Annotated in this window: 63 protein-coding genes (1 of these 63 cut by a window edge); 35 read left to right on the plus strand and 28 right to left on the minus strand. The window is 38.2% G+C overall.

Translation table 11 applies throughout. The features are described 5' to 3' along the window. Positions 1–235, minus strand: partial view of a hypothetical protein gene (locus CD001_RS05190; protein WP_096186502.1) — the 5' portion only. Its footprint begins 446 nt before the window's first position; the window shows 235 of its 681 coding nt (coding positions 1–235); its start codon is at positions 233–235; its stop codon lies beyond the left edge, outside the window. After that, the gene (locus tag CD001_RS05195; protein WP_096186503.1) at positions 236–1,192 is read right to left on the minus strand and encodes a prenyltransferase/squalene oxidase repeat-containing protein; all 957 of its coding nucleotides are present in this window, start codon (positions 1,190–1,192) and stop codon (positions 236–238) included. Positions 1,193–1,869: 677 nt separating this feature from the next. Here CD001_RS05195 and CD001_RS05205 point away from each other — a divergent pair. From CD001_RS05205 to CD001_RS05225, 5 genes are read left to right on the plus strand one after another with little or no spacing between them, the layout of a single operon-like run. Further along, positions 1,870–3,078, plus strand: coding sequence for an ROK family protein (locus CD001_RS05205; protein WP_179298608.1), 1,209 nt, complete (start codon positions 1,870–1,872; stop codon positions 3,076–3,078). A gap of 58 nt (positions 3,079–3,136) precedes the next feature. Continuing rightward, entirely contained in the window at positions 3,137–4,435 is a 1,299-nt protein-coding gene (locus CD001_RS05210) for an extracellular solute-binding protein (RefSeq protein WP_096186506.1), read from the plus strand. Positions 4,436–4,450: 15 nt separating this feature from the next. Then, positions 4,451–5,380, plus strand: coding sequence for a carbohydrate ABC transporter permease (locus CD001_RS05215; protein ID WP_096186507.1), 930 nt, complete (start codon positions 4,451–4,453; stop codon positions 5,378–5,380). A 1-nt stretch (position 5,381) separates the two neighbouring features. Beyond that, on the plus strand, positions 5,382–6,224 hold the full coding sequence (locus CD001_RS05220; RefSeq protein ID WP_096186508.1) for a carbohydrate ABC transporter permease: 843 nt from the start codon (positions 5,382–5,384) through the stop codon (positions 6,222–6,224). A gap of 28 nt (positions 6,225–6,252) precedes the next feature. Beyond that, a complete protein-coding gene (locus CD001_RS05225) occupies positions 6,253–9,378 on the plus strand; it encodes an alpha-mannosidase (protein ID WP_096186509.1) in 3,126 nt (1,041 codons plus the stop codon). 154 nt (positions 9,379–9,532) lie between these two features. Here CD001_RS05225 and CD001_RS05230 read toward each other — a convergent pair whose 3' ends face one another. The 3 genes from CD001_RS05230 to CD001_RS05240 form a co-directional block, all read right to left on the minus strand. Next, a complete protein-coding gene (locus CD001_RS05230; protein ID WP_096186510.1) occupies positions 9,533–11,215 on the minus strand; it encodes a M14 family metallopeptidase in 1,683 nt (560 codons plus the stop codon). 308 nt (positions 11,216–11,523) lie between these two features. Next, entirely contained in the window at positions 11,524–12,162 is a 639-nt protein-coding gene (locus CD001_RS05235; RefSeq protein WP_179298912.1) for an HAD family hydrolase, read from the minus strand. A 116-nt stretch (positions 12,163–12,278) separates the two neighbouring features. After that, the gene (locus CD001_RS05240) at positions 12,279–13,505 is read right to left on the minus strand and encodes an MFS transporter (protein ID WP_257009710.1); all 1,227 of its coding nucleotides are present in this window, start codon (positions 13,503–13,505) and stop codon (positions 12,279–12,281) included. Between the two features lie 283 nt (positions 13,506–13,788). Between CD001_RS05240 and CD001_RS05245 the strand changes: the two genes are divergently transcribed. From CD001_RS05245 to CD001_RS26815, 3 genes are all read left to right on the plus strand, one after another. After that, complete coding sequence (locus CD001_RS05245) at positions 13,789–14,358, plus strand: TetR/AcrR family transcriptional regulator (RefSeq protein ID WP_096186512.1); 570 nt, start codon at positions 13,789–13,791, stop codon at positions 14,356–14,358. Between the two features lie 153 nt (positions 14,359–14,511). Then, positions 14,512–15,951 carry a DHA2 family efflux MFS transporter permease subunit gene (locus CD001_RS05250; RefSeq protein WP_407081137.1) on the plus strand — a complete coding sequence of 480 codons (1,440 nt, stop codon included), beginning with the start codon at positions 14,512–14,514 and terminating at the stop codon, positions 15,949–15,951. A gap of 158 nt (positions 15,952–16,109) precedes the next feature. After that, positions 16,110–16,232, plus strand: a complete 123-nt coding sequence (locus CD001_RS26815; protein WP_257009711.1) for a hypothetical protein — start codon at positions 16,110–16,112, stop codon at positions 16,230–16,232. Between the two features lie 264 nt (positions 16,233–16,496). Here the strand turns inward: CD001_RS26815 and CD001_RS05255 are convergent, their stop codons facing one another. After that, the gene (locus CD001_RS05255) at positions 16,497–16,913 is read right to left on the minus strand and encodes a DUF5391 family protein (RefSeq protein ID WP_096186513.1); all 417 of its coding nucleotides are present in this window, start codon (positions 16,911–16,913) and stop codon (positions 16,497–16,499) included. Between the two features lie 178 nt (positions 16,914–17,091). On the opposite strand from CD001_RS05255, the gene CD001_RS05260 reads away from it, so the two are divergent. The 7 genes from CD001_RS05260 to CD001_RS05290 all read left to right on the plus strand — a co-directional run bounded on the left by CD001_RS05260 (position 17,092) and on the right by CD001_RS05290 (position 22,786). Beyond that, complete coding sequence (locus CD001_RS05260; protein WP_096186514.1) at positions 17,092–18,243, plus strand: DUF418 domain-containing protein; 1,152 nt, start codon at positions 17,092–17,094, stop codon at positions 18,241–18,243. 49 nt (positions 18,244–18,292) lie between these two features. Next, positions 18,293–18,820 (plus strand): hypothetical protein, encoded by a 528-nt coding sequence (locus CD001_RS05265; protein WP_218839239.1) that lies wholly within the window; start codon positions 18,293–18,295, stop codon positions 18,818–18,820. Between the two features lie 356 nt (positions 18,821–19,176). Next, positions 19,177–20,154: a phosphotransferase enzyme family protein gene (locus CD001_RS05270; protein WP_096186516.1), complete on the plus strand. Its 978-nt coding sequence runs from the start codon at positions 19,177–19,179 to the stop codon at positions 20,152–20,154. Positions 20,155–20,421: 267 nt separating this feature from the next. After that, the gene (locus tag CD001_RS05275) at positions 20,422–20,736 is read left to right on the plus strand and encodes a hypothetical protein (RefSeq protein WP_096186517.1); all 315 of its coding nucleotides are present in this window, start codon (positions 20,422–20,424) and stop codon (positions 20,734–20,736) included. 25 nt (positions 20,737–20,761) lie between these two features. Next, a complete protein-coding gene (locus tag CD001_RS05280) occupies positions 20,762–21,616 on the plus strand; it encodes a GNAT family N-acetyltransferase (protein ID WP_179298609.1) in 855 nt (284 codons plus the stop codon). Between the two features lie 232 nt (positions 21,617–21,848). Beyond that, positions 21,849–22,067: a hypothetical protein gene (locus tag CD001_RS05285; RefSeq protein WP_096186519.1), complete on the plus strand. Its 219-nt coding sequence runs from the start codon at positions 21,849–21,851 to the stop codon at positions 22,065–22,067. Positions 22,068–22,264: 197 nt separating this feature from the next. After that, positions 22,265–22,786: a DUF3267 domain-containing protein gene (locus CD001_RS05290; RefSeq protein ID WP_096186520.1), complete on the plus strand. Its 522-nt coding sequence runs from the start codon at positions 22,265–22,267 to the stop codon at positions 22,784–22,786. Positions 22,787–23,261: 475 nt separating this feature from the next. Here CD001_RS05290 and CD001_RS05295 read toward each other — a convergent pair whose 3' ends face one another. Both CD001_RS05295 and CD001_RS05300 read right to left on the minus strand, forming a co-directional pair. Then, positions 23,262–24,026: a DUF975 family protein gene (locus CD001_RS05295; RefSeq protein WP_096186521.1), complete on the minus strand. Its 765-nt coding sequence runs from the start codon at positions 24,024–24,026 to the stop codon at positions 23,262–23,264. 324 nt (positions 24,027–24,350) lie between these two features. Next, positions 24,351–24,830 (minus strand): hypothetical protein, encoded by a 480-nt coding sequence (locus CD001_RS05300; protein WP_257009712.1) that lies wholly within the window; start codon positions 24,828–24,830, stop codon positions 24,351–24,353. Positions 24,831–25,307: 477 nt separating this feature from the next. Here CD001_RS05300 and CD001_RS05305 point away from each other — a divergent pair, with 477 nt between their 5' ends. The 4 genes from CD001_RS05305 (at position 25,308) to CD001_RS05320 (ending at position 28,295) form a co-directional block, all read left to right on the plus strand. After that, positions 25,308–25,856 (plus strand): flavodoxin family protein, encoded by a 549-nt coding sequence (locus CD001_RS05305; RefSeq protein WP_096186522.1) that lies wholly within the window; start codon positions 25,308–25,310, stop codon positions 25,854–25,856. 100 nt (positions 25,857–25,956) lie between these two features. Next, positions 25,957–26,436 (plus strand): GNAT family N-acetyltransferase, encoded by a 480-nt coding sequence (locus tag CD001_RS05310; protein WP_096186523.1) that lies wholly within the window; start codon positions 25,957–25,959, stop codon positions 26,434–26,436. A gap of 300 nt (positions 26,437–26,736) precedes the next feature. After that, positions 26,737–27,567, plus strand: a complete 831-nt coding sequence (locus CD001_RS05315; protein ID WP_096186524.1) for a pentapeptide repeat-containing protein — start codon at positions 26,737–26,739, stop codon at positions 27,565–27,567. A 194-nt stretch (positions 27,568–27,761) separates the two neighbouring features. Beyond that, positions 27,762–28,295 (plus strand): GNAT family N-acetyltransferase, encoded by a 534-nt coding sequence (locus CD001_RS05320; RefSeq protein ID WP_096186525.1) that lies wholly within the window; start codon positions 27,762–27,764, stop codon positions 28,293–28,295. 602 nt (positions 28,296–28,897) lie between these two features. On the opposite strand, the gene CD001_RS05325 is transcribed toward CD001_RS05320, so the two are convergent. Further along, positions 28,898–29,320 (minus strand): Lrp/AsnC family transcriptional regulator, encoded by a 423-nt coding sequence (locus CD001_RS05325; protein WP_096186526.1) that lies wholly within the window; start codon positions 29,318–29,320, stop codon positions 28,898–28,900. 161 nt (positions 29,321–29,481) lie between these two features. On the opposite strand from CD001_RS05325, the gene CD001_RS05330 reads away from it, so the two are divergent. Next, positions 29,482–29,673, plus strand: a complete 192-nt coding sequence (locus tag CD001_RS05330; RefSeq protein WP_306454108.1) for a DUF1272 domain-containing protein — start codon at positions 29,482–29,484, stop codon at positions 29,671–29,673. Between the two features lie 9 nt (positions 29,674–29,682). Beyond that, the gene (locus tag CD001_RS05335; RefSeq protein WP_096186528.1) at positions 29,683–30,243 is read left to right on the plus strand and encodes a cysteine hydrolase family protein; all 561 of its coding nucleotides are present in this window, start codon (positions 29,683–29,685) and stop codon (positions 30,241–30,243) included. 216 nt (positions 30,244–30,459) lie between these two features. Here CD001_RS05335 and CD001_RS27235 read toward each other — a convergent pair whose 3' ends face one another. Further along, on the minus strand, positions 30,460–30,825 hold the full coding sequence (locus tag CD001_RS27235; RefSeq protein WP_096186529.1) for a hypothetical protein: 366 nt from the start codon (positions 30,823–30,825) through the stop codon (positions 30,460–30,462). On the opposite strand from CD001_RS27235, the gene CD001_RS05345 reads away from it, so the two are divergent. Then, on the plus strand, positions 30,797–31,219 hold the full coding sequence (locus CD001_RS05345) for an ArsR/SmtB family transcription factor (RefSeq protein WP_257009713.1): 423 nt from the start codon (positions 30,797–30,799) through the stop codon (positions 31,217–31,219). The genes CD001_RS27235 and CD001_RS05345 overlap by 29 nt on opposite strands. 48 nt (positions 31,220–31,267) lie before the next feature. Then, positions 31,268–31,777, plus strand: a complete 510-nt coding sequence (locus CD001_RS05350; RefSeq protein ID WP_096186531.1) for an SRPBCC family protein — start codon at positions 31,268–31,270, stop codon at positions 31,775–31,777. Positions 31,778–31,815: 38 nt separating this feature from the next. Here the strand turns inward: CD001_RS05350 and CD001_RS05355 are convergent, their stop codons facing one another. From CD001_RS05355 to CD001_RS05365, 3 genes are all read right to left on the minus strand, one after another. After that, positions 31,816–32,001: a hypothetical protein gene (locus CD001_RS05355; RefSeq protein WP_096186532.1), complete on the minus strand. Its 186-nt coding sequence runs from the start codon at positions 31,999–32,001 to the stop codon at positions 31,816–31,818. A 25-nt stretch (positions 32,002–32,026) separates the two neighbouring features. Next, positions 32,027–32,497, minus strand: a complete 471-nt coding sequence (locus CD001_RS05360; RefSeq protein ID WP_096186533.1) for a GNAT family N-acetyltransferase — start codon at positions 32,495–32,497, stop codon at positions 32,027–32,029. A 248-nt stretch (positions 32,498–32,745) separates the two neighbouring features. Beyond that, on the minus strand, positions 32,746–34,287 hold the full coding sequence (locus CD001_RS05365) for a flotillin family protein (RefSeq protein WP_096186534.1): 1,542 nt from the start codon (positions 34,285–34,287) through the stop codon (positions 32,746–32,748). Between the two features lie 243 nt (positions 34,288–34,530). Between CD001_RS05365 and CD001_RS05370 the strand changes: the two genes are divergently transcribed. After that, positions 34,531–35,445, plus strand: a complete 915-nt coding sequence (locus CD001_RS05370) for an alpha/beta hydrolase (protein ID WP_096186535.1) — start codon at positions 34,531–34,533, stop codon at positions 35,443–35,445. Positions 35,446–35,961: 516 nt separating this feature from the next. On the opposite strand, the gene CD001_RS05375 is transcribed toward CD001_RS05370, so the two are convergent. Continuing rightward, entirely contained in the window at positions 35,962–37,098 is a 1,137-nt protein-coding gene (locus tag CD001_RS05375) for a S8 family peptidase (protein WP_096186536.1), read from the minus strand. A 465-nt stretch (positions 37,099–37,563) separates the two neighbouring features. On the opposite strand from CD001_RS05375, the gene thpD reads away from it, so the two are divergent. Then, positions 37,564–38,508 carry an ectoine hydroxylase gene (thpD, locus tag CD001_RS05380; protein ID WP_096186537.1) on the plus strand — a complete coding sequence of 315 codons (945 nt, stop codon included), beginning with the start codon at positions 37,564–37,566 and terminating at the stop codon, positions 38,506–38,508. Positions 38,509–38,619: 111 nt separating this feature from the next. Here thpD and CD001_RS05385 read toward each other — a convergent pair whose 3' ends face one another. Further along, positions 38,620–39,612, minus strand: a complete 993-nt coding sequence (locus CD001_RS05385; protein WP_096186538.1) for a DMT family transporter — start codon at positions 39,610–39,612, stop codon at positions 38,620–38,622. Between the two features lie 106 nt (positions 39,613–39,718). Between CD001_RS05385 and CD001_RS05390 the strand changes: the two genes are divergently transcribed. Continuing rightward, a complete protein-coding gene (locus CD001_RS05390) occupies positions 39,719–40,279 on the plus strand; it encodes a helix-turn-helix domain-containing protein (protein ID WP_096186539.1) in 561 nt (186 codons plus the stop codon). 300 nt (positions 40,280–40,579) lie between these two features. Here CD001_RS05390 and CD001_RS05395 read toward each other — a convergent pair whose 3' ends face one another. Then, entirely contained in the window at positions 40,580–41,137 is a 558-nt protein-coding gene (locus CD001_RS05395; protein ID WP_096186540.1) for a pyridoxamine 5'-phosphate oxidase family protein, read from the minus strand. A 157-nt stretch (positions 41,138–41,294) separates the two neighbouring features. Between CD001_RS05395 and CD001_RS05400 the strand changes: the two genes are divergently transcribed. Next, positions 41,295–41,555, plus strand: coding sequence for a hypothetical protein (locus tag CD001_RS05400; RefSeq protein ID WP_096186541.1), 261 nt, complete (start codon positions 41,295–41,297; stop codon positions 41,553–41,555). Positions 41,556–41,962: 407 nt separating this feature from the next. Here the strand turns inward: CD001_RS05400 and CD001_RS05405 are convergent, their stop codons facing one another. Beyond that, on the minus strand, positions 41,963–42,166 hold the full coding sequence (locus CD001_RS05405) for a hypothetical protein (RefSeq protein ID WP_096186542.1): 204 nt from the start codon (positions 42,164–42,166) through the stop codon (positions 41,963–41,965). A 577-nt stretch (positions 42,167–42,743) separates the two neighbouring features. On the opposite strand from CD001_RS05405, the gene CD001_RS05410 reads away from it, so the two are divergent. From CD001_RS05410 to CD001_RS05435, 6 genes are all read left to right on the plus strand, one after another. Then, complete coding sequence (locus CD001_RS05410; protein WP_096186543.1) at positions 42,744–43,052, plus strand: PTS sugar transporter subunit IIB; 309 nt, start codon at positions 42,744–42,746, stop codon at positions 43,050–43,052. A gap of 22 nt (positions 43,053–43,074) precedes the next feature. After that, positions 43,075–44,361, plus strand: a complete 1,287-nt coding sequence (gene celB / locus CD001_RS05415; protein ID WP_096186544.1) for a PTS cellobiose transporter subunit IIC — start codon at positions 43,075–43,077, stop codon at positions 44,359–44,361. Positions 44,362–44,524: 163 nt separating this feature from the next. Further along, on the plus strand, positions 44,525–44,830 hold the full coding sequence (locus tag CD001_RS05420) for a PTS lactose/cellobiose transporter subunit IIA (RefSeq protein ID WP_096186545.1): 306 nt from the start codon (positions 44,525–44,527) through the stop codon (positions 44,828–44,830). Between the two features lie 38 nt (positions 44,831–44,868). Next, the gene (locus CD001_RS05425) at positions 44,869–46,257 is read left to right on the plus strand and encodes a glycoside hydrolase family 1 protein (protein WP_096186546.1); all 1,389 of its coding nucleotides are present in this window, start codon (positions 44,869–44,871) and stop codon (positions 46,255–46,257) included. Positions 46,258–46,361: 104 nt separating this feature from the next. Further along, a complete protein-coding gene (locus CD001_RS05430) occupies positions 46,362–47,681 on the plus strand; it encodes a 6-phospho-beta-glucosidase (RefSeq protein WP_096186547.1) in 1,320 nt (439 codons plus the stop codon). 392 nt (positions 47,682–48,073) lie between these two features. Next, positions 48,074–49,984, plus strand: a complete 1,911-nt coding sequence (locus tag CD001_RS05435; RefSeq protein WP_096186548.1) for a BglG family transcription antiterminator — start codon at positions 48,074–48,076, stop codon at positions 49,982–49,984. 56 nt (positions 49,985–50,040) lie between these two features. Here CD001_RS05435 and CD001_RS05440 read toward each other — a convergent pair whose 3' ends face one another. After that, positions 50,041–50,718: a hypothetical protein gene (locus tag CD001_RS05440; RefSeq protein WP_096186549.1), complete on the minus strand. Its 678-nt coding sequence runs from the start codon at positions 50,716–50,718 to the stop codon at positions 50,041–50,043. Positions 50,719–50,809: 91 nt separating this feature from the next. After that, entirely contained in the window at positions 50,810–51,061 is a 252-nt protein-coding gene (locus tag CD001_RS05445) for an ester cyclase (protein ID WP_179298611.1), read from the minus strand. A gap of 310 nt (positions 51,062–51,371) precedes the next feature. Here CD001_RS05445 and CD001_RS05450 point away from each other — a divergent pair, with 310 nt between their 5' ends. Both CD001_RS05450 and CD001_RS05455 read left to right on the plus strand, forming a co-directional pair. Next, positions 51,372–51,686: a metalloregulator ArsR/SmtB family transcription factor gene (locus CD001_RS05450; RefSeq protein WP_096186551.1), complete on the plus strand. Its 315-nt coding sequence runs from the start codon at positions 51,372–51,374 to the stop codon at positions 51,684–51,686. Further along, on the plus strand, positions 51,683–52,396 hold the full coding sequence (locus CD001_RS05455) for an SRPBCC family protein (RefSeq protein ID WP_096186552.1): 714 nt from the start codon (positions 51,683–51,685) through the stop codon (positions 52,394–52,396). The genes CD001_RS05450 and CD001_RS05455 overlap by 4 nt, the downstream gene beginning before the upstream one ends. A gap of 341 nt (positions 52,397–52,737) precedes the next feature. Here CD001_RS05455 and CD001_RS05460 read toward each other — a convergent pair whose 3' ends face one another. From CD001_RS05460 to CD001_RS05495, 9 genes are all read right to left on the minus strand, one after another. Next, a complete protein-coding gene (locus CD001_RS05460; protein ID WP_096190499.1) occupies positions 52,738–53,301 on the minus strand; it encodes a GNAT family N-acetyltransferase in 564 nt (187 codons plus the stop codon). A gap of 82 nt (positions 53,302–53,383) precedes the next feature. Beyond that, the gene (locus CD001_RS05465; protein ID WP_096186553.1) at positions 53,384–53,872 is read right to left on the minus strand and encodes a DinB family protein; all 489 of its coding nucleotides are present in this window, start codon (positions 53,870–53,872) and stop codon (positions 53,384–53,386) included. A 462-nt stretch (positions 53,873–54,334) separates the two neighbouring features. After that, complete coding sequence (locus CD001_RS05470; protein WP_096186554.1) at positions 54,335–54,556, minus strand: hypothetical protein; 222 nt, start codon at positions 54,554–54,556, stop codon at positions 54,335–54,337. Positions 54,557–54,601: 45 nt separating this feature from the next. Next, positions 54,602–54,799: an N-acetyltransferase gene (locus CD001_RS27135; RefSeq protein WP_306454056.1), complete on the minus strand. Its 198-nt coding sequence runs from the start codon at positions 54,797–54,799 to the stop codon at positions 54,602–54,604. Positions 54,800–54,820: 21 nt separating this feature from the next. Then, positions 54,821–55,111 carry a hypothetical protein gene (locus CD001_RS27140; protein WP_306454057.1) on the minus strand — a complete coding sequence of 97 codons (291 nt, stop codon included), beginning with the start codon at positions 55,109–55,111 and terminating at the stop codon, positions 54,821–54,823. A 4-nt stretch (positions 55,112–55,115) separates the two neighbouring features. After that, on the minus strand, positions 55,116–55,433 hold the full coding sequence (locus tag CD001_RS05480) for a YciI family protein (RefSeq protein WP_096186555.1): 318 nt from the start codon (positions 55,431–55,433) through the stop codon (positions 55,116–55,118). A gap of 14 nt (positions 55,434–55,447) precedes the next feature. Beyond that, positions 55,448–55,870: a MarR family winged helix-turn-helix transcriptional regulator gene (locus tag CD001_RS05485; RefSeq protein WP_179298612.1), complete on the minus strand. Its 423-nt coding sequence runs from the start codon at positions 55,868–55,870 to the stop codon at positions 55,448–55,450. A gap of 105 nt (positions 55,871–55,975) precedes the next feature. Then, a complete protein-coding gene (locus CD001_RS05490) occupies positions 55,976–56,863 on the minus strand; it encodes a putative RNA methyltransferase (RefSeq protein WP_257009714.1) in 888 nt (295 codons plus the stop codon). Positions 56,864–57,249: 386 nt separating this feature from the next. Beyond that, positions 57,250–57,633, minus strand: a complete 384-nt coding sequence (locus CD001_RS05495; RefSeq protein ID WP_096186557.1) for a hypothetical protein — start codon at positions 57,631–57,633, stop codon at positions 57,250–57,252. Between the last annotated feature and the right edge of the window lie 38 nt (positions 57,634–57,671).

Consider the following 57,671-nt stretch of genomic DNA (forward strand, 5'->3'; position numbering starts at 1 on the left):
GATTGTTCGAGCCGTGAACGAGGACCCCTTTCTGTTCAATGATGTAATTTAAAAACAGGTCCTTCGGGTAGTCACTTTCATATTTGATAAAGTTACCGTCACCGTTTAACACTGATTTTTCATAGATCGCATCGAATCCCTCGACTGCTTTTTTTGATAAAGAAAGTTCTGGCTGTTTTAAAAATTGAAGCCGGTCGAACACAACACTTTTCACGAAATTTCGCAGTTTACCCATTTACATAGATTCACTTCCTTTTTCAAAGCATCCGAATGCTTGAAATTTTTTGTATCTGTCGACAGCAAGGATTCCTTGCCAGTACCTTCTCGCAACTTGGAACTCCTCAGGATAGTTGCCCCAGTTCCACGTAATGTCCCACGTTCCTTCATCAGACATTTGTTTCATATAGTACGTTAAATTTTGATCAATCAGCTCACGAAAATTCTCGTATAGCGGATCAGCCGGGTTGTCATTGAAATCTAGCGGCAGAGCATAGTAGCCCGTCCCCCAGACGGATGCATCACGCTCGACGGATCGTTCGGCAAGCCCAATGATCTTTTCCGAAAGATCTTGTAACGAATAGCCAACTGTATCCCGGAAGGTAGATTCATGCTCTTTCAGGATCTCAATCAGCTTTTGATAATTATTGATTTCGTGCCGATCCATTTCATGACAGTCCATTAATCGAGTAATCGCTTTTTCAGTTGATGCCCAGCCGATTTGTGCAGCTACACTCTCTTCAGAAGACCAGTAAATGAGGAATCCAGCCAATTCAGCACCAGGGTTAAACATCCAATTGTCCTGAACCCCTTCTTTCCAATACCAATGTGGTGCATGAGGGTAGTCGTTGTTTTCCGGTACCGATGAAAACCACATTCCCGTCTCATTCTGATACGTACTCACTAAATAAGTGAGCATTTTCTGAACGATTTGTTCGTTCGAATCAGCACGAATTTCCATTAAGATTTGCCCGGCAGTCCAAGTCGCCATCGGTGATGAATGCGGTGACCAAAAATCAGGCTCCAGCCCATGACCGAACCCGCCGTCTTCGTTTTGAAAAGCGGCTAAATAATGAAGCACGTCATCACGCGATCCATCTTCTAATAAAAAACGCCATCTCGCTGCCTCCAATGGCCGTGCATTCCGCTTCACCCAGTTTCCCGACTTCCTAAATGTTTCTTGTGAAATCTTCATAGAATCCGTCCCTTCAAAAATGATAGATAAGGAACTATTCGTGAAAAACTGCAGCAATCCTTCTTTCATGGAAAGGTAACATGTCAAAGGGGGATGTGGGAACAAGGAGAGGTACGTACTAATCAAACGTTTGTTTAACTATTGTTAGACATGTAGTGTAAAGATTTGGCAATGATTTGTTTAGTTTTAAAAAAATATCTCATTTATGATGATCTATGGTAGGGAAAAGTTTATTACTTAGAAATAGTTTTTAATAAAGAAAGGTTTACTTACATGAAAAAATGTATAACGACCTACCTTACTCTAACGTAGTGTTAGTCTTTTTTTCGCAAACTTTGTAGGAACGATGTTCAAATTGCCCATACAGATTAAGCCGTTCTTTTAGATGTGTCTCTCCAAGCTTAAAAAGCAGTTTAAGCTCTTTCGCCCTTTCACCTTCCATATAAACTGCTCGTTTATCAGCGAACGAACTTCTCTTGTAAAATACCGATACTCTTTTTTTAGCCACCATGCTTTGATAATACCTAGCTAGATACGTACATTTCTACTTACAAATCTTTCTGAGTCAGGGACTCAAACATCTATCTCTCCATCCAAAAATAATGATTAAAGTTCGTTCTAATATAAAAATGCTTTTCATAAAACTTATTAAAAGTGTTTTCAAAAGAGGTGGTCGTTTGTTCGAATTTGCCAAAACAGAAAATAATAACAGGCAGAAAGTATATGAGGTTTTATATCATTCCAAAACAGGATTGACTCAGCAAGAAATATCGACTCGTACAGATTTAACGACTGCGAGTATAGGAAACATTCTACCTGAACTTGAAAGGGAAAATTTAATTCAAAACAGTGGCCTCGGACAATCGAGAGGTGGAAGGAAACCGGTTATATATGCGATGAATCCTGACAGTTTTTATATGATCGGGTTAAGTATTGGTCTAGAATATAGTGTTTTATTAATTGCGAATTTGAAAGGTGAAATAACAAAGAAAGAATTGATTTATTTTAAGTCAGATGAAAATGTATATCGGATATTAAATAAGTTGGTCCAGCAAGTGAAGGATATGGTTGGTGGGGCATCCATTGAATTCAAAAAAATTATCGGGATCGGGATTAGTTCTCCCGGACCTGTCGATTCGAAAAATGGCGTGATATTAAATCCGCCGAACTTGAAGAATTGGAGGATGGTAAACATATGTCAATTTTTTGAGCGGGAGTTAAAAATACCTGCATTTTTAGAAAAGGATGCAAATGCAATGGCATTAAGTGAGCTTGTTTACGGAGTGGGAAGAGGTTTACAAAATATTCTATTTATTAAAGTTGATTATGGGATTGGTTATGGGATTGTGATAGATGGAGCAATATATCGCGGTACATCGGGTGTGGCTGGTGAAGCAGGGACAACGTTGATTCAAGAAAGTGAATTCGGCATCATGTCTCCAGATGCTCAAGCGTCTGGAAGGATATTAGTCGAAAGGGCAAGGGAGAAGTGGGGTGAAACGACTTTATTAGAAGAGGATTTAGAATGTGGTGGCGAGTTGCAGCTGATCAATTTGATTAAACGGTATTTGAAAGGTGATGAAGACAGTAAGTCATTATTTTTATCTTCTGCAAAGTATTTAGGAGTAGGGCTGGCAAATAAGGTGAATTTTTTAAATCCTGAAATGGTTGTATTAGGTGGCAGGATAGCTGACGACGTAAAAGATTACAGCAAGTGGACCACGGATTATACGATGCCGATGATCTTGCAACAGCATGCGACAGATGTCCAAATCTTAAAATCCACTTTTGGTGATGCAAATGAAGCTTTAGGTGCTACAACAATTGTATTACAAAATATGTTTAGCTCTCCTCAATTAACAAACATGACCGGAACGAGGGGGTGAATGGGGAGCTTTTATCTGTGCAGTGTGAAAGCGTTACCAAATAAAGGGGGGGACATGAATGAAGATCATGAGAAGTTCGTTATTCCTTTTGATTGCAATCTTGTTTGTTTTGACAGGGTGTGGCGATAACGGTGAGAGTGGTGGAAGTGCAGATGATGAGGTTGAATTGCATTGGTCAACTGTTTCAAATCGTTCACCTCAAGCAGCACTTGAGGATGCAGCTATATTTGTAACAAATAAATTGGACGCGTTTGAAGAAGAGAATCCGCACGTAAATATAAAAATGGATATTTTGTCTGGTGATATTAGTGAAGCAATGACGAGATTATTAGAGCAAGCGAACCAAGGAAGAGCACCTGATGTTTCGATTATTGATAGTTATATATTCCCCAGATATATCGACTATTTACAGCCTTTAGATGATTACATGGAAGAAGCGGGAATTGATATAGAAGATTTCTTCCCATTTGCTCAAGATATTGTTACAGGACCGGATGGAAAAGTTTATGGCTTGTATACGTCTACTGACAGTCGAGTCCTATTTTATAACACTGAATTAGTACCTGAACCACCAAAGACATGGGATGAAGTATTTGAAATAGGAGCTGAACTGACAGAACAAGGATACGAAGGATTTTTGTACCCTGGAGGCAGAGGGGAAGGAGCGATGGTAACAACACTTTGGCCGCTGTTTTGGGCACAGGGTGGCGAGTTAGTTGATGATGATGGAACGCCTGTTTTCGGAGATAGTGAGAATCGTGAAAAAATGTTAAATGTTCTCAACTTCATCCAAGATACAGTTGAATCAGGAATTACACCACAACGTGTGGCGAGCTATGGATCAGAATCTGATTTAAATGAAGAATTGTCAACTGGGAATGTAGCGATGTTCATGGGAGGGAACTGGCAAGATGCGACGATGAGAGATGTATTAAGCGAAGAAGAGTTTGAAAAATGGGATGTCGCCCACCTACCGCAATTGAATGAAGGTCATGAAGTTACAAGTGCAGGTGGCTGGGTATGGGGAATTTTTGCTGAGGAAGAAGAAAAACAACGAGCAGCATTTGAACTTGTGACAGATCTATTTATTAGTGAACAAGGAATGGGTGAATATAATTCCATTTCAGGTCATTTGCCAGCACGTTTGTCTGTTTATGATTCAGAGCATTATGAAGGTTCGGTTTTCAATGATTCATATGTTCAGTTTCTCGAGGAAAATGCAAGAATTAGACCTTCATCAACGTACTATCCAGAGATCTCAAACCAAATGCAGATTGCCATTTCAGAAGTCGTTGCGGGGAGTAAAACTCCTGAACAAGCATTAGATGACGCTTGGGAAGTTGTTAATAATCAATAAGGGTGGCTTTCAAAAATGAAACAAAAATCAAATCAATTGGAGTTGAGGGAAAGGTCTAACTTTTCCAAGGTGTTGGGGAGCTCCCCGATACCTTGGTTAATTCCTTTATCGATCGTACTCATCCTTGTTTTTATCTATCCAATTTTCGAAGTAGTTAGGCTAAGCTTTACGGATGCCAATTTAATAGAGAGAGACTATGTTTACACGTTAGGATCATATATCAGGTTGTTTAATCATCCAAGTTTCTACAACATGTTAAGTGTTACCGCGTTCTTTGTATTCTTCAGTGTCACTTTTCAATTAACTTGCGGGCTAGTCATTGCATTATTAATAGATCAAGGAATAAGAAGGAAGTTAAAAGGGACGGTTATGGCGCGTACGGCAGTATTAACTGCGTGGGCGATTCCTGGCGTCATTATCGGTATCATGTGGCGGATCCTTTACAATGAAACAGAAGCAGGAATTATCAATTACTTTGTATCATTAATAGGCTTTCAATCCATTTCTTTTCTCTCTGACCCGTTTATCTCTTTAGTCTCTGTGACATTTGCAAATATTTGGAGGGGGACTGCTTTCAGTATGATTTTATTGTATGCTGCCCTCCAAACGTTACCGAAAGATGTGTTGGAAGCTGCAAAAATTGATGGGGCGAATGCTGTACAAAGATTGTTTAAAGTGATTCTTCCGATCATTTCTCCTATTATTCTTGTCAACTTGATTATCATATCCATTGATACTTTTAACACATTTGATATGGTGATGGCTTTGACAGGTGGCGGACCTGGCCAAAGTACAGAAGTCATCGCCTTAAGCATATACAATACGATCTTTCGGCAATTTAATATGGGGCAAGGTGCCGCTTCTGCCGTTGTTTTACTCCTTATTAATGTAATGATGACTCTCGTATATTTACGTATTATCGGCAGAAATAGGGGAGGGGAATAAGATGAAAGGTAAAACGAAAAGAAGGCTGATTCATTGGAGCTTATATGTTAGTTATGTCTTGATTACCTTCATTTTTATGTTCCCGATTTTATGGGTATTATCACTGTCTCTAAAAACGAGAGAAGAAGTTTTTTCTGTTCCTCCGGTATTATTTCCTACACGTCCAGCGTTTGAAAATTATCTCCATGTTTTACAACATACAGGTGTTGTTGGATATTTAGGTAACTCATTGCAGATTGTATTTTTCACTGTCTTATTCACTTTAATCATTGCTGTACCTGCAGCGTATGGATTATCCCGGTTTCGATTTAAGTTTAAAAAGCACACATTAATTTTAATCCTTATTACTCAAATGGTCTCTGCAGTCGTCATTTCAATTCCACTTTATCGTTTCTTTGCACAGCTAGATATGTTAAATAGCTATGTCACATTAATTCTCGTTTACGTCGCTGTTGTCTTACCTTTTTCCACTTGGTTTTTAAAAAACTATTTAGATACGATACCAAGAGAGTTAGACGAAGCGGCAATCGTTGATGGGTGTAATCGTTGGCAGCTACTGACGAGGGTTTTGATGCCAGTGAGTGTTCCAGGTATTATCTCTGTCACCATTTTAGTAGCTGTACAAAGCTGGTCTCAATTTGTCATTCCTTTTATCTTACTAGATGACCAAGAGTTATACCCTGTATCTGTTGGGATCGTAAACTTACAATCTCACCAAGAAGCAGTTACCACACATTATTTAGCTGCCGGGAGTATCCTTTCTGTCATTCCAGTTATCGTTTTATTCATCATTTTACAAAAGTTTATCGTTTCTGCGTTAACGAGTGGAGCGGTGAAGGGATAAAATAAAGAGTTTAAAGGGAGGACATGACATGTTTTGGACGGAAGAAAAGCTTTCAAGACAAATAAAGGAACTAGACGATTATCGATATCGTGATAAGGTAGCCATTTCGAGTTTACAATTTCAATTGGATGAAAAAGGTGAGGTTGGTGCGCGCATTCCGGAAGATGGTGAATGGGAGACGGTTTATATTGGAGAGCGTTGGCAAGGGCGAGATGTATATGCATGGTTAAAAACAAACGTAAATGTCCCTGCTGAATGGAAAGGACGTCAAATAATAGGACGTTTTGATTTTGGGACGACTGGAAGGGGATTTAATTCAGGCTTTGAATCTCTTTTATATATAAATGGTGTTCCTTATCAAGGGGTTGACTCCAATCATTTAGAAGTATTTTTACCAGATCATTCATTTGGTTCTACACTCTCACTAGCTTTTCGGTTGTGGTCTGGATTAGAAGGGATTGATGGGGATAAAAGAATACAAGAGCATAAATTTCGACTGGCTGAAATTACATGGTTAGATGAAGCAACGGACGATCTCTTTTTTACTTCAAAAGCTGTTTTTGAAAGTATACAAGTGTTGGATGATCATCAATCTGAAAAGCTCGCTTTATTAAAAGCGCTTGATCGTAGTTTTAAAGCAATCGACTGGTCAAACACAGGCTCTGAAACGTTTTATCAATCTGTAAGCGAAGCAAACGAACTATTGTCAGCTGAAATAGAAGCGATAAAGGTTGAACACCCAGTAACCGTTTATGGAATCGGGCATACACATATCGATGTTGCTTGGCTATGGAGGTTAAAACATACGCGTGAGAAAAGTGCTCGTTCCTTTTCAACTGTCTTACGTTTAATGGAACGGTACCCTGAATATACTTTCTTGCAAACTCAACCTCAATTATACGATTATATGAAAACCGATTATCCAGAAATTTATCGTCAAATAAAGCAAAGAGTCGAAGAAGGACGCTGGGAAACAGATGGAGGTATGTGGTTAGAAGCTGATTGTAATATTCCATCTGGCGAGTCGTTAGTTCGTCAATTACTACTCGGAACAACATTTTTCCGTAGTGAATTTGGTACAGAGTGCAAATATTTATGGCTGCCTGACGTCTTTGGTTATACGTGGGCGCTTCCTCAAATTTTGAAAAAATCAGGTATTGAAACATTTATGACAACGAAAATCAGCTGGAATCAATACAATCGAATTCCACATGATACATTTAAATGGAGAGGAATTGATGGAACTGAAATTTTAACGCATTTTATAACAACGCCAGATCGTTTAGGAAGGTATACGTATCATGGTGAAGTGAAGGCAAAAACAGTTAACGGTATTTGGAAAGAATATAAGGACAAATCTCTGAATCAAGAACTACTGTTAGCATATGGCTTTGGAGATGGCGGAGGAGGAGTTAATCGAGAGATGCTCGAAATGCGCCGAAGGTTTGATGATATACCAGGTATTCCCAATGTGAAAACGTCTCGAGCAGATGAGTATTTTGAAAGACTACATGAAACAGTAAAAGACACGGACCAATATGTACACACATGGGACGGGGAACTATATTTAGAATACCACCGTGGCACATATACGAGCCAAGCTTATAATAAACGGATGAATCGTAAGCTAGAGTTATTGTATCGAGATGCTGAATGGTTAGAGGTTTTAAAAGGTACACTTACGAACAAAACGAGTGCCCAGTATAAGCTTAATGAAGGATGGAAAATGATCCTTCGGAATCAGTTTCATGATATTATCCCAGGTTCTTCCATTGAAGAAGTGTATGCGGATAGTAAAGTTGAATATGAGGAAGCTGAAAATATTGGTGAAACTGTATGGAGCAAATCTTCTCAAGAGTTAACGAATGACAAGGAACATACGTATACCATTTTTAATTCTGCATCATGGAAACAAAGCCAAATTGTGTCAATCTCTGTTATTTCCAATCATGCTGCAGGCACATGGTTAAATTGCCATGGACAGGAGATAAGTTCTCAGAAGAATCAAGAAGGCTATGACGTTTATGTAGAGGATGTTCCAGCATTGGGATATACGACGATCACATATAAGTTAGGACAGACAGGGCGTTCGGAGAAAACTGAAAAAGTGTTTATGCATCATGATTCCGGGGTTACATCGCCATTTTATCGAATACAATGGAATAAATATGGTCAATTAACGGAGATTTATGATTTGCAATTAGAAAGGCACGTTTTATCTCAAGGTGAGAGTGGAAATGTTTTTCAAGTTTTCGAAGATAAGCCTATGAACTATGATGCTTGGGATATTGATCTTTATTACCAAGAAAAAATGCGGGAGGTCACTGCTTTACCGAATGTTGAAGTGATGGAAAGCGGTGGTTTAAAAGCTGTGATTCGTTTCACTTGGTCTTATATGAGCTCAGGTATAGAGCAAGAAATGGTTTTATACAAGGATACGAAACGAATTGATTTTCGTACAAATGTAGATTGGCACGAACAAGAGCAATTATTAAAGGTAGCCTTTCCAGTTAATGTTCGAGCGACAGAAGCTACTTATGATATTCAATTTGGAAATGTTAAACGCCCGACACATTGGAATACAAGCTGGGATTTGGCACGATTTGAAACCGTCGGGCATCAGTGGGCAGACCTATCAGAACGAACCTTTGGCGTAAGTTTGTTGAATGACTGTAAATATGGTTATGACATTAAAGATCATATCATGAGGCTGACTCTGATCAAATCAGCTCTAAGACCCGATCCAACTCAAGACCAAGGGGAGCACCTATTTACTTATTCATTATATCCACATGAAGGGGATTGGTATGAAGGAAAGACTGTTGAGGAAGCGTGGGCTATGAACAATCCATTAAAATATGTTCAAGGAGAACGAGATACAAAAGAGTTATCTTTGCTAAAGTCCTCTACAAATAAGATTAAAATTGACGCGGTAAAACCTTCAGAAACAGATACTAGAGCAGTTATTCGTCTTCATGAATATAGTGGCAGTAACGAATACGTTGAGCTTATTAGTGACGTAAAAATAAAGTCTTGGCAAGAGTGTGACTTAATGGAACGACCGAGTGGGGAAATCATAAATGAAAATATCATGAAATTTAAGATAGCTCCTTATGAAATCAAGACATTTTTGGTTGAGTTTGCGACTGACTAATTTTTGCCTTAGGATATCGAAGGGGTTGAAAACATCCAATCCCCTTTCTATATCGTAAGCGGTATTACATTTCTTAAATGGGGAAGTTTTGGTGATATAACATGAAAAAGCCTACTAAAGATGAGAGAAGACTTTAGTAGGCTTTTGATCAATATTAGGATGTACTTAACTCCACTTCCTCTCTTACTTTTCCCGCCTTGCACGATGACACATTGACACTTACTTTGTCGGCGCCGTTTGCACGGATGACCCATGAGACGGTTTTCGATGAAAGGATGTTAGGCAATATGAGGAAGCTTTGATCGGGCTTTTTGCCGTAGCCGTCGAGGTGGCCGATTTTTTGCTCGGCTTTGCCTTCAACGAGCGCAATCCCATCACCTTCGATCGTGACTTGGATGTCTCGCACTTGCTCTCGTTCTTTTGCTTTTTCGGATAAGTATGTGGGCAAATATCCGGTGTTCTCGATTTTGGCCGAAATACGATACAAGTCATCAGCAAGCTGATCGACTTTCGTGTCGGTTACTTGCAGTAGTGGAGATGCAGCTGCGTGCTCGAGTGAGAATAGCATGTTGCCGTGCAGCTCTTTTTCTAAAAACTTGAGCGGCGGGTTTTGTCTCGTATATTTTAAGTCCCAGCCACCGATTTCGACTTCACCAAGCTGTGGGTGGTCAAACGTTTCCCATTCTTTAAATCCAGCACCGTCTAACTCGTTGTCATTCCACGCTAAAATTTTCAAATGATCTTCCTCTGAAACGTCAAGCCAGTAGCGGCCAAATTGATTCAGTGGTTTTTCGATTCCGGCACTTTTCGCCATATCCCACAACTCTGTCGTGTAGTTGTACAAACCTAGGCTTTCGTAGCTCCATTCTAAAAATGAACCAGGAAGCGGCTTCGGAGGGATTTGATAATTAAAGCCTTCGAAAACACCAGTGCTAGGATAGCCGGTTAATTCTTCTCCTCGTTTTGCCAATGCTTTAAGGACATTTAAGTCGTCTTGATTCATGTCTTGATCTTTTTTCACGGCAGACGGGCGTAAAATGATTCCGCCAGCGGTATGATACGAAATGATTCCCGTAATGTTCGTTTTTTCAAAAATAAATTCAGCGATCGCGCGCGATTCCGGTTCGGAAAGCGGGTAGTTGCCAGCTACTTCTGTTGGCTGCCAATCAGCGGGGAAGTTCCTGTTTACATCGAGATAGTACTTTGTTTTTCCGCTTAATAACGGATCTTCCTCGTTAAAATCTTTCACGAGCCCTTCTGTGAACAAGTGGTAAAACTCACCTTTATAATCAGCGGGATCTCTGCGCAGCATGATTCGCGGGTCTTTTTCTGATTTCTTCCAGCTTCCACTTTCTGATTTAATTCGCATCGTTGTGATCACGCCGTTACCCGTCAAATCTTCAGCTAAAATGCCTTCCTCTTCGTCAAAATAAGGACGGACTTTCGTGCTGCTTCGCGGAACGTACGGGGTGTTCAAATACACTTCAGAGCCGTCAACACTAATTCTAGGGATAATGTAAAACGTCCTCGTGTCGAGTAAATGTGTGACAAACTCATCTTTGCCGTATTCAGAGAGCAAATGATGAATCGTATATAGAGCTACCGCGGAACCAGTCACTTCGCCAGCGTGTAAGTTGGCATCGATGTAAAATGCCGGCTTATTACCAGCTGCCCCTTTGTTTTGCTGAGTGATCTCCGTGTACCAAATGTTGCGTCCCTCATAGCTTGTACCTATTTTCCCAACTTTGAGCAGTGATGGGTATTCATCTTGCCATTGATGAATAAGCTTGGTGATTTCCTCGTAGTGATAGTATTTCGCCTTTTCGTATTGAACCATGTCGCCAGCCTCCCAAAGTCATATGTTCGTTATAAATCAGAATATTCAAATCTATCAATCTATTTTAATTGTAAATTTTAATCGTTCTATGTGAAAAAAGCAACGGAAAATTTCGGGAAGCGAAGGAAAGAAGTAAACGTAGCTGATCGTTAAAGAGTTTCTCGCCATGTGAAGGGTGATACATAGAAACTTTTATCTATCTTGCAAGCCTCTTAGTTTCCGCTTTCCGATTGTTTAAAAATTCTTATAGAATAAAAAAAGTCCAGTCCTATACGACTGAACTTTGTATAACAATTATTTTTTTGTTTTCAAATATTGAGTGATGAGAGAAAAGCATCGACGTTTTCAATTAATTCATTTGGTTCTTCCTTAAATTCGAGCGTTTGGTAATGTGGCAGCCACTGTACCGCGATCGTATGCACATTCGCTCGTTTGCCGGCTAATATGTCAGCATCGCTGTCGCCAAGGAAAGCAGCTTCCTCATTCGTAACACATAACTCAGCCAATGCCTTTTGTAATCCTTCGGGATGAGGCTTCGGCTTCTCGACATCATCTCCTGTAATCGTGACATCAAAGAGATCTTCCATCTGAAGGCACTTCAACGAAATGAGCAGACTTCGCCTCGCTTTGCCAGTAACAATCCCTAATTTGTAGCCTTCTTTTTTCAAGTGTTGCAACATCTCATTTATTTCGATGTTTTCGAGAACGAGCTCTTCATGCTTTTCATTATATTTTTCATAAAATAATTCGATCGCTTGATCATGGTTTTCATGCTTAAGGTTTTCTCGAATAATCCCTGTCTCAGAAGGTCCGAACATCGCTTTAATTTCTTCCGACGTCACATCGGTGTTATCGAATTCCTTAAAGACAGCTTGGAATGCATGGAAACAAACAGGTAATGTATCAGCAAGAGTCCCATCAAAATCAAAAATGACTGCTTTAATTATAAACACATCCTTCATGTCTTGTTTTGTCATAGTAAAACGACTTTGCTGTACAAGTTCTACGATTTGATCATAAATTCCTCTTTCCGTTTTAGAAGCCGAATCTAAACCGAAGCATGTTAATCCATCGCCCTAAATGCGCGGCTTTTCCATATGAGAAAAACACTAAAAATAAGCCCGGTAACACCAGCGATTGCCAGCACCGATTGAATCGGAATAGCAGCTGCTACAAGGAGCGAGATCAATCCAAAGGCGACTGGTTCAAATCCACTTGCTGCTAGTGTAATAATACTCATCACTCGTCCTAGCTTATCTTTGTCTGTTTTTTCCTGAACCATCGTAACGGTTGGAAGGTAAACAAACATCGCGACGAAGCCAGTGAGCGCTGCTAATAGAACAAGAAGTGAGAATGCTCCCATCTGACTAAACAAAATAAATAGAACGAAGCTCACGATTAATGAAGCAAATACGAGTCGTCCTCGTTGTCTTTTCGTGTTCCAAACGACGATGATAATACTTGCTGAGAACGTTCCAAGTGCGAGCCCGCCTTCAAGTAAGCTAAGCTCAAATGGTCGACCTCCTAGGGCTTCCACTAATATCGGAAAGCTGATTAGAATTGGGCCAATCATAAACAGGTTAATGATCACAATCGAAAGAGTCCCTGTTCGATGTACATCGGATTGTTTTACATAAAGAAGCCCTTCCTTCAAGTCCTTCATTGCACTTTGTTTTTCCCCTGACTTTTCTGAGATGGGATCTTTTATTAATGGTGGAAAAACAAAAGCAGCTGAAAGGAAAATTAATAATGCAGAGGCGGAAAATGTTAATGTGAAATCCCCGATCGTTAAAAGAACGCCTGCTATAAGTGGTCCGATAATAAACATGAGCTCTGTAGAGCCTTGAAATAAAGAGTTTGCTCTTTGTAGCTGTTCATCGTTGACAATCATCGGAATCAAAGATGATACAGCTGGAAAAAAGAAAGCGTCGAGAAATCCGAATACAAACGCAATCACTATTAATGAAGTTACACTTAACCAATCATTGATAAAGAGAACGATCATCGCGACCATAATGATGACTTGAAGAAGATTCGTAACAAACATAATGAGTGACTTACGCACTTTGTCGGCCAAGATTCCTCCATAAATCATCATGACCACACGCGGAATTGACATCGACATGAGAACAATCCCTAAGATGGCAGGCTCTTGTAAAACATCAACGATAAACCAAGAGACAGATAAAAAGAACATAGAAAAACCGAGCATGACACAGAGCCCTGCTAGCCACACGAGTATGAATGAACGGTTACGGAGCAAAGACTTTTCAGGTAAATAAAGATTCACGTATATTCTCCTTGTCATGACTTTTTATTGAAGAAAACCGATTATCACTTATCGTACCACTTTTCATGGAGGAATACGCTTTTATCACTATAAGAAAATGGTTGAGGGAGGAGTTACGGATGAATCAAACGTTTGTTTAACTTTTTTTAAACAAAGAGTATGAAAGTAGGTCAAATTTCGAATAAGACGAATTCGAAAGTTAATCGTTGACAATTTTTATTAAAAGGCTCATCATTATATAGACCGATTGTTATAATTGTATTCGTTAGGAGTGACAGAGGGCTTGAAAAAGCAATCCGATGCAAAAGAGCGAATTTTAGAAACAGCATCGCGTCTGTTCCAAAAGCAAGGCTATCATGCGACAGGTCTCAATCAAATTATTAAAGAGAGCGGAGCTCCAAAGGGGTCGCTCTATTATTATTTTCCGAACGGAAAAGAACAGTTAGCAATTGAAGCGGTACAAATAACAGAAGAAGAAATCAGTGCTCAGTTGCAGCATTCGTTGAACAGTCATTCGGATCATGTGAAGGCCATTCAAGCTGTCTTTCAATATATCGAAGATCAGTTTCAGCATTTAGATGAGATAAAAGGCGTTCCGATTGGCTTAATCGCGATGGAGACGTGGTCAGTGAGTGAAGAGTTGCGCCTCACTTGTCAATACGCGTTTGAAGGTTGGCAAGCGCTTTTTTCAAATAAGCTTCAATCTGGCGGCATTTCTAAAGATCGAGCTGACGATTTTGCTGTAACGATTAGTTCTCTTATTGAAGGAGCGTTAACCGTTTCTGTAACATCAAAAGATCCGAAGCCTTTAACGATTGCAAAACGACAAATTCCTTTACTGTTACGAGACTAATAGTAAAGAGGATTATTAGATTACATTCATCTTGAGATGAGAAAAGGAGGGATTGGTGACCATTTTGTAAGTAGCGGATGAGTGGAAAAGGAAACATCTGTAAGCTTCTCGTCACCAAATCAAATGAATATAACAGTAGAAGAACAACAACATATGCAAGAAGAAAAGCGAGAAATAAAAAAACTACCGATTATGATCTCACTGATCATGGGAGTATTTTTTGCGATTTTAAATGAAACGTTATTAAATGTTGCTTACACAGATTTAATGGTGTCATTTAACGTGACAGCTCCGACTGTGCAATGGTTGACAACCGGGTTTATGTTAATCGTCGGGGTGCTTGTCCCGATTTCAGCTTTATTAGTTCAATGGTTTACAACACGTCAAATGTTTATCGGAGCGATGGCCATATTCACTGCGGGTACGATCCTTTGTGCGGTTGCACCGTCATTTAGTATTTTATTTATTGGAAGGCTCATTCAAGCTGCCGGAACAGGCTTATTACTTCCGGTTATGATGAATACGATTTTGTTTTTATTCCCACCAGAAAAACGTGGTGGAGCGATGGGGATGGTCGGGCTCGTCATTATGTTTGCACCTGCAATCGGACCGACGTTATCAGGTCTTATCGTTGAATCACTGAGCTGGCGTTGGTTGTTTATCGTCGTCATTCCTTTTTCATTAATCTCGATCGGATTCGCTTTCGCTTACTTAAAAAACGTTTCAGAAGTGACGAAGCCTCGTGTCGACGTTTTATCGATTATTCTTTCTACACTTGGATTCGGTGGAATTGTCTTTGGCTTCAGTAGTGTAGGAGAAGGTGAAGCTGGCTGGAGTAGTCCAGAAGTGTATTTATCAATTATCATTAGTGTCATCTCATTAACGTGGTTTATTATACGTCAGTTAAAGCTTAAAGATCCTATTTTAGAATTCCGTGTCTTTAAGTCACCGATGTTTTCATTAACGACCGTGTTACTAATTATTATGATGATGACGATGTTTTCAACGATGATTATTTTACCGCTCTATTTGCAAGGTCCACTTGCATTGGCTGCAGCGTTAGCTGGTTTAGCCCTTCTTCCAGGAGGAATACTTAACGGGCTCATGTCACCGATTGCTGGACGAATCTTTGACCGGTACGGTCCTCGTTTCCTTGTGATTCCAGGAACATTCATTCTAGTTATCGTGATGTTGCTGTTTACACAAGTATCAACGGACACACCTGTTTATATGTTTGTCCTATTACACAGTTTCTTAATGATCGGGATTGCGATGGTTATGATGCCAGGTCAGACGAATGGATTGAACCAGCTTCCTCCAGATTACTATCCACACGGCACTGCGGTGATCAATACGTTAATGCAAATTAGTGGTGCGATCGGAATCGCCTTGTTCATTGGGATTATGTCTGCAAGCGAAGCACGTTATTTGGAAGGTGTCAGTGACCCATCCTCTCCAATTGAAATGACCAACGCACTCAGTGCCGGTGTACAAAGTGCTTTCCAAGTAGGATTAATCTTTGCGATTGTCGCGTTTATTCTGTCACTGTTTATGAAGCGAAGCGTTGCCCCTGTTGTTGAAAAAGAATCATAAGTTTGATTGATGCCTGGCATGTTCCTGAAAAGGGATGTGTCAGGTTTTTATTTTAGCTCCCTTAATAAATTGGCAATATATGCTAAACTGAGAAGAGCGGACATTATGGAAGAGGCACTTTTTCAATACGTGATGAATGAAGAAGGGGAAGTTAGTAAATGGAAATGTTTATAATGTTTAGTATAGCTGCAGCAGTTATCTGCTATATTCTTTCAGTAGAAATGAAAGTGACAAAGTTAGAGAAAAGAGTAAAAGAGCTTGAAGGAAAAAGTAGCGACTAGAGTTTCGCAATCGGGAGATAAAAAATAGCATGAAGGTTAGCTTAAGTAATGGTGTTGGTGCTTTCAGTCGAATCCAAAGCAAATTTACTCATGCATAGTAAATTAAATTCGTTTGCAATTTTTATAGGCATATTAGGAGTAGTTGTAACATTTACAACGACAATGATCCTACATCGTTTCTTATAGAAAAGCTAACCTTTTAATAAACAAAGGGACCCATTCAATTGAAGTAGTAATCACTATCAATAAATGGCGGGTTTAACACTAGGCTATCTCTGACTGCTGCTGAAGCTTGGATGATGAGCGAAAAGCAACATAAAACCAAATGACGTTAATAACGATCGCTGCCATACAGATTCCTAACAAAAGAGGGATGAAACGTTCCGTATAGAATCCACTCGCTAGCATTACTGAAATGACGGAAACGTTGATCAATAATCCGAGACTGCATAAAAGCGCCATGACCACCTTCATTGACTTAACTCCTATAGGAAATAAAAGTAATGGAAAGGCGTAACAGACTAGGACGAAAATAACTGCACTCCACATCCCAAAAGACCCGAACTCATTTGCGTTAGGTCCAGTTTCAGAAAGTGGAGATAGAGAGGCAACGATGATGAACGAACAAAAAAGCAATGCTGAAACGGTTGTTATTAAAGTGAAGTCGAATTTATTTTTCATAACTTATCCTTTCAAGTAAGTTTCTTATTTACATATTATCAAATAAATGGAAAAATAGAAAGTGGTTTCTATTATTACTGCATGTTTAGTAAAAGAAATGAAGTGAGAGGTTATAAAGACGTTAAGCAATCTCTCCCACTTTATGAAGTGGCTGTGGACGTAAAGGAGGGGAATTTTGATGGAACAGTCTAAGCGTATTCGCTTACTCGATATATTACGTGGTTTTGCCATTATCGGAACACTAGGAACGAATATTTGGATTTTTGCTCAGCCAGGAGATGTTTTTTCTTTGTTGTCATCAGGGGAATGGATTGATAGCTTTGAAGGTGGACTTACCGCATTACAAGCTGTCTTTGTGAATGGTAAATTACTTGGATTATTGACGATCATGTTTGGGATCGGACTAGAGTTAAAATACCGGAAAGCACAACGGGATGGATTGCCTTGGTTATCATTTTATATATGGACAATGGTCCTTTTGTTTTTAGACGGATTACTCCATTATTTATTCGTGTTTGAGTATGATATTTTAATGAGCTATGCACTTACTGGGATTATCGTTGCTTTTCTAATCCGCAAGGGTGAAGCTTCCATGAATCGCTGGATGAAACGTGCTGCAATTGTCCATGTCATTGGTGTTGCCATCTTTTCCCTCATATGGACGGCTATGCTCCGTGATGAAACGGTCATGACTGAAATTGTAAGAGGATTTAGTGATGTCGAGCAACTTTACACAGAAGGTGGATATTGGGAACAAGTTACATATCGTATGAGCGACTTTATCGGTTTGCGTGCCGAAGCCATCGCTATCTTATTGATGAATATTACGCTCTATATTATAGGAATTCGTCTTTTCCGGAGTGGTGCATTTCACGAAAATGAGAAAGGAAGAAAGATTCGTAGAAACCTATTAAAATGGGGGATCGGTCTTGGTTTGCCTTTAAATATGCTCTTTCTTATCCCTGGAGGATTATTCGATTTACCAGTTCGCTATTTGTTTGCCCCTGTACTTTCACTTGGCTACATTGGACTACTTGCTTTGATGCTTGAAAAAGGCTGGTGGAAATGGCTGTTATCCCGTTTTGAGGCAATTGGAAAATCGGCACTAAGTTGTTATGTACTGCAAAATATTATTGCTTCCTTTTTGTTTTACAGTTGGGGGTTAAACCTTGCGCCAGTTAACCATCCATACGCCGTATTTGCGGCTTGGATAGGTATTAGTATTGTCATGATGATTGCAGCTCATCTGTTTGTCAAAACAATGGGCACAGGTCCACTAGAATGGTTGTGGAAAAAGCTATCTTATATGCCGTTTAAGCAAAAGACATAGAAAAAACAGTCATGAACTGCCAATATAAGCGCTATAGTGCGAGGTGATAATGATGTTACGCATAATTTTGATCATAGTTTCAACTATCATGTTGGTTGGATGTTCGGTAGATTTTCACATCGGTAGTTACGATGATGAGGTATACTATGATGGAAGTGACTTAAACATTGGTGTTATTGGTGAAATCCCTGACGAGGATTTTGATAACGTTATGTTTTATTCGACTGATCCTGAGTCGTTAAAAGTAGAAGAATTCGATGCATATTTCATTACAGCGCCTTACTTTGATGAGCTGTCGCAATCTGAATGGACACCAGTTTTCTCCTCCATCCACGTTCCGGTATTTTTTATGAATGTTGATTCTATTGATTTAGTGTTCCAACATGAAGATCTTTCGTACGAACAGGCTGAAGCATACCCTGCTACAGAACATACGACAGGCTTCGTACATAAAGATGATGGCATGTTAGGCTGGGGATACGGAGAACCTTCTAATTCGACTAATATAAACGATACTCCTGACTGGATCTACCATTCTATTTTTAACGATATTGAAGAGTTTCACCATGATTACTAGTTCGGGTCGCAGGTTATTGGTCATTGCATCTCGATTTCGAGGAACTTCATTCAATAAAAAAACTTGCTATCTTTAATTACAAGAATTATAATAAAATTACAAAAATTCGAAAGGGGTGAAGATAGAATGTTTATTAAAATCAATAAGTTAAGTCACGTTCTATCCTCACCTTTATATATTTAATTGAAAGCTGTTTTTGAGTGATGGAGCCTGACTTTTAGGGGCTTTCATAAACATAAAAACATCTCATAGAGACGAGAGAGCCAATGTATGACACGTTGTGCTCTTTTTTTATGGAACATCCTCCCTGACTTATTGAGTATTTCTGTACTAATAAAAGAAGGGATGTTTTATTCATGATGAAGTTAAGTACAATGAAGAAAGTAATGGATACGGTTGACAGTGAATGGAGAAGCCCTTTAGCTGAGTTCATCTTAGAAAGGTGGGGGTATGATCATGGCTCTGTACTTTGCTTGCGGGCAAGTGCCAATTTTATCTTCCAATTTAAGAAAGATGGAAAAGAATATTATTTAAGATTCAATGATTCGTGTGAAAGGGATCTCGATATGATACAAGCCGAACTTCGCATTTTGCAAGCACTCAATGATCCTTCGTTAAATGTCGCTCAACCGGTGAGATCAACAAATGGAAGCTATGTTGAAGCAGTGGAAACGGAGCTCGGAACCTTCTATGCTGTCGTGTTTGAAGCTTTGCGAGGCAAACATTATGAAACCACTGAACTAAATAGTCAGCAAATCTTTTTATGGGGTAGCTCTTTAGGCAAGTTACATGAAGCGTTTAAACAACTTCCGGAAACATATGAAATGAACAGGCCAACTTGGAAAGACCGGATTCTAACGATAAAGGAAATCCTACCTTCTTATGATAAGGAAGCATATGAAGAGATGGACCGCTTGATTTCATGGGCAGACAGGTTGAACATTTCAAAGGAGAATTATGGTCTGATCCATTATGATTTCGAGCTTGATAATGTTGTATTTGAAAAAGATAAGATAGGTATCCTAGATTTTGATGATTGCTCAAGCTATTGGTATGCAGCGGATATTATATACGCTCTTCGGGAAATAGAAGTTTTCAGTCTCGAATCTCCGGTAATAAAGACATTTATCGAAGGCTACCAAAGTGAAACAACATTAGATTTAGATATTCTTCATGAGTATGACGGATTTATCAGATTGCATAAATTAATTTCTTTTGCGAAAATCATTAGATCAGTCGATATTGAGGAATCACAAGAGTATCCGGATTGGCTTATTAATTTACGGGAAAAATTGTGTCGGCTTATCGAACAGTATCGACCTTCAATAGTATAAATATTTTTTAAAAGGAAGTGAGCTGCATTGAATTGCGGCTCTTTCTATATTTATTAAAATCAAAGGGAAAACCTGAGTAGACCAGAGTATTAATTAGTCAGATTGGGATAAGAACGAATACGACCTTTTTAATAAAGTAGGCGAAGAATCCATCACTTTGAATTTTTCCTATTAGCCTGCATATTCAGTTTATTGCTACTCCTTCGATTGGTTAAATATGTTAACATGAAAGAAAGGAGCTTATATCGTTGAAAGCAGGTATTCGATGTGAAGGTCATTACGTTATGCGGTTCGACAAAGTTTAAAGAACAGTTTGAGAAAGCTAATGCTTCCTTGACGCTTGAAGGTAATATCGTGATTAGTCTCGGTTTCTTCGAACAGAGTGAAGGCATTGACATCACGGACGAGCAAGCAAAGCTTTTTGCCGACATCCATTTCCGAAAAATCGATATGTCGGATGAAATTTTCGTCATTGATGTTGATGGGTACATTGGTGAAAGCACGAAAAAAGAGATTGACTATGCGAAGGAGCACGGTAAGAAAATTCGGTATTATTCACAAAGTGAGATTATCGTTGGTTGACATTAGAAATATAGGAGGAAGCATCATGATCATTCGAAGTCTTGAAAATATTGATATGCAGGAGTTCACAACTTGTTTTAATGAAGCATTTTCTGACTATGTCATTCCTTTTCATGCATCTGCGGAATATTTATCTAGCAGGTTTAATGGAGCTGGGGTAAATGATCAATTATCGTTTGGGGCGTTTGGCCGAGACAACAAGTTAGTCGCGTTTATTATGCATGGCATACATGAAAAGCAAGGCGAAAAAATAGCTTTTAATGTTGGGACTGGCGTCATTCCAGAGTACAGAGGTAGACGACTTGTAGGAGAAATATATCATCAAGCCATTCCTAGTTTAAAAGCAGATAACGTTAAGCAAGTGATGCTTGAAGTGATTCAGATGAATGAAAAAGCAATAAAGGCATACCGCAATATAGGTTTTGAGATTAAAAGAGAGCTCATTTGTTTCAAAGGTTCCATCGAAATAAAAGATCATTCCTTCCGAGAAAACATAGAAATCAGAACAACAACTACAGATCAATTTGATTGGGACAGTGTGACGAATTTATGGAACTATGAACCCTCTTGGGAACAATCAATCCATGCGATTTTACGAAATCCTCATTTATATGAAGTGTATCTCATCGGAGAAGAAGACCATTTACATGGATATGCTGTCGTCAATTCTACGACTGGATCCATTCTACAATTTGGTGTCCGAGAGGAATTTCGCGAACAAGGAATTGGTGCCACACTATTCCGAAAGATTGGTGAAAAACATTCAAAGGTATCTATACTTAATATAGATAAACGGGATACGAAGACGATTCATTTCCTTAAGAGAAGAGGACTCGATGTCATGATTGAACAGTATGAAATGGCAATGGAACTAAAATGAATGTATAGCGTGGAAATCTTCAGTGGAAACGGTCCGTCTGAAGAAACACGAAACATTCATGATGTCATAAACGAGGTATCGATAAATTTTTTTGACTAATTTTTTAAAAATGATCGTTCATCCTTTACTCAATATATTGATCAGGAAGCAACCAACCGCCGGTTTTATGTGATAGATGATAAAGATAAGAGACTATCAAGAGAGGAAACTTGAATAAAAAGGTAGTTTTCATGTGGAAAAAGTGATACATAAGTGGTTTGTTTATGGGCTTGTTATTGGGTTGTCAGTAGCCATTTTATTTGTCAATTATAAAGAGGTTTATGATTTTGAATTAGGTTATAGTACAGAGTACGTTCCAGTCTATGATTACGTCGTGAAGGTTCTTCCTTTCGGCGTAGGTGGGGGATTCATAGGGGCTATCGTAGGTCTATCCACCCTCTTAATGAGGTGAAAAGTAGTTATGGGAAAGGAAAGACTCTAACACGTTTTTTCCTTGCAATGGAAGGCAAATATGGAGTGAATCAAGAATCATCCGTCAGAGCTTTGAAAAAGGAACACAATGTGTTGAGAACGGTGAAAAAAGAAAATCGAGAGAGGCATCGGTATGGAGACGAATAGACTAGATTCTTATAAAAAATTGATGAGACGATGAACCCGGAAAAAGTAAATTTCATTGGAACCGTCCTAGCAATCTTGCTTATTTTAGTGTTAGTGATTCCTTACGGATTCATTTGGGGTATTGGCATGGTAGCAGATTTTTCCTTGTTATATGCGCTATTTTGGTTTGTTTTACTTATTATTCTCCATGAAATATTGCATTTAGTAGGTTATACCTTGATCGGTGGAGCTAAATGGAGCGAAATAAAATTAGGGGTTATGTGGAAGCAACTAATGCCCTATGCTCACTGCAAAGTGCCTTTAAAAATAAATCATTACCGTATTGCGGTTTTACTCCCAATCGTATTGGGCATTTTTCCGACTATAATAGGATATTTATATGGAAATGGTCTTATCGCAATCATTGGTATTTTTATGACGACGGTTTCAATAGGAGACTTAATGATCATCCATACGTTAAGGAAATTTCCTAAAAGGAGTTTCGTCCAAGACCATCCTAACAAAATAGGATGTATTGTTTACCTTCCACAAAATGAAAGGCGTGAGACATAACGAATTTGTCCACACCTTTCTCCAAACTACTTTATCTCTTCCGAATCTATTTCTGTAATAGTTGGTTCGTATTGTAAGATGATATTCATCAAGGTAGCGAGTAGTGTGTTCATTTTTTGTTTGGAAAAACGTGTCCAATGAACTTTCCTGTTGTACAAATATAATTTGATTTTTCATAGATTCGAAATGCGTCTCCATGAAATTGTTCGCTATCGTCCCATGTCATATAATCATCATAAGTAACAGAATACGTAAAGTCGATTTATAAAGCTTGTACATGACTGTCAGGGTGAGGGAAGATGAGTAAGTCGGTTAATGATCCTAAGGTACACATCAAGTGTTCTTGGCTCGTAAAAAATTTGTTCGAAAGAAATTTGATACCCTGACTCATTAACGAAGTCTGTAAAATGCATTCCTTTTTAAATGTAGAAAATGACGGTAAATATTTAGCGATATGAACAATTTGGAATGAGATTTAACTAATAAGTTCGTTTACTTCACCGTCGTTTGATTTTAACATTTGGTAAAACTCAAATCTGGCCGCTTCAAAGTATGTGAAGCTCCAAAAAACGCCTATTATTAGAGCTAATAATCCTAAGAAAAACCAACCAATGAAACTAATATATAACCCAATTAGGGACCATTTATTACCCTTCATTAACTTGAAACTAAGATAAATTGATTTAGTAAGTTTTATTTTTGGTTTATCATATAGTATATACATTGCTTGAGAGAGACCTAGAAATAACCATACTAGAAGTAAAGGTAATAATGCCAAAACGATACCTATAGTAATTTTAGTCATATCGAGGTTCTGATCACCAATTATCCAAAGGGATTGAAGTATAGCAAAAACAAATATTATTACCGCAAAAAATTGTAACAACCGAATAAGTGAGTTCACTACGAAACCTTTCAACAATAAACTTTTATTCTTAAAGCTATATGTGAAAGCGGACAAAAATTTTCTACCATCTTGATATTTAATATTATGGATTAAGTCAACGACAGCAAAGAAACCTATGCTTCCTATAAAGGCGGCTAGTAGAATGCCTAGTATACTATCTGAAGTTGAGAACGTTAGTAAACTAATACTTATTCCATCACTTTTAAAATTTATTGTGGTTATATTAGTGCCAGCTAGTATTCCTATAAAATAGCAAATAAAAATTAAGCTAACGACTTTAATCCAATTTCCTCTTAAAACTTCTCGTGCTGACTGTTTAATTGAAAATACCATAATTACCTCCCTTTTGACTTCACCTTAACATAAAGAATTAACCATTCACTGATACGATATAGATGAATTTCCCTTTAATAATTGTAGACCTAATTGATCTGCTAAAATGATTGATTTTTTAATATTGTCCCTAAAATAGCGGAGCTACTTAGATTTTTCCGACTATTTTTATATATGTGAACCTATGCCATGTAACAAAAAAGGTCTTATACGGCTATCCACACAGGTGTTTTATCTTAATTTTTCTTATCATCTTTGAAACAAGCGTGCTTAGAATCATAGAAACCGAAAAGGGAAGATAGCGTTAAGAAGACTAGATCCATTTTAACTCCTTAATAACCGCAACAGTTGCAAACCGTCCGATGGATGCCCTTTATAAGCCCCCATCCAATGTGGATAAGTCATAGGAATTGCAGTTACGAAAAACTGAATAAGATTAAAGATTGTCACTCCGGTTAAAGCAAAACGTATGTCTCCTTGTGGAGCTATGGCCATAAGTAGTCCAAATAAACAGACGAGCAGCAGTGACATGATTGGTCCTCCAGCTAAAGCCGCAATACGCTGCTGTTTTTCAAAACGATCGTCCCATGCACAAAATCCCACAAATGACCAACGAATGTAAAAGTGGAGCCTACCAATACTAAAGTTATGTTTGTTCTCTTTATCCCAATCCCCTAAGTATATTCGAGCATGAGATTTAGAAGATAATACAACACCGATGCCATGTCCCACTTCATGTAGTAGGACACACATTGGCAAAAGCAGTGTGTAAAAAATCAAAAAGGTTAACATTAATATCCCCATTTTTTATGCTTCTCCCTCTATCCAAAAAAACTCTCAATATATGTAAAGTTCTGATCTTTCATTATACATCATTCGTTGTTATTACTCTTCCAAATGATACATTAATTTCCATTTTAGGGGGAGGGAATAGGGCTTTCATTATTAGAATAATTCTAGTTAGCGGATAAATCCCGATTTTTCGCGGATAAATCAAATTTTTTACCGGATAAACAGCAAAATTTCACGGATAAACATATGATAAGGCTATAACACTAGCTTGTTACTAGACTGTGCTTTAGCAGGCATACTGAAATTTAACTGCTCTACTGCTGTTTTAAACGTGATTAGCTGTTAATCTTCATTCATTGTTCTCCCCTAATCGATAAATATGATCGTTAAAATCGGAATTATCAGCTTTTTCGATTTGGGATCCTTATATAAAATAGTAAATAAGATCAAGAGATAATACAACAATGATGAGTCAGGAGGGAAAGTAATATGAGTATTGCTGTTATTTATGGAAGTTCAAGAGAAGGTGGGAATACGGAGCTATTAACGAAAACGGCTTTACAAGGATTGGACTATGAAGAAATCATCTTACGAGATGAAACCATTATACCGGTTAAAGATGGACGTCATGAAGATCAAGGGTTTAGTGAAGTAGATGATAATTATGATGCACTGATCTCTCGTATGATTAATCATGACATTTTAGTTTTTGCGACTCCGATATATTGGTTTAGTATGTCAGGAACGATGAAAACATTCATTGATCGTTGGTCCCAAACGATGAGAGACGAGAAACACCCTGAATTTAAAGAAAAGATGGCTGGTAAACAAGCATATGTGATCGCAGTTGGAGGCGATACTCCTTTATTAAAAGGACTACCTCTCATTCAACAGTTTCAATTAATCTTTCAATTTATCGGTACGACTTTCAGCGGATATATAATAGGGAAAGGAAACAGACCTGGGGAAGTTTTACAAGATCAGCAGGCAATGGCTGCAGCGGAAGGTTTACGTCAAACATTATTATCTGAGCGATAAGAAATCATGATGCAATTCAAAAACTATTTTGTATTTTACTTAACCCAGTCCGTTCTATATGTTTAATGTAACGAGAGATCGAAGGACGGGAGGAGAATATATGAAACGGGAAGTACGTTTTAGATTGGCTACAGAACAAGACGTTGATAAAATTGTGGAAATGCTTGCAGATGATGTTTTAGGTCGTAAACGAGAGCGGTATGAAAAGCCTCTTCCTAACAGCTACTATCATGCATTTAAGGCGATTTCATCAGACCCTAACAATGAATTAGTTATTGCTTATCAGGATGATGAGATAATCGGTGTTCAACAAATAACTTTTACACCTTATCTTACACATCAAGGCGGGTGGCGAGCGACGATAGAAGGAGTAAGGATGTCGTCGTCCATACGGGGAAAAGGGATAGGCACGAAAATGATTAACTGGGCAATTGACCGTGCAAAACAACGCAACTGCCATTTGATCCAATTAACTACAGACAAAAAGAGAAAGGACGCTCTACGGTTTTATCAAGGTTTAGGCTTTAAAGCAACGCATGAAGGGTTGAAAATGCGATTAAATGATGAGGACGGTCAATAACGGATAGTAGAGGCTCGGTTAATTAGAATGATTATAGTTAGCGGATAAAACGTAATTTTTGCAGGATAAAACCTGATTTTTCATGGATAAAACTGATTTTTTACAGGATAAACAGCAAAATTTCACGAATAAAACGATATTTTTACAGGATAAAACGAATGTTTCACGTATAAACAGATGATGAGGCCTAGACATCGAGAATATGAACGAAGAGAAAGGTCGCACTTATGTCTATCGGTGAAATTGAGTGTGTTTTTCAGTCATCAACATGATATGTTATACAAAAGGGGGTGTCTTCGTATGAACGATGATCAAATTCAGGATCAATTATGTGCTGATTGTGAGAAATGTTTTGGTTTATGTTGTGTCGCTTTGCCTTATGCAAAATCTGCTGACTTTGCTTTTAATAAAGACGCGGGAACTCCTTGTACAAATCTGCAGTCAAATAATCGTTGTAGTATTCATCAAAACCTGAGAAGCGATGGGTTTCGCGGATGTGCAGTATATGAATGTTTTGGTGCAGGGCAAAAGGTATCTCAAGTCACTTATGATGGATCTGATTGGCGAGAAGACCCTATGCTAGCAAAGGAAATGTTTGATGTGTTTCCAGTGATGCAGCAGCTTTATGAAATGCTTTATTATATAAATGAAGCAGTCCAGTTAGATGAGGCTAAGTCTCTCCATCAAGATTTACAGAATGCATATGAAAAAACAGTCAAACTCACAAATCTAAGTCCTCAATCTATTTTAGAAATTGATATACCGGTTCATAGAGAGGAAGTAAATCATTTACTTCTGCAAACAAGTGAATTAATACGAAAAAGAGTGATAAAGAAGAACAGGAGTCTAATGAAAATAGGTAGGGGAACTGACTTAATCGGGGCAAAACTAAAAGGAGCCAACCTTCGTGGAGCAAACTTAAGAGGTGCCTTTTTAATTTCAGCCGACCTTAGGGGCGCTGATCTAAGGTCTGCTGACTTTATAGGAGCCGACTTGAGGGATGCGGATTTAAGAGGAGCTAATTTGCAAGGCAGTATTTTTCTAACGGAAGCACAATTAAACTCGGCAGTGGGGGATACAAACACGAAATTGCCACCTACTTTTACGCTGCCTGAACATTGGAATGGTTAACGTGTAAAACATCTCTGATACTGCAGAGGTGTATTTCTTTGTGCTCTTTTGTGAAAGCGTCGTGGATTTCAATAGCCATTTCTTGAGTTTGATTACGATTTAAAAACGACAGGTCATTCAGCTAATTACAGGAGATGACGTCTCATAAAAAGAATAATAGAGTATAACGATCCGTAATAAAGGGGGAATCTTATATGCTTTTTCAAAATGGTCATTTATCGGTTCGAACATTAAAGAGAGAAGATAATCAATTACTTGCAAAATGGCTTTCTGACCAAAAGGTACTTAAATATTATGAAGGTCGAGACAATCCTTTTGACCTCGAAAAAGTAAACGAAACGTTTTATTATCGTAACGATGACGTAACTGGCTGTTTAGTAAAATATAATAGAGAGCCAATTGGCTACATTCAATACTATTCATTAGATAAAGAGACTAGAAAGACTTATGGATATGATGAAACAGGAACGATTTATGGAATAGACCAATTCATCGGTGAAGTCGATTATTGGAATAAAGGGATTGGCCAGCTACTTGTAACATCAATGGTTGACTATTTAGTAAATGTTCATCAAGCAGAAAAAGTCGTTATGGACCCGCAAACGTGGAACGAAAGAGCGATCCGCTGCTATGAAAAGTGTGGGTTTGAAAAGGTGAAAATGTTGCCAGAGCACGAGTATCATGAGGGGAAATATCGTGACTGCTGGCTGCTTGAAAACAGAGCGTGAATTGGCTGTAAAATATACATGGTGAAGGGTAGCGCTATAGGATAGTAGAGATTCGGTTATTTAGAATGATTCTAGTTAGCGGATAAAACCTGATTATTTATGGATAAAACGGATTTATTACAGGATAAACAGTAAAATTTCACGAATAAAACGATATTTTTATAGGATAAATTGAAAATTCCAATCTAGCTGAATTGATACGGAAAAAGCTGCCATCTTGGTAAATATGAACCTAGTGTGCTGTATTACCCAATTCCGCACCGTCGAATCGTTTTCGTTGATTCATATTGTTTTAGCATATGTTTGGCGGCCATTGGATCCCTTATTTACTAAAAAACTGTTGTTTTTATGACTTTGTCGGACACCAGTTCCGTTATCCATCCGTAATAATCCTAAAGTGGAGGCGATTTAGGCAAATAAAGAACCTGGTGTCCTCTTACACATTGTAAAACATGATTTTGTCACAATTAAGGTACCTGATGTCCGCATTCGGTCGTATAACATCCGAGGTCTTTCGTGACTAAAAGACTTTCAAAAGTGCATAAGACACTCTCGGAAAGCACAATCTGTTTGCTGAGAATCTTCTGCAGTTCTCTTATCCATCAGCTAATCGGCTTTTGAACGACAGGAGATGAAAGTCGGATTAAGGTAGAGGGATGCCCGTATAACATCGATGCATCAATGAATACCTCAAGAGACTGTACATTATTCGTCACGACTTTAATTAAAAAATTGTATTGTCCGGCTAAACGATGACATTCGATGACATCTGGATGCTCCTTGCAGAACGTAACAAACTGCTTACATTTTGTATTGTCATATAAAATGAATGCCATGACAGGTTTATCGATATTGTCCGGATTGACCGTTGCTCTGTAGCCATCAATTACCTTCTTTTCCTCAAGCTTTTTCACTCTTTCATTTACAGCAGGATTGGATAAGCCAACCTTTTTTCCTAACTCAGTAAATGATACGCGAGCATTTTCTTGCAAATGCAGTAGAATACTTTTATCAATTTCATCCATTGATTTCGACCCTCCTTTAAAAATAAAAGTAATTGAATAGAAAAACGAAAAAATAAAAAGAAAATAGTTAAAATTACAATAATATAAGTATGTGAATATCACAATACACCAACTAAAATAAAGATAAATAATAGAAGTGGGGGATATTGATGCCTTTGGAAATGAAAGACGAGTGTGAAAGATGTACGAAACCACTTTTTTATCATTCTACCGCATATATTTGCAGTCATGGGTGTACGTTCTGCAGTAAATGTTCTGAAGAGATGGATTATATTTGTCCGAACTGTCGTGGAGAACTCGTCATGCGACCTAGAAGCGGAGGAGATCCATTAAGCTGCTCAATTTATTCATAAGGAGAATAAGTGATGGAGAAAATGGCTTTACTCATTGTAGATGTACAAAAAGCGTTTGATGATCGGAAATGGGGAAAACGCAACAATCCCGATGCCGAAGAAAACATAAGCATAATATTGAAAGCTTGGAGAGAAAAAGGCTTGCCAGTGATTTTTATTAAACACTTATCTGATGATCCTGATTCTCTCTTTTATCCTGAGAATGTAGGGTTTGATATAAAAGACATCGTTCAACCAATCGATGAAGAGGTTATTATAACAAAGAAAGTGAACAGCAGCTTTATTGGTACAAACTTAGAAGAACGATTAAAAGTGAATGAAATTACCACAGTCGTGATTACAGGTTTAACGACACCACATTGTATTTCGACAACGACGAGAATGAGTGGTAATTTAGGCTTTAAAACCATATTAATCTCTGATGCAACAGCAGCGTTCAGCTTGGAAGGTCATCACGATAAACATTACGATGCTGACACGGTACATGAGGTAACATTAGCTACGTTGCACGATGAATTTGCGACAATACTGACAACCGACCAGCTGCTAAACGAAATATATCCTTTTTAAAAGCTGTCCAACACAGTTTTTTACCAAATGGAAAAATATTATAACGCGTATGTAGATTTATAAAACTTTGTAAAAAAGGAGGAGAAAATGAAATCTATTAAAATGCCTTTCCTAATTTTCGTTTTGTTTTTATCGTTAGGGCTAATCGGGTACTTCGGATTTATGTACTTCATACGTACATTTCCGTTTAATTAACAGAACCTAGTAAAATCCTGTTTAAGTAGAAAAAAGATGAAGAGTTGTTGCGCCAAAACCAGGGGAAGTTGCGTCCAAACGCTGAGTCGTTGCGCCAAAACCAGGGGAAGTTGCGTCTAAACGAAGAGTTGTTGCGCCAAAACCAGGGGAAGTTGCGTCCAAACGCTGAGTCGTTGCGCCAAAACCAGGGGAAGTTGCGTCTAAACGAAGAGTTGTTGCGCCAAAACCAGGGGAAGTTGCGTCCAAACGCTGAGTTGTTGCGCCAAAACCAGGGGAAGTTGCGTCCAAACGCTGAGTCGTTGCGCCAAAACCATAATTCAGCGAACAACTTACTAAATGAAGTAGAGACAAGTAGATTGTGCTTTGTCCATTACCATTGGTAATCAATTATTTAATCAAATGGTTGATTAACACTGCTCCTTCGTTTATACTTAACCACATGGTTAAGCAAAATGATGATCAATTAAGCCTTATTTTTCATGCATTAGCTGATCCGACGAGAAGAGAAATGGTTCAGCTTATTTCCTCAAAAGAATGTTCAGTCTCAGAACTTGCAGAACCTTTTGATATGTCTTTAGCAGCTGTGTCAAAGCACATTAAAGTGTTAGAAAAGGCACGGTTACTTGAGAAAACGAAGGAAGGCAGGCAGCAAACGTGCCGTTTGAATGCGGACTCGCTGTCACTGGCAACAGAATGGCTTCATTTTTATGAACGTTTTTGGAATAAACAATTTGATGTCCTTGAACGTGAACTACTTCGAGCGAAAAAGGAGGAACATTAATCACTGCTTACTAATTTGAAGCCAATTTCGATGAAAAGGATGGTAATAATGAGTGGTTATTCAACGACGACATTAAAAATGACACGTCGGTTTGATGTGGAACGTGAAAGAGTATTTGATGCGTGGTTAAACCCGGAAATGATGAGAAAGTGGTTGTTTACGATGGAAGCAACAAACAAAGTAGCAAAAAATGATCCACGTGTTGGCGGAACGTGGGAAATTGTCGACCATCGAGATGGGAAAGATTACAGAGCGATTGGAGAATATCATGAAATTGATCGTCCTCATAAACTCGTGTTTACATTTAAGATGCCGCAGTTTAGTGATACCGTCGACGAAATTACCGTTCTGTTTGAAAGAGCTGATAGCGGATGTGAAATGACATTTACCCAGAAGATCGTTGTTCCCCATGAAGAGAATTGGACAGAAGCTGATATCGAAAAAGCGCTAAGTGAATTCCACGATGGGTCTGAACATGGCTGGAACTTAATGTTTAAAGGACTGAAACAGCTAGTCGAAACAGGCAAAATCCAGTATGATGAAATGAATGAGAAATAATGTGTGCAAACCGTGAGAGCCTGGATGACCAGGCTCTTTCACATGTCTTCGATTTTTCTTAACTGAAAATAGTTACTTAAAGCGCCGAGAACCCCAGTAATCGTAAATAAGTACGTTATTATTGGATGTGGTGAGAGCGTTTCGTTAAAAAGGTAAAAGATTCCTAAACAAAATAATGCAATACTAGCAATAAGACCGATTAAAATCCTCGTTTTCTTAGACATATCGTTCCTCCTTTTTCATGCTAGTTTATAATTTTCTTTTAAATAAAACACGATCTTCATTAGGTCCATCATAATTAGGGAAAACAGAAATTCCATCAACTTCTTTTGTTCCATCTTCAATTTCAAACCCTAGATTCGTATGAAAAGCAATCGATTTTTTATTTACAGGTGAAGTAATGGCACGGACAAGTTTTATACCATTCTTTTGCGCTAGGCTAAAAAATGTATGATAAAGAGTCATTCCGATATTATTCCTGCGATATTCAGGGTGGACTCCAACAAAATGAATATATCCTTCATCGACTTGAGATGGAGAAAATAAACCGATTAAAAAACCTACTACTTGATCCCCTTTTTCAACAATAAAGCTTGTATTTTTGAAATGAACAAAAAATAGTTTTGGTAACATATGGGACATTTGCCTTCCACCCCACCATTCGTTAATGAGAGGGGAGATAAGATCGTAATCAGAACTTTTAATATGCCGTATATTCACATATCATTCCTCCTAATTAAAAAGTTCGTACTACTTTATACTAACAGGATTTATAAAACTTATAGATAATCGTATAACTACAACTGAGGCTTGCACGAAAGTAAGAAACCACGGTTCGCTTGCTGAGAATCTCATGTTTTGTTTAACATTCTCGATCAACAAGGGTATGACCTTCATTTTCAAAAAAAGTGAAGGTAAAAAACCTTAGAAGGAATAGTCATTATTCCTCCTAAGGCTTTGTCTTTTCCTTATGCTTCTTTTTCGTCGGATTTTTCTACATCATCTTCTACATCATCTTTTATGTCGCTAGTACTCTTATAGGAGCTTTCTTCCTTGGAACTTGCCGCTTGATTTTGCGATACTCCGACGTAACTTTCAAGCATTGCTTTTATATCCATGCCTGTCGATTCCTTAAGACTCTCTTGAATACTAGTCATCGTTTTTGTAACACTGTTTGCTACATTTGAAGCACCATTTTGTGAATCGCTTCCGCCCATATCAATGACTTTCATTTCACTAATGTTTGCAAGTGGCTTAGAAACTTCACGTGCATATTCAGGAAGCATTTTAATGAACATTTCCAATACAGCAGCTTCTCCGTATTTTTCCATCGCTTCTGCCATAAGCTGTTTCGCTTCAGCTTCAGCTCGACCTTGTTCCCGAATAACTTCAGCTTGTGCGAGACCTTGTTCACGCTCAATCGCTGCTTGAGCAGCACCTTTTTCACGTTCGATTTTTGCTCTCGTTTCTCCATCGATTCGTGATTTTTCAGCTTCAGCACGTGCTTTTGCTTCGATATCGTAAGCGTCTGCATCAGCCTGAGTTTTACGACGTTTTTGTTCCTCTTCTTCAAGTTCAACTTGGCGCTGGCGTTCAATGTACTTAATTTGCATTTCTTCTTCTTTTACTTTCTGGTTCAGTTGAGCCTGCTCAAGGTGATAAGCTTGCTCCGAACGAGCACGTGCACGCTCTGTTTCTTCTTTAATTTGCGCCTCTTTTATATCTTTTTCTTTACGAGATTCAGCGATTGCGCTTAATCGGATGTTTTCTTCTTCCTGTGCTTCTTGGTCGTTTTTCGCTTTATACATTCTTGTTTCTTTCTCGGCATCTGATTCAGCCATATCTGCTTTTTTACGAATTTCCGCAATACGCGGACGACCTAGGTTGTCAAGGTAACCATTCTCTTCATCTGCATCGCGCAGATCGTCAAGACCAAATGATGTAATTGTAAAGCCCATGTTATCAAGCTCATGCTGAGCAATATCACGAACTTCTACGTTAAATGCTTCACGGTCATTGTTAATCTTTTCAACCGAAAGCTTCGATAAGATTGCACGAAGGTTCGTACCGAGAACTTTCGATACCTCATCTTGAATCTCTTTATCTTTCTTACCTAAAAATTGTTCAGCATAATTTGCAATTCCGTGCAGTGAATCAGAGATTTTTACAGAAGCAATCGCATCTGCGATAACTGGAACTCCTTGAGAGGTATACACTTTAGGTGTTGTAATTTTGATTTGAAAGGAGTTGAGGTCAACCGGAGTACAAGTTTGGAAAACACGTAAATAAATCCCGCCACCGCGTATGATTTTTAAGCTCCGACCGTTTTCATCGGTGAAAATTCGATTATCTTTCTCGGGATCACCTAGTTTTGGCCCCGTAATAATGAGTGCTTCATTCGACCTTGCCGTTTTGTAACGCACTCTAAAGACGATAAAGCTTACGATTCCTCCTACTGCTAGAACTGGTAAAACGATAAATAGCAAAATCATAAAAACAAGACTTTCCATCAATGATTATTCCCCCTTAATGTTTTCGCAAGTGATTCTAAAAATCTGAACCGTCTAGTATGTGTTACGAATTGATTGCCGAAAAGTTCCTTTATCGTATGTATCAATTTAAAATATTAAGAATATTTCACCCATTCACCTCCTTTGCGAATTGTAACATAAAATGGTAAACATATGGGCTAAGAGTAAGAAATGGATATATATGTTAAAATAGATCTAGGAAGAAAAACTAGGGGGATGAGCATGAGTGGAACGTTTATTAACATTAGAGGAAAAACGCTTTACGTCGAACAATTTGGGCCGAAAGATGCTCCACCATTATTATATTTACACGGGGGACCGGGTGAAAGTTGTTTTGATTTTTCATTCCATCAAAAGGAAAGGTTAGGAAATCATTTTCATGTGATAGCCATTGATCAACGAGGAGTTTGCCGCTCGGAGGAAATTAATGAAAGTGAAGATTTCCGTTTACAAGATCTGATTGAGGATTGTGAAGCACTTAGGGAGCATTTAAATATTGAGAAGTGGTCACTGATTGGCCATTCCTTTGGTGGGTATTTATCATTGCTTTATGGACGTGCATATCCGAGTGCCATTCATAAAATTATTTTCGAATGTCCGACCTTCGACTTTAAACTGTCTTCAACATCATTATTACAAAAAACAACTAGTATTGCTAGAAAACATGGAAAAGAAAAATTAGCAACAAAATGTTTATCATTGTTAAACGATGATTCAAAATCAGTTAAACAGCTGATTGAAGAATATATAGAATTTAGTGGCGAGTTAGGGGATAAAAGACTCGAAATATATAGATACAATCATGATCATCAGACTGATTATTATGCAGCATACACTGAAGAACAATGGGAAACTTTTTTTGATCGGTCAGAAAACCATTTTCAAAGACTGAGGGAGGAAGGAGAAATTTTTACTTCTATACTTTCTGAGCTCAAAAAAGTAAAAAAGCCTTTGCTTCTACTAACAGCAGAACACGACGCAGTCACATGCAATCAACAGATTGACTGCTTTAAAAATGAAGTGGAAAGTGGTGAAATCTACTTTTTTGAAAATTGCGGGCATACACCACACTATGAAGCCCCCGACCGTTTCACAAATGTCATACATGACTTTATATTAAAAGAGGAAGATTCATAGTGATAGAGAAATTGATCTACTTAAACCTTGCTATATAACAGGGACATTAGTGATTGTTTCAATATTTATATTCGTTATCGGATTGCAAGCAAGTGTATTCTCTATGAAACATATCGTATTGATGCTAAAACTCACTTCATTTTTACTTGTCTTAAGTGTTGAGATGAGAAGGGGTTGCTTTCAAAAAAGAAGTGATTAAACGTTTCCGATTTGATATATGATTTTCATATGTCTGTTTATCTTGGTAAATTTCATTTAACTAGAATTCAGCTTCATTTTTTACAGCTCCATCTCTCCAAAAAAACGAGCTAGGACTTTACTAAACATATCCTAGCTCGTTTTTTAGGCGGGAAAAGTAATCGTCGAAAACCCCCTAGGTACACACAGTGTGGCACCTAGGAAGTTGAGGCATTGTCTGCAAAAAGCGTCCGACGATAGGAGTTTTGCATTTGTAATAGTGAAAAAAGTAGTGGTATCCTCAAAATAATTTTGAGAACACACTCTATTTATTTTTGCTTATTGTCCATCAATGGCAGCTCGTACATCAATCACACCATTGCCGTAGTAGAAATGGTCTCCGAGTGGTACCGCTGTTTCGTTAAAGGCTTGACGGATATCTTCATTCGATAAATTAGGGCTATCCGCCAAAAGAAGAGCTGCTGCACCAGCAACGTGAGGAGAGGCCATCGACGTACCGTTCAACTCTGCGTAACTATCATCCAAGTAAGTGCTGTTTACATCTACTCCAGGCGCCATAACGTCTAACTCATCACCAACACTTGAGAAGGATGCGCGCTCGTTATTTTCATCAACGGCACCAACAGCGATTACGTTATCATATTTCGCTGGATATCCGATCGTGTTAAACCATGCAAATGACCCCGAGTTTCCTGCAGCAGCTACTAAAGTAACACCTTCACTATGAGCATAATTGACAGCTTCCTCTAGTGTATTGGAGCCAGTGCTTCCACCTAAGCTCATGTTTACAACATCGATGTCATTTTCGACAGCCCATTCGATTCCTTGGGCAATTGTTGCATGGGATCCGCTGCCATCAGCTCCTAGTACTTTTACCGCGTAAAGATCTATGTCTGGGCTTACCCCAAGTACACCAAGATCGTTATCTAACGCAGCTACAGTTCCGGCAACGTGAGTGCCATGTCCATTTTGATCTTGATAATCAGGCTCACTGTCGATAAAGCTCTCCCCACCGACTACGTTTAGATCTTCATGGTCTTGAATGCCTGTATCTAATACAGCTACGCTTACGCCATTGCCAGTATTCCCATCTGCTTCTTGTACCTCAAGGGCATTAATGTGTTCGATTCCATACGGCACCTCTTGTCCGTATGCTTCCACTTCTAAGTTCTCTTCTATAAAGGCTACGTTCGGATTATTTTTCAGCCCATTTAACGCTTGTTCTGGAAGTGTTACATGAACAATATCTGCAAAATTATATTCATGTTCTACCTCACCTCCAAGGACACCTACCGTTTGTGCTGTATTGACGCTGGCAGCAGCTCCTGGTTTAAACCCGACTAAGTACTCTTTCTTTTCACCCTGATCCTGTGCAAGACTGCTTGTCCCTCCAAAAACGAGAGTAATGGCAAGTGCTGCACCAGTTACTTTAGTAAAAAACTTACTTTTGAACACATGAACATCTCCCTTCCCTTGAAAAAGTTTTTAAATTTTGAAAAAGATGTAATAGAACTGTATCAAGGAAAATGAAACGATTTCAACAAAAATTCCAAATTTACAGAAAATTAATGATGTTTTTTACATTATTTTCTATCTGACTGCGTCGAAAGACCTCGTAAAATATCAAGTTATCGAATGATTGCGTGTCTAAAGAAAGAGGACTCTAGTAAGGCACTTTTATTATTTTAGAATTGCAAACCTTTTTGTTTCTTTTTGAGCGTAAAAATGAAATAAAAAGGGCTTAAAAGTGATAAATTAATCAACCGTGACATATTCTTCCTCACTGACGTCTTCTCCGGTGACACCCTTTTATGTAAACGGATACGGTCGTTGCACAATCACTTTATATAAGTAAAATGATGTTTAGGGGTTCTAAATACCTCAAAAGATAAAAAATTTTATATGAGGAGTGATTGTAAAATGGTAGACTTGTATCCTTCAAGAGTCGGACAAAACACCAAGATATTGGAGCGACAAGATCCTGTGATTTTCAAGAACTCCAAGAACAGCAAAGGACCAGTAAAAAATGAAGACTTAACGTTTTATGAAGAGAATGGCTATTTGCTATTTAAGAACTTATTTTCCGAAGAAGAAGTAAGGTTTATGAAAGAAGAGCTGGCTCAGGTTATGGAAGCGAACCGGCACTGTGAAACAGATGAAGTCATTAAAGAAGCGGGGAGTAATGACGTTCGCTCGGTTTTTGAAGTGCACAAAAATAGTGACTTTTTTAAGCGTTTATCAGAAAATGATCGTTTGGTCGCTGTTGCTCAGCAATTACTAGGGAGCTCCGTTTACATTACACAGTCTAGAATTAATTTTAAGCCTGGTTTTAAAGGGAAGGAATTTTACTGGCATTCCGATTTTGAAACGTGGCATGTTGAAGATGGGATGCCGAATATGAGAGCGGTCAGCTGCTCAATTATTTTAACCGATAACTATGAATATAATGGTCCGCTCATGCTCATTCCAGGCTCACATAAGTGGTATATTTCATGCGCTGGAGAGACTCCGGCTAATAACTATAAAAACTCTTTGAAAAAACAAGAGTTGGGAGTACCAGACAATGACAGCTTAAAATGGCTAGTTGATCAAGCTGGAGGACAAATTGATACGGCAACCGGACCTGCTGGATCGGTATTATTTTTTGAATGTAATACGATGCACGGTTCTAGTGGAAACATTTCACCGTTCCCGCGCAGCAATGTCTTTTTCGTATATAACAGTATTGAAAACAAGCTGCAAGCGCCGTTTTCTAGGAGCAGTCCAAGACCTGAGTTTTTAGCAAATCGAACGAATATAACACCGATCAACCGAAGAAAAGAAGGGATCCATGCAAACTGGGTGCAGAACCCTTCTTATGTATAAAATACTTAGTACTGAGGCATAGAGGCTATTTTCTCTATGCCTCGTTGATTTACAATCGCTTTCCTAATTCCGATTACATTGCTGTCCGGCACTATTCTCTTTTTGGTAAAGTTAGAGATTTTGTTCTTTCTTTTTCAATAGGGAGAGATGGATTGGCTGCTTTGAGTCGACTTTTTTCGTGAAGAAGCTGTGAAGCAGCATACCGATTATAATAATAAACAGTCCAGTAATCGCTAACCCATTCGGTAATGGGGTGGAAAGGAGAATCGCCTCGCCTATAAGGACAAATAAAACTTGAGTAGATTGAGTCGCTTCGACTGCAGCAAGCTTTTCTTGTGATTTTCTAACTCGATCTGTTGCGATAAAAAATAATGTCGTCGCGATTACACCAGAGCTGATTGCAACAATAAACGTTTGAATGACTTGGTCTGAAGAAGGTGCACCGACCGTAAAAAATCCGTACATACCAATAATGAACCAGAATGGAAGGCTTGCTAATGTCATTCCGAAAACTCGTTGAAACGTGTCTAGTCTGCCTCCGCACACCTCCATCATTTTACGATTCCCTAATGGATAAGCGAAAGCTGCAACGACAACAGGCATAACTCCTGCTATCATCATGCCTAACGTTATACTGCTCGCTTGCTGCCATTGAATAAGCACGACCCCGAATAAAATGAGCAGTGAAGTCTTCAATGCTCTCACGGGTATTTTATTTCGTGTTTTTATAGGTCCTTGTTCTGTTTGAATCGTTTTAAAAAATAATGGGCTCAATAAAACTCCGGCGACGATAGTAAGCTGCCATGTACCTGATACTAGCCACCCGGGTCCATACGCAGCTGCATATGTAATGGGACCATAAAATAAAACAAATCCAAAGAAACTCCAGCACAACCATTGAAATGGTTGTTTCATCATTTCAGATAATACTTGTTTCAAGTTCCTTCTTAACAGTACAATAAGTAATAAAAACGGAAGCATAAAGAAAAATCGTAAGGAAGAACTCCACAGCCAGCTTCCTCCTGAAAGTTCCATCGATCGATTTAAAATAAACGTGACAGCGAAGAACATCGCAGCTGCAATACCAATGAATATTTCTTTCATCCACTCACACCTTCCATCGATCAAAAAGTATGTATATTATAATATGTATGTGTGTAATTATACTATACTTTCACAAGATTTAGAATAAATAATAAGGAGCAGGATCATGGCTGATGCAGAAAAGTTAGCAAAACAAGTAGGAGAAACACTTAGAAAGATTAGGCAGGATAGAGGAATGAGTTTACAGGGGCTTGCGGAAATGACAGAAGTTAGCAAACTGACATTAGGAAAAATCGAACGGGGAGAGGCGAATCCTTCCTTAAGTATTATTTGGAAAATCGCAAATGGATTAACCATTCCAATATCAGCATTACTGAAAGAACAACAAGAAATCGTTATTTCTCGAAAAAATAATGGAAACAAAATTTTAAGTGCAAATGAAGCGTGTACGTTGGAGCCGATTTTTGATTCAGGTCATTACGGCTCAATGGAAATACACCGTGCATTTTTAAAGCCTAACGGTGAATATTCTCCAGGTCCTCATCAGTCTGGAGTCATCGAATATGTCATGGTTATGAAAGGCGAGCTCATTATTAAAATTGAGGATAACACCTATCACCTGAAAGAATATGATTCGATCAAATTCCACGGTGATCGCAACCATGCTTATATGAATCCGACTCGATCGGAAACGGTCTTGCACTTTGTTATGACGTATTCGAAGTAAAACTAGTTTCCATGAAATTATGAAGCATAGCAAGTCTATAGTATATCGCCTGAAATCGGTCCTGTTCTGAATAGTTCTTGGTTTGTTAAAGAAAAATTTGAGCGGACATACGGTTCGTTATTAGCTCAAAAAATGCTTTTTCATTGGTATGCGGACATTGAATCCACTTATTTGCTCAAAAGCGATGAATAGTGGCCCTCTTTCAACTGAATAAAGGAACATTTGTCCGCACACTTCTGAAAATCATACGATTATTGCAATTTAGCTGATTCGATGTCCGCCAACCATCAAACCGAAACTCTATTTGTTTCTCTCACCGATTGGTGTCACGATGCCATCCATACTTACTGCGTTTTTCTTCTTATGGTAGGCTTCCATTTCTTCGTCATTTTTGTTATCCGCCCACTGCTTGAGCGTATCTCGTTCACCTTCGTACGAATAATAAGGAATACTATAGCCGCATGATGTTTTAACGGTATCTATTTTTGCATAAATAATTTGCCTCGCACCATGCTGCAGTTCGAAATGATCGACGATGTCATCCCATTCAGGTGTATCAGGCAATATCACTGATCCTTTTCCGTACAGTCGTAAAATCATGGGCTTCCCATCAAAAGCGGCAAACATCATTGTAATCCTGCCGTTTTCATGCAAATGTGCACTCGTTTCATTTCCGCTACCAGTTAAGTCTAAATATGCAACCTCAGTTCGTGAAAGAATGCGGAATGAATCGTATCCTTTCGGTGAAATGTTCACGTGACCATCTACTGACTTCGGGGCTGAACCAACAAAAAAGACTCGTTGTTGCTTAATGAATTCTTCATGCTGAGGAAGTATGGAAGAAAACTCTTTTCCCATGTTCATTCTCCTTTTTATTAAATAATGATTTGCATGTATTCAGCTTATGACTCAACACTTCTTCTTTTGTGTAAAAAAATCCTCGTTATCACCCTAATATATCTTTACATTGTTTGGGGAAGATATAAAGATACGATGACATATAGGGGTGGACTTAATGAAATTAGAAGGGAACATGATTTCTGGCCAATTAGATGAACAAACAAACGAGTTTGCGTTACAGCAAGTGAAACATATTTTGACTGAAACAATCTTGAATCAAAATCAGCAAGAAACCCTAATCCAATATTTAAATAAACATGAAGGTGATGAAGATGGACAAGTGCTAACGCTATACGACCAACTGCTCGTTCGTCTAAGTAAGGAGGAAGTGAGTCAATTTATCGAAGATTTAAAGATGATTCGGTCATTTTATTAAGAAGAAGGTTTGGTTTGAAACAGGAATTTCCATTTTTCCGTAGATTAATTAAAAGTTCTTACTCTATAGAAAATGGTGAGGTTACGTGTGAGTAGTGAAGTCGTCTTCAAGGAGTTTAAAACTGTTGGTTTGAAACATTTCTGTCGTTTTAAAGAGTACCCAGAACAAATTCCAAAAACAGGTTAATAAAGATGACCAAGATTGGATTATTGAGCGGTATAGCGAGAAGTTTCATCCGACGTGCCCTAAAAGTGAACCTGATATATACATACCTGTTTAAATAAGTTATTTTTCGAAACTCTGAATAAGAGTTTCTTTTTTAGGTCTTTAGATAGAACGAATAACTACTACCATCAACGAAGGAGCCTTTCAATTCGTTTAATATTAAATGTTGAGCAAAGAACCGTTTATTTCACTTCCTTGAGCTTCTTTATTTGATAAAGGACGAATCCTACTAATAATCCCCCGGTTGCTAATCCGAGCAGGTGCGGTAAATACGATAGCGGATTTACAGGTTCTCTGAACAAATAATCCGTGATGATAATCGCTGCAACAACACCGACTGGAATAAAGACAACTCCCGTTAACATTGGAATGATCCATTTAGGCACGCTCGACACTCCTTTTGCAAATTGTATCACAGTAATTGTACCATAAATATCCAATTATTTGAAATCTTAACTACTTACCACAAATGAATGTAGGGATAAATAGTTGTTGGTTTGATCGTATGTTTATACCTCATTCTATTTCAACATCGCATGAAGATTGAGCTATTCAGCGATCATGAGTCAAAAGGAAGCCTGTTTTAACAAGGTATAATGATTTCCCCCTTGTGAAGGAAAAACAATATATTCAGGTGAAAGCGCTTTTATTCTAGAATGATCATATAGCATGAAAGCGATTTAAAAAAGTGAGTGTTCCGATTGATCAGAAAAGCTTTGGCGGACATTGGATCCACTATTACTATCAAAATCCTTAACTAAAGAAGTTTGGAGGACTCAGGTTCCGCTATGGTGTGATGGTGGTAGGTTTATCTCATGAATTTCACCAAATAACGGATCTTATGTCCTTCAACACTATAAAAATAGCGTTTTTTGTGACAATAACGGATCCTATGTCCTCGAAGAACAGTTAATCTGAGATAGCGGGATAATCATTAAAAAATATTTTTAGGAGGAAATAGAGATGAAAAATATTTTATTAGCATGTTCAGCAGGGATGTCAACAAGCTTATTAGTATCAAAAATGAAAGAAGCTGCAGAGGAAAAAGGAATGGAAGTAAACATTTGGGCAGTTTCTCAAGATAAAGCACCGTCTGAGATGGAGAAAGCCGATGTGTTATTAATTGGTCCACAAATGAGATTTATGAAAGCAAAGTTTTCTAAAACAGCAGAAGAAGTAGGGATCCCATTAGATGTCATTGATCCTGTTGCTTACGGTCGTGTAGACGGGGAGGCTGTTTTGAACAAAGCCTTAGAATTAATGGGAGAATAACACCGTCCTAGGGGGGATAGTTATGAATAAATTTATGGAGTTTTTAGAGAAAATCTTGCTGCCGATTGCAGACAAGTTAAATAATAACCGTTATTTAACAGCTTTACGAGATGGTTTCATGGTGGCGTTACCACTCATTATTTTCGGTTCAATTTTTGTTGTTATTGCGAACTTCCCGTTTCTTGACAGGTTGATCGGTGAAGAAGCATTTGCAGCTTACCAAGAGGCGTTAGGGCCAGCATCAGCTGCCACCTTAAGTATAATGGGAACCTTTGTCATCATCGGGATTGGATATAACCTGACAAAAAATTATGGTTTAGAAGGTATTTATGGTGGTGTTGTCGCATTTGCAGCATTCCTTATCTTAACACCACAGATGGTTGACGGCGTTTCTGGCGTTATTCCGACTTCTAGTTTAGGTGCGGAAGGTATGTTCGTCGGAATATTCACTGCCTTTATAGCCGCAGAGCTATACCGGCTCTTCGTACAAAAGGAATGGACGATTAAAATGCCAGCGGGTGTACCAGACGCTGTATCAAGGTCATTTAGTGCACTCATTCCAATTACACTCACATTATCTGTGTTTTTAATTATACGTATTTTATTTAGTTTTACACCATTTGAAACAGTACAAAACTTTATTTATACCGTCATTCAAGAGCCATTAACAGTGCTTGGAAGCGGCCTTCCAGCAACGGTCTTTGCCGTATTATTAATTCAAATCTTTTGGTTCTTTGGCTTACACGGGCAAATTATTATCAACTCTGTATTCGATCCGATTTGGTATGCATTAAACGACCAAAACTTAACGGCATTCCAAGCAGGTACTGAACTGCCAAACGTTGTAACAAAACAGTTCATTGATACATTCCTTGTTGGAATGGGTGGATCGGGTATGACGTTAGCCGTCATTATTTTGATCTTTCTTATCGGTCGATCTCGACAGCTTAAAGAGCTAGGAAAATTGGGTGCGCCAGCAGGAGCATTCAACGTAAACGAGCCAATTATTTTCGGTTTACCAATCATTATGAACCCGTTAATTATTATTCCTTGGCTGTTAGCGCCAGTCGTTGTCACAGTGATTACGTATTATTCGATGCTGACAGGGATCGTTCCTCGGCCAGCAGGTATTATCGTCCCATGGACGACACCGCCATTGTTAAGTGGATTTTTAGCGACAGGTAACCAATGGCAAGGTGCTGCACTACAATTGTTTAACATGTTTGTTGTAGCGGCAATTTGGTGGCCATTCTTGAAAATTTTAGATAAGAACTATTATGAAAATGAAAATAAAGCTGAAAAGAAATAAACGTTAATTGTTAAAAAAGATGTGGCCCCAGTAAGCGGTTGTTAATGGGGCCCTTCTTCCAGTTTTACATGAACGTATCGAACGTATTTTTATTGGCGATCGCATGATCTTTCTCATAAGCGTTTGATATTTGACTTTAAAGAGACGACAGAGGTGTTTACTTATGGAAAAAATAACTGAAATTGCCTTTCAAATTATCTTGTATGCAGGGAATGGGAAATCGAGTGCGATGGAAGCCATTCAAGCAGCGAAAGAAGGGGATTTTGAAGAATCTGATCGATTAATTGAAGAGGCTGGTAAAGAATTAAATGAAGCACACAGCTTCCAAACAAAGCTCCTTCAAGAGGAAGCGAATGGTGAAGGAAGTGCGGTCAATGTCATGTTAGTTCATTCACAAGACCATTTAATGACATCAATGACAGTGCGGGATTTAGCAATTGAAATCATTGAAATATATCGCAATAAATAAATATCGTCAGATCAATTTTTAATAACGGAGGAGATACGATGACTATAAACTATAAATTCCCGGAAGGTTTTTGGTGGGGAAGTGCAACTTCAGCGACACAAATTGAAGGTGCTGCAAATGAAGGCGGTAAAGGGAAAAACATTTGGGATGAATGGTATGCGACTGAACCGAACCGCTTTTTTGAAAATGTTGGTCCTGAAAATACGTCTAATTTTTATCACAAATATAAAGAGGACATTCAGCTCATGAAAGAGATCGGCCATAACACGTTTCGAATGTCCATTTCATGGGCAAGACTCATTCCAGGAGGAAGAGGGGAAGTGAATCCTGAAGCGGTTGATTTCTACAACCGTGTCATCGATGAGTTAATTGCCAATGACATTGAACCATTCGTGAACCTTTTCCACTTTGACATGCCGTTAGAGCTGCAAAATGAAGGTGGATGGGAAAATAGAGAAGTGATCGATGCATTTGTAACCTATGCAAAAGAAGCGTTCCGTTTATTTGGCGACCGTGTGTCTAAATGGTTTACATTTAATGAACCGATTGTCCCTGTAGAAGGCGGCTACTTGTACGATTTCCATTATCCGAATGTCGTTGATGCAAAGCGAGCTGTACAAGTTGCCTATCATACAATGATCGCTCATGCAAAAGCGGTTGAAGCTTTTAGAGAGTTTGATGTCAAGGATGGTAAAATCGGAATCATCCTAAACTTAACACCTTCATATCCGCGCAGTGAAAATCCAGCGGACTTGAGAGCATCTCGAATTGCTGATTTGTTCTTTAATCGCAGTTTTCTCGATCCAGCAGTTCTTGGTGAATATCCGCAAGAGTTGATTGAGATTTTAAGAGAACACGGCCAATTACCTGAGACTGGAAAAGGTGATAAAGAGCTATTAAAAGCAAACACTGCAGATATTCTTGGTGTCAACTACTATCAGCCGCGAAGGGTAAAAGCGAAAGAACATTTGCCAAATCCTTATGGTCCTTTCATGCCTGATTGGTTCTTTGACAATTATGAAATGCCAGGGCGCAAAATGAATAAATATCGTGGCTGGGAAATCTATGAAAAAGGCATTTATGATATCATGATTAATTTGAAAGAAAACTACGGCAACATTGAATCATTTATCTCTGAAAATGGAATGGGCGTGCAAGACGAAGGACGCTTTTTACAAGACGGTGAAATTCAAGATGATTACAGAATTGAATTCATTCAAGAACACTTAAAGTGGCTTCACCGTGCAATCGAAGAAGGGTGTAATGCGAAAGGGTATCATTTATGGAGCTTTATGGACAACTGGTCTTGGATGAATGCTTATAAAAATCGATACGGGTTTGTCTCTGTCAATATTGAAACACAAGAAAGAACATTGAAGAAAAGTGCCCATTGGATAAAAGCTGTTTCAGAAAACAATGGATTTTAAGCAAAGGCTCTGAATTCGAACAATCATATTCTATTTTCCAAAAGCTTCAATCTTTTAGAAAATAGACGAAGTAAAAAGTCACCGCTCAGATAGGGGGAAGTTGCATGACTGGAATTAAAATTGTGACGATCGGCGGAGGTTCAAGTTATACACCAGAACTAATAGAAGGGTTCATCCAGCGATATGATGAGCTGCCTGTCCGTGAGCTTTGGTTAGTCGATATTCCTGAGGGGAAAGAAAAGCTTGAAACGGTAGGAGCTCTTGCAAAGCGAATGGTAAAAAAAGCTGGAGTACCAATTGACATCCATTTATCATTGGATCGAAAGGAAGCGTTGCCAGGAGCTGACTTTGTTACGACGCAAATTCGTGTCGGTCTATTAGAAGCAAGAGCAAAAGATGAAGAAATTCCTCTGAAGTATGGCGTTATTGGTCAAGAAACGAATGGTCCAGGTGGATTGTTGAAGGGGTTACGCACGATCCCAGTTATATTGGATATATGCAAGGATATCGAACAATTGTGTCCAGATGCATGGCTCATTAACTTTTCAAACCCTGCTGGAATGGTGACGGAAGCAGTCCTTCGCTACAGCAATATTACGAAAACAGTTGGTCTATGTAATGTCCCGATTGGTATGCATATGGGCGTTGCTGAGCTGCTTGACGTTGAAGCGGACCGCGTACACATTGATTTTGCTGGGTTAAACCATATGGTCTATGGGTTAGAAGTGTATTTAGATGGTGAAATCGTCACGAATAAAGTACTAGACTTGCTTTCAAGCGGTGCAGGAATGACGATGAAAAACATCGTAGACCTAGGCTGGGAGAAAGAGTTTATTAAAGCATTGAATGTCTTGCCTTGTCCATATCATCGATATTATTATCAAACGAGCAAAATGCTTGAACAAGAGCAAGAAGATTTGAAAGAAAAAGGGACACGTGCTAAAGTGGTTCAACAATTAGAAAGTGAATTGTTTGACTTGTACAGTGATCCGAACTTAGCTATTAAACCGCCGCAATTAGAAGAACGAGGCGGGGCTTATTATAGTGATGCTGCTTGCCGTTTAATTCATTCGATCTATAATGATAAACGTGATATTCAACCAGTCAACGTTAAAAATAATGGGGCAATTACAGGCATCCCAGCTGATTCAGCTGTTGAAGTGAACTGTATCATTACAAAAGAGGGTCCGAAACCGATAAATGTTGGGGAGTTACCTGTTGCTGTCAGAGGACTCGTCCAACAGATCAAATCATTTGAAAGAGTAGCAGCTGAGGCAGCGGTAACTGGCGATTATCATCAAGCATTGCTAGCGATGACGATTAATCCTTTAGTTCCGTCTGATACAGTTGCAAAGGAAATCTTGGATGAAATGCTAGAAGTGCATAAAAAAGATCTCCCGCAGTTTTTCGCATCTTCAGTATAACGATTAGGAAGGTTCTGGCTCCGGTTTAGCCAGAACCTTTTTCAACAATTTGTTTGAGTTTGAGCAAACTTGTAGTATTGTAAAAATGATCACAATCTCAGATTAAGCGATCATGATGGTCGCCTCTGACTATATTTCTCGATTTTAGCGGACATAGGAGCCGTTATTTGCATATAAATCGCCATTATTTACGAGCTTCAGGACATCAGATCAGCTATTTTGTGAAAAATACTAAAAAAAATATTTTATAATCGCATTATAGTGGAATGTGAGTCAGACAAACTCTCATTGTAAGGGTTAAGAGGACAATAGCGGGTCGAATGTCCACCTAGTTTTTACTAAGCTTAGTGTCAAAAGTGTAGAAGCTTAACAGGGTAAGGAGAAGAAGCAAGATGTTAAACTCCCGAATGAAATCGATATTACGTGAATTAATGATCGCTGAAACACCATTAACAGGAGCTTATCTCGCAAATGTCAATCAAATTACCGTACGAACGATGAGAGACGATATCAAACATCTTGATAAAATCTTGAATGAGCATGGCGCTGAGGTTTCTTCTGTGATGGGCAAGGGATATGAACTTGATATTCAGGATGATCAGAAATTCCGTCAGTTTTTAAAAAGTATTTCTCATGATGATTCGGGGGCTGATGTTACCCCGAAGTCACCTGAAGAACGGATATTGTATTTAATCAAGCGGCTTCTATTAAGTGAAGATTATTTGAAGCTTGATGATTTAGCAGATGAAATGTATATTAGCAAGCCGACAATTCAAAACGACATGAAGCAGGTCAAAACGATTCTTGATAAGTATGATATTCGTATAGAATCACGTCCGAATTACGGTTTGAAAGTGACTGGAAACGAATTGAAACTTCGTTTTTGCATGGCTGAACATATATTTAATCGTAACGACCAATGGGGAGATGCTCAATTAGCATCAATCTCTCAGAAAACACTAGATGCGATATTAGCGATTATTATGAAGCGAATCAAATCACATCAGATTTCGCTATCCGATATTGCTTTAAATAATTTATTAATTCATATTGCGATTGCATATAAGAGGATTGTAAGCGGGCATCATGTCACGTTATACAAAGCAGACATGCAGGAAGTTAGTGAGCAGCGGGAGTATGAAGTTGCAAAAGAGATCGTTCAGGAAGTTGAAGAGGTCTTCAATGTCGATTTTCCTGAACAAGAAGTAATCTATATTGCCATTCATTTGCTAGGGACGAAAATGGTTTCCCAGTCGAATGAGCTTGTTGATCACGTGCTGGACGAGAAGGTTTCGAACTTAGTAACCTCAGCACTTGAGAAAATCGAAAAGGAATTGCATTTAGGGGTTAAAAAAGATAAAGAGCTTATATTCGGCTTAACTTTGCATTTGAAGCCGGCTATTAACCGATATAAATATGGTATGAACATTAGAAATCCGATGCTCGAAGATATTAAAAAAAATTATCCGTTAGCGTTTGAAGCAGCGATATTAGCAGGACTGGTAATCGAAAAGGAGACCGAAACAAAAATCGATGAAAATGAAATCGGGTATCTTGCTCTTCATATCGGTGCAGCGATTGAACGAAGAAAGTTGAAAGCCGCTCCAAATCGATGTTTGATCGTGTGTGCATCTGGGCTCGGGACGGCTCAATTAATTTATTACAAGTTAAAGTCGCAATTCGGAAGAAATTTAGAAGTCGTCGGCACGACAGAATATTATAAATTAAACCAATACGATTTGCATGATATTGATTTTATCGTCAGTTCCATTCCAATTCATGAGACTTTACCAGTTCCAGTAGTCGAGGTAAATGCGATCGTAGGAGAAAGTGATTTAGGGAAAATCGAAAAAATTATTATCGATCACCAGGAAGATGTGTATGATTTCTTAAGAAAAGATTTAATGTTTCTTAGAAAACGATTTAAGTCAAAAGAAGAAGCGTTAGAATTCCTATATGACGAGCTGCTGCAAAGACGTCTTGTAGATGAAGCATTTCTTGATGCTGTATATGAGAGAGAGGCGGTTGCCCCAACTTCATTTGGAAATTTAGTAGCGATTCCTCATCCTATTAAACCGCAATCTAATCAGACATTTTTAACGATTTGTACAGTAGAAAAACCGATTATGTGGGAGGATAAACCCGTCCAATTTATTGGTTTACTATCTGTGGCGAAGGACAGTGAAGAAGACTTACAAGCAATGTATGATCTTTTAGGAAAGATTATTGAAAACAGCACGATCGTCCAGCATCTAATCAAAGCGAAAACGCACGAAGACTTTATGAAATTGTTAATTCAATAGGTAGAAAAGCTGTCCGCAATCAAGTGTTAGACCTAATAGGACAGCTTTTACTATTACTAGGGTATGGTCAATAAATCACTTATGAATGGCTTCGACTCTCTCTGTTTTTGTTCTAACATATCGATCCAATCTTGGTTTTTAATGAAATTTCCTCTATACGTATTCCAATAAACTCTTGTTGTAACTTTAAAATTATCGTTTGTAATATCTCCATATCGGGTGTGTTTCGGTGGAATTTGGACACCATGAAGATGAGTGATAAGTGCTTCTGTCCAAACATCATTGACCTCTTTCATCCTTTCGAAATAATCTAGCTGCTCCTCATTTAGTTCTAGGGATTCTCCATTTTCAAAGCTGTTTTTTAATTTCTTTAAATAACGGTCAAACTCTGTTGCCATGAAATAAGGATAAGGATGAATCCGATAGTCAGAAGTATCGATGACTCCAAGTGTACGGGAGAGATCTGTTATAAATCTTCCAGATTGAGCTATCGAAGAATACTTTGATTGAATGAACTCGATATCTTCTCGTGATAATTGTTGATCTCTAATTGCGTCTCTTAACAAATATCCGTTTGTGACAGTCGCCCATGATAACCTTGATACTTCATTAATTAATTCCTGGGATAAATACGTTTCGTATTTTTGTTTTTCATTTAGTTGTTGAAAAGCGAATAACAGGACAGCGACAAATGCTACTGCAATTACACTTATCAACACTGTTTTCTTTATCATACAACCCACTCCATATGTATGCTGTTTAAGGGAGAAGTCCAACGGTTCATTAAATCGATGTTAAGCTAAAAGGTAGCATCTAAATGGGGATTTACTTAAAAGGCCGAAGTTGGAGCATCACATTCAGGTCACTCATTTCACACCACATTTCTTTCATTTTTCCATCTTGAAAACGGATAATCATGATTCCGGTTTCCTTTACCCGTTGATGCATAGAAGGGATATCGTACCATCCTCCAGCATAGGTCATATACCCTGTGTACCGAACTACTGCTTTATCATCCACTTCTAAATAATCTTCAATTATCCACTTATCGTTTTCAACGAAGGATCTTTTTTCCATTTCACTTTTCCTTTCTAATTTATTTCTCAATAGCGTAAGATACTGGATGATAAGTGATGATTTGCCCTTCATAGACGACGGTAAATACGCCATAAGGAGTAAGACACCATATCACGTTTCAATTTGTTTCAGTTATTTCAATGGTCTCCACCATATGCATCACTCTGTAATTACACATTCGTCGATCTCCTTTATTTTCCTTTTTTCGGTATGGTAAATGTTTAAAATTTCTGTAAAACAACTTGACGGGAGAGTTAAATATTGGTAAGTTTTATGTATAACTAAAAGGTTATATGAAGGTGAGGCATTTATGACAGACATCTATCGTGCAATTGCAGATCCGGTTAGACGAAAAATCTTGCTTATGACAGCACAGAAAGAATATACACAAAAGGAAATTGTCAGCTGTTTTTCAATTTCTCAGCCTGCAATCATTAAACATATAAAAATTTTAAAAGAAGAAGATTTAATCAAGGAAAGACGGGAGGGGAAATTTTGCTATTACAAATTAAATCAAGCCGTGTTTGATGTACATTTTCGTAAGCTGCAAATGGAGTTAGGGAACATATTAGACCGTAAGTTAACAAATTTAAAAGACTATTTGGAAGAGGATGATGATCAATGACGACATATGAATCAGTAAAGAAAGAGATCTTTATTCAAGTATCACCTAAAAGAGTTTGGCAAGCTTTAATAATCCCTAGTGAACGAAATAAATGGGAAACGAATAAGTGTGAGATCGACTTGAGAGTAGGTGGGAAGATCGAGCTTGATTATGGCTGGGGAGTTGATTATAGCGGAACGATAACCGAAGTTGTTGAAAATGAACGACTTGTCATACAAGGATCTGGTGATGCCCTGACAATTTGGACCATTACTCCTCAGAATAATGGCAGTCTCGTTACGATTGAATATACTGGCTTATGGTCAGGGGATATTGGGATTATGGAGATGGAAAACATGGCTTTCGGTACGTACCAGTTTTTGAAAAACTTCAAAAGTGTACTTGAAAGTCAAGGAGATATTAGGCAAACATTTTGGATCAGCTGGATCGGAGTATATCATAGAAGTGCAGAATCTGAAGGTGTAAAAGTTGTAAAAGTAGTTAAAGATACGCCGGGAGATGGAAAAATAAAAGTCGGTGATATTATTCTTTCACTTAACGGTACAGAAGTGAACAGCTATGATGAACTTGAATCGATCGTGACCGAAATCGGTGCGGGTAAAGATCTAGCATTAGATATTGTCCGTGGTGGAGAGAGAGTCGATGTTCATATAACGACAGTACCTTATGGTCAAAAGGTTGAGCCGACTTGTTCATTGTATTCTTTGTAAACCACAGGCTCTGCCTGTGTGAAAATAATCCTTTAAGGGTTGTATTCGTGAAATCTCATTAAAAGTAACGAATAGCTGGAAGGTATACTACCTAGGAAGTTGAGGCATTGTCCGCTGCAAAGAAGACACTACGAATGCAAACGAAGTGCAGCACGAGTAGATGTCGCACTTGTGCTTGGGAGTGAAAGCGCTCGCCTATAGCGATGTCGAATTCTGTATGATTATGAAAAGAGATATCCTCGAAAAACTTTTGACACGGACCAAATTAAATAAGGTCCCTTAAGGGACTCTAGCCGTAAAGTGCCCTTATAGGGTGAACCGCCCGTTTTACGGGCGGATACTTATTGTTCCACTTTTGCATATATACACGTATCTCTCAATTCACTGCCATCGACAGAAAGGTCATCATTTCGTAAAATCCCTTCCAATTGGAACCCCAATCTTTCAGGAATCGCTCGGCTTTTCGTGTTCTTCGAATCGCAGCAAATCTCAATACGTTTTGCTTTCAGTTCGTGAAATGCAAACTGAGTAATTCCTTCAACAGCCTCGGTTATATAGCCATTTCCACTGAAACGAGAATCAATCCAATAGCCGACTTCAAATTTCGGAACGTCCCAATTGATACGGTGAAGGCCAGATGTACCAATAAATTGTCCGGTGTCTTTATGAAAAATAAGCAAGCGTAAATCTTCACGTTTTAAAAATTGACTATGCGCTTCACGAATATTGATTTCGGTTTCTTCCTCTGATTGTCCTTTATAGGCAAAGGGGAGCCAACGTTTTAGTTCTGAAGATGATGCTTTAATTGCGTCATATACCGTTTTTCCATCGCCAGGCTTCGGCATTCGAATGAGCAAACGGTCTGTTTCGAATTCATGAGGAAAATCCAATAGAATAGGGTTCATATGAAAGGCTCCTTTCAGGTTATTGACAATCAAAATATTAAAATATATCATATTACCGCTCTCCAACATTTGGAAGTAACTTTTATCGATTAATCTCCCAGTCAATTGTAATAGGGTGAGCATGTTGAATTTGGCGAAAGTGGTGCAAATCATGTTTTGCTAATCCTGAAAAGTACTCATATAATGTCAATGTCGAATTACCGATGGACAATTCCTTCGTCCACACGTCATTGTCAAGATCTTTAATGGCTTGCAATAGTTTCTGTCTCGATTGGATAAATTTCTTTATCGTCACTGTTTGAGGGTTCTTTCTGCTTTCAAACGCAGCTTCGTCGTTTACCTTTTGTTGAGCGGGACTGCTCGGAAGTGGTATATCCGTGAATAGAAAAGGGAGACGGTTAATTAAAATAAATTCATCCCACGGAACAAAGTGACCGATAATTTCAGCTGGACTCCATTTATTAGGAGCAATGGGCGTGCGCCACTGTTTTTCAGGTAAGCGTTGTAATGATTTCGCCCATTTGATCGTTTCGGACATATGATGATAAATTATTTCTTTTTGGTGAGTCATTTCATTTCTCCTCTCGAAATCGTAGTGATCACGATGCGAGCCCTAACATCGTAGAAAAGAATCATGAGAATTTTTTTAGAGTCATTCGTGTTAACAGATAAATGTTCAATTTCGCGGATAAATCGAAATTTTTGCGTGATAAACTGATTTTTTCACGGATAAATCTGGTGCCGGCTTCTCAAAGTTCATTTGTTATACATAATACATACAAAATCGAGCATGTTAAGTAACGGAGAAGGAGTGAGACATTCCTTCTTCAAAAGAGTGGATACGATGTATGGGTTTCGGCGTTACTATGACCTGAGGGGTGGTTGTGTTGAACAGTTAATGAACGACATTCACTTCTGAAGGAAAGAAACGAACGAGCAATGAGGTGTTTCCAATAGACTAACATCGATTTGACCCCAAAGCAGAATGTATCAACTCGTAAAAGGGTGGTCCAAGCGACCACTCTTTTTTAAACTAAGTATTTGCAAAAATTTGCACATTTTTATGATCATCTATCTTGATTTGAAAATTTTTTTCTGTTGGAACGACTCGTATGCAAGAGAATGTTTTTAATAAGCTGTTTAAGACGTCGTCAATGATCGCATCAGTTTCTTTTGGAAGCTTTGGCCCGCCGAAGGAAAAATAAAGAAAAGTGACAACAATGATGATGATAAATATGATGAGCGCTGTAACCATTGGGAGTAATCTCCTTTTTCGTGAAGGTATGAATCTAGTTCTCTACTAATCGATCGTTCGGCAATATCTTAATGAAAGGTAATTTTCTTCATCGATATTTCCGAAACTTTTTTGCTCGTGTTTGAACGTAAAGCCTTTTGCTTCATAGAATGGAATACCTTTTCCATTTCCTTTTTTTACAGACACCCATTGCTCTTTCGCACCAAACTTTATCTGCTGATTCGTGATCGCCTCTAAAATCATTGAGCCGATGCCTTCGTTTCTTCATTCAGGATTGATATAAAGAACGAAAATCTCACCGGTTTGTTCCCTTATCATCCCGCCGCCTCCAGCACCTCGTACAATTCCGTTTTCTAAGGCAACGAAATAACCGCCCCATTTCTTACTTAGAAAAGTTACTTCGTGTAAAATTCTTTTTTTATTGTAAAATTCATTGACGATCCGTTCGAGATATTCTTCAGGGTAAGATTCTCCGTATGTAGCCCAGTATCCATCTGTACAAACTTCCATTATTCCTTCAACGTGTTTTTCAGATGCTTGTTCAATCGATATCATCAAATCATCCTAACTTGTGTAACTCAGATAATACATCTTGCAGAAGAAACTCGTTGTCTTCGGTTGCTTCCTCGATTTCAACGATTTTTCGATCTTTGTAATAATTGATCTTAGAAAAAGGGTCGTCTTCCACGTATTCCTTTGCTATTTCAAATGACGGTGCATCAATAATCATGAGAGCTGTTCCGTCTGTACATGGTCCGCAGAATGGTAAAACCCCTTTTTCTTTTAAAGACTTTAAGTAGGTGACATGGTTCATAATAAGCTCTTCTGGCATAAGGCTTTTTTGTTTTTGTGAAAGGCTGACTATAAACTTTTTCATCTAAATTCTCCTCTTTATAGATTTTGATTGATCGTTTCAGCCGCTTTCTTAATACGTTCCAAATTGCCGTCTAACAAATCATTTAAATGGTGATCACTTTTTTGTAATAATGGCAGTGCTTCGTCTAATATTCGTTTACCTTTATTTGTTAAATGAACTTCTATGGACCTCCTTTCCTGTCCAGGCAAACGTATAATAAATTCATCTCTCTCCATTCTTCCAAGCAGATTGCTTACAGTTGCTCGTTCCAACTGTAATTTTTCGGCAATCGATGATAAGTTTGATGACTCGAATTCGTCAAGTATCTCCATGACATATACGTATGAAGTGTTTAATCCTAAATCTTCTAATTGATGTTCATACCATTTTAGAACTTTTTTGCGTGCTAAACTTAGTTGGAATGCTAAACAGTTGAATGTAATTGTCTGATTTTTCATAGTTAGCATACTAACATTTAGTATACGAATTGTAAATAGAATTTTCGGAAAAATCAACACAAAAAGAAGACAGCCCCGCTTAATGGAGACTGCCTCGAAAAATATTTATTTAGTTTTTCGACCAATTAATAGGTTTAAATCAACAGTTATTTCGGATGAATCGAGCTTTGTAAATGCAGTTATTTGTTCAGTAGCTGCTGTCCAAGATAATGGTGTCATTTTCACGAGTGAGTCAAGACATGATTGCTCCAAGTCGATTGTATATCGAAGCCGTGAATGATCAACTATCGAGAAATGTTCATAAAAACGTTCAACTGTTTCATTGTTTGTATAATCTTTCTTTATATCACCATGAATGGCTTCCCTCAGCTCCTTTAAATAGTTACTTTGAGGAACGACTTTTATAATGAGACCATTCTCTTTTAGTAAGGATTGGAAAGCTTCATATTTGGCAGGAGATAAAATATTTAAAATCACATCAAACTGACTGGCTTTAAATGGAGGATCTGCAATGTCAGCTACACACCAAATATTATTCGGATAATGTTTTGCAGCGACGAGCACCCCTTCTTTCGAAATATCGATTCCTGCTCTTGTTATTTTGGAAAAACGAGAATTGATCTTATTACATATAGTGATAAGGTGAGACCCTTCACCACAGCCAGCATCTAAGACTGTCAAAGATTCCTTCTTATCTGTATGTCGTTTAATAATATGAGCGATTTCCTCAGTTAATAGAGCGAAAAAACGACTAGTTATGATAAGATTTCTTCGAGATTCAAAAAGATCTTTTCTATACTTGGTTTTTACTTGGTTTTGAAGCAAATTCACATATCCTTGCTTCGTAAAATCAAACGTATGATTATTTGTACATATCAGACTGCTTAATAGAACAACTCTCATTGATGAATAACATATTGGACATGTAAACATCGATTCGTGCTGTTTTACATATTTTGCATTCATTAATTTTTTTGTCAGTTTCGGACGCAAAAGAAACACCTCATTCATTCGTTTTTAGATAAATGAAAAAGGCATAGACAAATAAACCCTCGCCACATTGTTTTTTAGCAGGGCGTTCGAGTCGTCTATACCTGATCTTATCTATAACGAATAAAGTGAATCATCATGATAACTCCTTTTGCGACTGTTAATAGGGGCAGACCCTAAAATCATCATAACAAGAGAATAGAATGGAAGCAATGGCTGTTCATTCGTGCTGCTATTAGCTGATTAGCTAAAATGATATAGAATGATTTTTGTTAGTGGATAAAAACTGATTTTTTGCGGAGAAGCTAGCATTTTTGCGTGATAAACTGAGAATTTTCACAGTGAAGCTTTATTCCAGAAGGAGCGAATATCTTCATTCTTGCAGTTGTTTAATACTGTTTAGATAGTATGACAAAGGATGAAAATACTGTAACCATTGTTAATGCTATTAACAAACTAACCGTTTGATATCCATTCAGATGAATGATTCTGAGCTGGAACCCAGCTATAAGTATGATCATATACCCGAAAATAAAAAAGAAACTGAAGAACATTCCTCGCTCTTTTATTCTTTTTGAACGTTCATCATTATCTCTTAATTTTGGGTTGAGATATGCGAGGCAAAAAAGGACATAAGAAGATGCTAGCAAACCGAGCTCATGACCTACATAAAAATCCCCTGTTGTAATAGATCCGTAAATCAAAAACAAGCTAAAAGCTAAAAAGAAAAAACCACCAGCAATAAAGAATTTCTGCTCCAGAGTAAGGTTCATTTACGGAAAGCTCCCTTCATAATGAGATGAATTTGAAA

The sequence above is a fragment of the Evansella halocellulosilytica genome, from assembly GCF_002335745.1.
Classification (GTDB): Bacteria; Bacillota; Bacilli; order Bacillales; family Salisediminibacteriaceae; genus Bacillus_CA; species Bacillus_CA halocellulosilytica.

Bases quoted from the DNA above. Each gene is read 5' to 3' on its own strand.
- CD001_RS05310 (WP_096186523.1), top strand. From the start codon at position 25,957: ATGAAACGGGAAGTACGTTTTAGATTGGCTACAGAACAAGACGTTGAT.
- CD001_RS05370 (WP_096186535.1), top strand. From the start codon at position 34,531: ATGAGTGGAACGTTTATTAACATTAGAGGAAAAACGCTTTACGTCGAA.
- CD001_RS05265 (WP_218839239.1), top strand. From the start codon at position 18,293: ATGATGTTACGCATAATTTTGATCATAGTTTCAACTATCATGTTGGTT.
- CD001_RS05435 (WP_096186548.1), top strand. From the start codon at position 48,074: ATGTTAAACTCCCGAATGAAATCGATATTACGTGAATTAATGATCGCT.
- CD001_RS05400 (WP_096186541.1), top strand. From the start codon at position 41,295: ATGAAATTAGAAGGGAACATGATTTCTGGCCAATTAGATGAACAAACA.
- CD001_RS05445 (WP_179298611.1), bottom strand. From the start codon at position 51,061: ATGGAAAAAAGATCCTTCGTTGAAAACGATAAGTGGATAATTGAAGAT.
- thpD (WP_096186537.1), top strand. From the start codon at position 37,564: ATGGTAGACTTGTATCCTTCAAGAGTCGGACAAAACACCAAGATATTG.
- CD001_RS05365 (WP_096186534.1), bottom strand. From the start codon at position 34,287: ATGGAAAGTCTTGTTTTTATGATTTTGCTATTTATCGTTTTACCAGTT.
- CD001_RS05455 (WP_096186552.1), top strand. From the start codon at position 51,683: ATGACGACATATGAATCAGTAAAGAAAGAGATCTTTATTCAAGTATCA.
- CD001_RS05210 (WP_096186506.1), top strand. From the start codon at position 3,137: ATGAAGATCATGAGAAGTTCGTTATTCCTTTTGATTGCAATCTTGTTT.
- CD001_RS05465 (WP_096186553.1), bottom strand. From the start codon at position 53,872: ATGACTCACCAAAAAGAAATAATTTATCATCATATGTCCGAAACGATC.
- CD001_RS05410 (WP_096186543.1), top strand. From the start codon at position 42,744: ATGAAAAATATTTTATTAGCATGTTCAGCAGGGATGTCAACAAGCTTA.
- CD001_RS05305 (WP_096186522.1), top strand. From the start codon at position 25,308: ATGAGTATTGCTGTTATTTATGGAAGTTCAAGAGAAGGTGGGAATACG.
- CD001_RS05220 (WP_096186508.1), top strand. From the start codon at position 5,382: ATGAAAGGTAAAACGAAAAGAAGGCTGATTCATTGGAGCTTATATGTT.
- CD001_RS05330 (WP_306454108.1), top strand. From the start codon at position 29,482: ATGAAAGACGAGTGTGAAAGATGTACGAAACCACTTTTTTATCATTCT.
- CD001_RS05320 (WP_096186525.1), top strand. From the start codon at position 27,762: ATGCTTTTTCAAAATGGTCATTTATCGGTTCGAACATTAAAGAGAGAA.
- CD001_RS05355 (WP_096186532.1), bottom strand. From the start codon at position 32,001: ATGTCTAAGAAAACGAGGATTTTAATCGGTCTTATTGCTAGTATTGCA.
- CD001_RS05495 (WP_096186557.1), bottom strand. From the start codon at position 57,633: ATGAACCTTACTCTGGAGCAGAAATTCTTTATTGCTGGTGGTTTTTTC.
- CD001_RS27140 (WP_306454057.1), bottom strand. From the start codon at position 55,111: ATGATATCGATTGAACAAGCATCTGAAAAACACGTTGAAGGAATAATG.
- CD001_RS05290 (WP_096186520.1), top strand. From the start codon at position 22,265: ATGAACCCGGAAAAAGTAAATTTCATTGGAACCGTCCTAGCAATCTTG.
- CD001_RS05450 (WP_096186551.1), top strand. From the start codon at position 51,372: ATGACAGACATCTATCGTGCAATTGCAGATCCGGTTAGACGAAAAATC.
- CD001_RS05440 (WP_096186549.1), bottom strand. From the start codon at position 50,718: ATGATAAAGAAAACAGTGTTGATAAGTGTAATTGCAGTAGCATTTGTC.
- CD001_RS05350 (WP_096186531.1), top strand. From the start codon at position 31,268: ATGAGTGGTTATTCAACGACGACATTAAAAATGACACGTCGGTTTGAT.
- celB (WP_096186544.1), top strand. From the start codon at position 43,075: ATGAATAAATTTATGGAGTTTTTAGAGAAAATCTTGCTGCCGATTGCA.
- CD001_RS05430 (WP_096186547.1), top strand. From the start codon at position 46,362: ATGACTGGAATTAAAATTGTGACGATCGGCGGAGGTTCAAGTTATACA.
- CD001_RS05225 (WP_096186509.1), top strand. From the start codon at position 6,253: ATGTTTTGGACGGAAGAAAAGCTTTCAAGACAAATAAAGGAACTAGAC.
- CD001_RS05250 (WP_407081137.1), top strand. From the start codon at position 14,512: ATGCAAGAAGAAAAGCGAGAAATAAAAAAACTACCGATTATGATCTCA.
- CD001_RS05325 (WP_096186526.1), bottom strand. From the start codon at position 29,320: ATGGATGAAATTGATAAAAGTATTCTACTGCATTTGCAAGAAAATGCT.
- CD001_RS05420 (WP_096186545.1), top strand. From the start codon at position 44,525: ATGGAAAAAATAACTGAAATTGCCTTTCAAATTATCTTGTATGCAGGG.
- CD001_RS05195 (WP_096186503.1), bottom strand. From the start codon at position 1,192: ATGAAGATTTCACAAGAAACATTTAGGAAGTCGGGAAACTGGGTGAAG.
- CD001_RS05460 (WP_096190499.1), bottom strand. From the start codon at position 53,301: ATGAACCCTATTCTATTGGATTTTCCTCATGAATTCGAAACAGACCGT.
- CD001_RS05230 (WP_096186510.1), bottom strand. From the start codon at position 11,215: ATGGTTCAATACGAAAAGGCGAAATACTATCACTACGAGGAAATCACC.
- CD001_RS05255 (WP_096186513.1), bottom strand. From the start codon at position 16,913: ATGAAAAATAAATTCGACTTCACTTTAATAACAACCGTTTCAGCATTG.
- CD001_RS05300 (WP_257009712.1), bottom strand. From the start codon at position 24,830: ATGGGGATATTAATGTTAACCTTTTTGATTTTTTACACACTGCTTTTG.
- CD001_RS05270 (WP_096186516.1), top strand. From the start codon at position 19,177: ATGATGAAGTTAAGTACAATGAAGAAAGTAATGGATACGGTTGACAGT.
- CD001_RS05280 (WP_179298609.1), top strand. From the start codon at position 20,762: ATGATCATTCGAAGTCTTGAAAATATTGATATGCAGGAGTTCACAACT.
- CD001_RS27135 (WP_306454056.1), bottom strand. From the start codon at position 54,799: ATGATTTTAGAGGCGATCACGAATCAGCAGATAAAGTTTGGTGCGAAA.
- CD001_RS05390 (WP_096186539.1), top strand. From the start codon at position 39,719: ATGGCTGATGCAGAAAAGTTAGCAAAACAAGTAGGAGAAACACTTAGA.
- CD001_RS05215 (WP_096186507.1), top strand. From the start codon at position 4,451: ATGAAACAAAAATCAAATCAATTGGAGTTGAGGGAAAGGTCTAACTTT.
- CD001_RS05395 (WP_096186540.1), bottom strand. From the start codon at position 41,137: ATGGGAAAAGAGTTTTCTTCCATACTTCCTCAGCATGAAGAATTCATT.
- CD001_RS05485 (WP_179298612.1), bottom strand. From the start codon at position 55,870: ATGAAAAATCAGACAATTACATTCAACTGTTTAGCATTCCAACTAAGT.
- CD001_RS05425 (WP_096186546.1), top strand. From the start codon at position 44,869: ATGACTATAAACTATAAATTCCCGGAAGGTTTTTGGTGGGGAAGTGCA.
- CD001_RS05295 (WP_096186521.1), bottom strand. From the start codon at position 24,026: ATGGTATTTTCAATTAAACAGTCAGCACGAGAAGTTTTAAGAGGAAAT.
- CD001_RS05385 (WP_096186538.1), bottom strand. From the start codon at position 39,612: ATGAAAGAAATATTCATTGGTATTGCAGCTGCGATGTTCTTCGCTGTC.
- CD001_RS26815 (WP_257009711.1), top strand. From the start codon at position 16,110: ATGGAAATGTTTATAATGTTTAGTATAGCTGCAGCAGTTATCTGCTAT.
- CD001_RS05470 (WP_096186554.1), bottom strand. From the start codon at position 54,556: ATGGTTACAGCGCTCATCATATTTATCATCATCATTGTTGTCACTTTT.
- CD001_RS05480 (WP_096186555.1), bottom strand. From the start codon at position 55,433: ATGAAAAAGTTTATAGTCAGCCTTTCACAAAAACAAAAAAGCCTTATG.
- CD001_RS05315 (WP_096186524.1), top strand. From the start codon at position 26,737: ATGAACGATGATCAAATTCAGGATCAATTATGTGCTGATTGTGAGAAA.
- CD001_RS05260 (WP_096186514.1), top strand. From the start codon at position 17,092: ATGGAACAGTCTAAGCGTATTCGCTTACTCGATATATTACGTGGTTTT.